General features: G+C 68.5%; 46 protein-coding genes and 1 tRNA gene (1 of these 47 only partly in view). 28 read left to right on the top strand and 19 right to left on the bottom strand.

Going from position 1 to position 57,457, the window contains the following annotated elements; all coding sequences use genetic code 11:
* A protein-coding gene (gene dnaA, locus ACT3UF_RS06330; protein WP_441444901.1) for a chromosomal replication initiator protein DnaA crosses the window boundary here: on the bottom strand, positions 1-1,019 show its 5' portion. 670 nt of this gene lie to the left of the window's left edge; only the first 1,019 of its 1,689 coding nucleotides appear in the window; its start codon is at positions 1,017-1,019; its stop codon lies off the left edge, out of view.
* 388 nt (positions 1,020-1,407) lie between these two features.
* Here dnaA and rpmH point away from each other — a divergent pair, with 388 nt between their 5' ends.
* From rpmH to ACT3UF_RS06295, 7 genes are all read left to right on the top strand, one after another.
* Entirely contained in the window at positions 1,408-1,545 is a 138-nt protein-coding gene (rpmH, locus tag ACT3UF_RS06325) for a 50S ribosomal protein L34 (protein ID WP_442332264.1), read from the top strand.
* A gap of 52 nt (positions 1,546-1,597) precedes the next feature.
* Complete coding sequence (gene rnpA, locus ACT3UF_RS06320) at positions 1,598-1,966, top strand: ribonuclease P protein component (RefSeq protein ID WP_441444899.1); 369 nt, start codon at positions 1,598-1,600, stop codon at positions 1,964-1,966.
* Positions 1,963-2,259 (top strand): membrane protein insertion efficiency factor YidD, encoded by a 297-nt coding sequence (gene yidD, locus ACT3UF_RS06315; protein WP_441444898.1) that lies wholly within the window; start codon positions 1,963-1,965, stop codon positions 2,257-2,259. Before rnpA ends, yidD begins: the two co-directional genes overlap by 4 nt.
* An 85-nt stretch (positions 2,260-2,344) precedes the next feature.
* Positions 2,345-3,454 carry a membrane protein insertase YidC gene (gene yidC / locus ACT3UF_RS06310; RefSeq protein WP_442332263.1) on the top strand — a complete coding sequence of 370 codons (1,110 nt, stop codon included), beginning with the start codon at positions 2,345-2,347 and terminating at the stop codon, positions 3,452-3,454.
* Positions 3,455-3,521: 67 nt separating this feature from the next.
* On the top strand, positions 3,522-4,328 hold the full coding sequence (locus ACT3UF_RS06305; protein WP_444598851.1) for a Jag family protein: 807 nt from the start codon (positions 3,522-3,524) through the stop codon (positions 4,326-4,328).
* An 8-nt stretch (positions 4,329-4,336) separates the two neighbouring features.
* A complete protein-coding gene (gene rsmG, locus ACT3UF_RS06300) occupies positions 4,337-5,011 on the top strand; it encodes a 16S rRNA (guanine(527)-N(7))-methyltransferase RsmG (protein ID WP_441444895.1) in 675 nt (224 codons plus the stop codon).
* Between the two features lie 34 nt (positions 5,012-5,045).
* The gene (locus tag ACT3UF_RS06295) at positions 5,046-5,927 is read left to right on the top strand and encodes a ParA family protein (protein WP_441444922.1); all 882 of its coding nucleotides are present in this window, start codon (positions 5,046-5,048) and stop codon (positions 5,925-5,927) included.
* Positions 5,928-6,224: 297 nt separating this feature from the next.
* On the opposite strand, the gene ACT3UF_RS06290 is transcribed toward ACT3UF_RS06295, so the two are convergent.
* Entirely contained in the window at positions 6,225-6,749 is a 525-nt protein-coding gene (locus ACT3UF_RS06290; protein WP_444598850.1) for a hypothetical protein, read from the bottom strand.
* A 100-nt stretch (positions 6,750-6,849) separates the two neighbouring features.
* Here ACT3UF_RS06290 and ACT3UF_RS06285 point away from each other — a divergent pair, with 100 nt between their 5' ends.
* Positions 6,850-7,902, top strand: a complete 1,053-nt coding sequence (locus ACT3UF_RS06285; protein WP_441444893.1) for a ParB/RepB/Spo0J family partition protein — start codon at positions 6,850-6,852, stop codon at positions 7,900-7,902.
* Positions 7,903-11,236: 3,334 nt separating this feature from the next.
* On the opposite strand, the gene trxB is transcribed toward ACT3UF_RS06285, so the two are convergent.
* From trxB to ACT3UF_RS06260, 5 genes are all read right to left on the bottom strand, one after another.
* Entirely contained in the window at positions 11,237-12,301 is a 1,065-nt protein-coding gene (gene trxB, locus ACT3UF_RS06280) for a thioredoxin-disulfide reductase (RefSeq protein ID WP_442332315.1), read from the bottom strand.
* Positions 12,302-12,393: 92 nt separating this feature from the next.
* Positions 12,394-12,960 carry a hypothetical protein gene (locus ACT3UF_RS06275; protein WP_444608170.1) on the bottom strand — a complete coding sequence of 189 codons (567 nt, stop codon included), beginning with the start codon at positions 12,958-12,960 and terminating at the stop codon, positions 12,394-12,396.
* Complete coding sequence (locus ACT3UF_RS06270) at positions 12,957-15,905, bottom strand: hypothetical protein (RefSeq protein ID WP_444608169.1); 2,949 nt, start codon at positions 15,903-15,905, stop codon at positions 12,957-12,959. The genes ACT3UF_RS06275 and ACT3UF_RS06270 overlap by 4 nt, the downstream gene beginning before the upstream one ends.
* A gap of 55 nt (positions 15,906-15,960) precedes the next feature.
* Positions 15,961-17,700 carry a murein biosynthesis integral membrane protein MurJ gene (murJ, locus tag ACT3UF_RS06265; protein ID WP_444608168.1) on the bottom strand — a complete coding sequence of 580 codons (1,740 nt, stop codon included), beginning with the start codon at positions 17,698-17,700 and terminating at the stop codon, positions 15,961-15,963.
* On the bottom strand, positions 17,697-20,114 hold the full coding sequence (locus tag ACT3UF_RS06260; RefSeq protein ID WP_444608167.1) for a DUF6049 family protein: 2,418 nt from the start codon (positions 20,112-20,114) through the stop codon (positions 17,697-17,699). The genes murJ and ACT3UF_RS06260 overlap by 4 nt, the downstream gene beginning before the upstream one ends.
* A gap of 125 nt (positions 20,115-20,239) precedes the next feature.
* On the opposite strand from ACT3UF_RS06260, the gene ACT3UF_RS06255 reads away from it, so the two are divergent.
* The 3 genes from ACT3UF_RS06255 (at position 20,240) to ACT3UF_RS06245 (ending at position 26,150) form a co-directional block, all read left to right on the top strand.
* A complete protein-coding gene (locus ACT3UF_RS06255; protein ID WP_441444887.1) occupies positions 20,240-21,715 on the top strand; it encodes a CCA tRNA nucleotidyltransferase in 1,476 nt (491 codons plus the stop codon).
* A 142-nt stretch (positions 21,716-21,857) separates the two neighbouring features.
* Entirely contained in the window at positions 21,858-24,515 is a 2,658-nt protein-coding gene (locus ACT3UF_RS06250; RefSeq protein WP_444608166.1) for a transglycosylase domain-containing protein, read from the top strand.
* 264 nt (positions 24,516-24,779) lie between these two features.
* A complete protein-coding gene (locus ACT3UF_RS06245) occupies positions 24,780-26,150 on the top strand; it encodes an extracellular solute-binding protein (RefSeq protein WP_444608165.1) in 1,371 nt (456 codons plus the stop codon).
* Between the two features lie 172 nt (positions 26,151-26,322).
* Here ACT3UF_RS06245 and ACT3UF_RS06240 read toward each other — a convergent pair whose 3' ends face one another.
* Both ACT3UF_RS06240 and ACT3UF_RS06235 read right to left on the bottom strand, forming a co-directional pair.
* The gene (locus tag ACT3UF_RS06240) at positions 26,323-27,291 is read right to left on the bottom strand and encodes a carbohydrate ABC transporter permease (RefSeq protein WP_444608164.1); all 969 of its coding nucleotides are present in this window, start codon (positions 27,289-27,291) and stop codon (positions 26,323-26,325) included.
* Complete coding sequence (locus tag ACT3UF_RS06235; protein WP_444608163.1) at positions 27,288-28,256, bottom strand: carbohydrate ABC transporter permease; 969 nt, start codon at positions 28,254-28,256, stop codon at positions 27,288-27,290. The genes ACT3UF_RS06240 and ACT3UF_RS06235 overlap by 4 nt, the downstream gene beginning before the upstream one ends.
* Before the next feature lie 414 nt (positions 28,257-28,670).
* Between ACT3UF_RS06235 and ACT3UF_RS06230 the strand changes: the two genes are divergently transcribed.
* Positions 28,671-30,197, top strand: coding sequence for an FAD-dependent oxidoreductase (locus ACT3UF_RS06230; RefSeq protein WP_444608162.1), 1,527 nt, complete (start codon positions 28,671-28,673; stop codon positions 30,195-30,197).
* On the opposite strand, the gene ACT3UF_RS06225 is transcribed toward ACT3UF_RS06230, so the two are convergent.
* Positions 30,145-31,209 carry a hypothetical protein gene (locus ACT3UF_RS06225; protein WP_444608161.1) on the bottom strand — a complete coding sequence of 355 codons (1,065 nt, stop codon included), beginning with the start codon at positions 31,207-31,209 and terminating at the stop codon, positions 30,145-30,147. The genes ACT3UF_RS06230 and ACT3UF_RS06225 overlap by 53 nt on opposite strands.
* Before the next feature lie 206 nt (positions 31,210-31,415).
* Here ACT3UF_RS06225 and ACT3UF_RS06220 point away from each other — a divergent pair, with 206 nt between their 5' ends.
* A complete protein-coding gene (locus tag ACT3UF_RS06220; protein WP_444608160.1) occupies positions 31,416-33,635 on the top strand; it encodes a catalase in 2,220 nt (739 codons plus the stop codon).
* An 11-nt stretch (positions 33,636-33,646) separates the two neighbouring features.
* Here the strand turns inward: ACT3UF_RS06220 and ACT3UF_RS06215 are convergent, their stop codons facing one another.
* Entirely contained in the window at positions 33,647-34,996 is a 1,350-nt protein-coding gene (locus tag ACT3UF_RS06215; RefSeq protein WP_444608159.1) for an APC family permease, read from the bottom strand.
* Positions 34,997-35,076: 80 nt separating this feature from the next.
* Between ACT3UF_RS06215 and ACT3UF_RS06210 the strand changes: the two genes are divergently transcribed.
* The 9 genes from ACT3UF_RS06210 (at position 35,077) to ACT3UF_RS06170 (ending at position 40,236) form a co-directional block, all read left to right on the top strand.
* Positions 35,077-35,280 carry a hypothetical protein gene (locus ACT3UF_RS06210; protein ID WP_441444883.1) on the top strand — a complete coding sequence of 68 codons (204 nt, stop codon included), beginning with the start codon at positions 35,077-35,079 and terminating at the stop codon, positions 35,278-35,280.
* Positions 35,281-35,491: 211 nt separating this feature from the next.
* Positions 35,492-35,809 carry a 30S ribosomal protein S6 gene (rpsF, locus tag ACT3UF_RS06205; protein ID WP_441444882.1) on the top strand — a complete coding sequence of 106 codons (318 nt, stop codon included), beginning with the start codon at positions 35,492-35,494 and terminating at the stop codon, positions 35,807-35,809.
* Positions 35,810-35,865: 56 nt separating this feature from the next.
* A complete protein-coding gene (locus tag ACT3UF_RS06200) occupies positions 35,866-36,432 on the top strand; it encodes a single-stranded DNA-binding protein (RefSeq protein ID WP_444592033.1) in 567 nt (188 codons plus the stop codon).
* 84 nt (positions 36,433-36,516) lie between these two features.
* On the top strand, positions 36,517-36,753 hold the full coding sequence (gene rpsR / locus ACT3UF_RS06195) for a 30S ribosomal protein S18 (RefSeq protein ID WP_441444880.1): 237 nt from the start codon (positions 36,517-36,519) through the stop codon (positions 36,751-36,753).
* Positions 36,754-36,770: 17 nt separating this feature from the next.
* Positions 36,771-37,244 (top strand): 50S ribosomal protein L9, encoded by a 474-nt coding sequence (gene rplI / locus ACT3UF_RS06190; RefSeq protein ID WP_441444879.1) that lies wholly within the window; start codon positions 36,771-36,773, stop codon positions 37,242-37,244.
* 146 nt (positions 37,245-37,390) lie between these two features.
* Complete coding sequence (locus tag ACT3UF_RS06185; RefSeq protein WP_444608158.1) at positions 37,391-38,191, top strand: hypothetical protein; 801 nt, start codon at positions 37,391-37,393, stop codon at positions 38,189-38,191.
* Between the two features lie 55 nt (positions 38,192-38,246).
* Entirely contained in the window at positions 38,247-38,522 is a 276-nt protein-coding gene (locus tag ACT3UF_RS06180) for a hypothetical protein (RefSeq protein ID WP_441444877.1), read from the top strand.
* A 70-nt stretch (positions 38,523-38,592) separates the two neighbouring features.
* Positions 38,593-40,023: an amino acid permease gene (locus ACT3UF_RS06175; protein WP_442332822.1), complete on the top strand. Its 1,431-nt coding sequence runs from the start codon at positions 38,593-38,595 to the stop codon at positions 40,021-40,023.
* 129 nt (positions 40,024-40,152) lie between these two features.
* A tRNA-Leu gene (locus tag ACT3UF_RS06170) sits at positions 40,153-40,236 on the top strand.
* Positions 40,237-40,293: 57 nt separating this feature from the next.
* Here the strand turns inward: ACT3UF_RS06170 and ACT3UF_RS06165 are convergent.
* Positions 40,294-40,977: an AAA family ATPase gene (locus tag ACT3UF_RS06165; protein ID WP_441444876.1), complete on the bottom strand. Its 684-nt coding sequence runs from the start codon at positions 40,975-40,977 to the stop codon at positions 40,294-40,296.
* 252 nt (positions 40,978-41,229) lie between these two features.
* Here ACT3UF_RS06165 and ACT3UF_RS06160 point away from each other — a divergent pair, with 252 nt between their 5' ends.
* On the top strand, positions 41,230-42,060 hold the full coding sequence (locus ACT3UF_RS06160) for an alpha/beta fold hydrolase (RefSeq protein ID WP_444608157.1): 831 nt from the start codon (positions 41,230-41,232) through the stop codon (positions 42,058-42,060).
* Between the two features lie 90 nt (positions 42,061-42,150).
* Positions 42,151-43,266, top strand: a complete 1,116-nt coding sequence (locus ACT3UF_RS06155; protein WP_441444874.1) for a magnesium and cobalt transport protein CorA — start codon at positions 42,151-42,153, stop codon at positions 43,264-43,266.
* 111 nt (positions 43,267-43,377) lie between these two features.
* Here the strand turns inward: ACT3UF_RS06155 and ACT3UF_RS06150 are convergent, their stop codons facing one another.
* From ACT3UF_RS06150 to ACT3UF_RS06135, 4 genes are all read right to left on the bottom strand, one after another.
* A complete protein-coding gene (locus ACT3UF_RS06150; RefSeq protein ID WP_441444873.1) occupies positions 43,378-43,929 on the bottom strand; it encodes an NYN domain-containing protein in 552 nt (183 codons plus the stop codon).
* 397 nt (positions 43,930-44,326) lie between these two features.
* Positions 44,327-46,264 (bottom strand): hypothetical protein, encoded by a 1,938-nt coding sequence (locus ACT3UF_RS06145; RefSeq protein ID WP_444608156.1) that lies wholly within the window; start codon positions 46,262-46,264, stop codon positions 44,327-44,329.
* Positions 46,261-47,268, bottom strand: a complete 1,008-nt coding sequence (locus ACT3UF_RS06140) for a LacI family DNA-binding transcriptional regulator (protein ID WP_444608155.1) — start codon at positions 47,266-47,268, stop codon at positions 46,261-46,263. The genes ACT3UF_RS06145 and ACT3UF_RS06140 overlap by 4 nt, the downstream gene beginning before the upstream one ends.
* Entirely contained in the window at positions 47,265-48,461 is a 1,197-nt protein-coding gene (locus ACT3UF_RS06135; RefSeq protein WP_444608154.1) for a Gfo/Idh/MocA family protein, read from the bottom strand. The genes ACT3UF_RS06140 and ACT3UF_RS06135 overlap by 4 nt, the downstream gene beginning before the upstream one ends.
* Positions 48,462-48,877: 416 nt before the next feature.
* On the opposite strand from ACT3UF_RS06135, the gene ACT3UF_RS06130 reads away from it, so the two are divergent.
* From ACT3UF_RS06130 to ACT3UF_RS06120, 3 genes are all read left to right on the top strand, one after another.
* Entirely contained in the window at positions 48,878-49,840 is a 963-nt protein-coding gene (locus ACT3UF_RS06130) for an ABC transporter permease (RefSeq protein ID WP_444608153.1), read from the top strand.
* Between the two features lie 104 nt (positions 49,841-49,944).
* On the top strand, positions 49,945-50,772 hold the full coding sequence (locus tag ACT3UF_RS06125; RefSeq protein WP_444608152.1) for a carbohydrate ABC transporter permease: 828 nt from the start codon (positions 49,945-49,947) through the stop codon (positions 50,770-50,772).
* A gap of 21 nt (positions 50,773-50,793) precedes the next feature.
* A complete protein-coding gene (locus tag ACT3UF_RS06120; RefSeq protein ID WP_444608151.1) occupies positions 50,794-52,446 on the top strand; it encodes an extracellular solute-binding protein in 1,653 nt (550 codons plus the stop codon).
* Between the two features lie 169 nt (positions 52,447-52,615).
* On the opposite strand, the gene ACT3UF_RS06115 is transcribed toward ACT3UF_RS06120, so the two are convergent.
* The 3 genes from ACT3UF_RS06115 to ACT3UF_RS06105 all read right to left on the bottom strand — a co-directional run bounded on the left by ACT3UF_RS06115 (position 52,616) and on the right by ACT3UF_RS06105 (position 55,812).
* Complete coding sequence (locus tag ACT3UF_RS06115; protein ID WP_442332352.1) at positions 52,616-53,677, bottom strand: Gfo/Idh/MocA family protein; 1,062 nt, start codon at positions 53,675-53,677, stop codon at positions 52,616-52,618.
* 62 nt (positions 53,678-53,739) lie between these two features.
* On the bottom strand, positions 53,740-54,633 hold the full coding sequence (locus tag ACT3UF_RS06110; RefSeq protein WP_444608150.1) for a sugar phosphate isomerase/epimerase family protein: 894 nt from the start codon (positions 54,631-54,633) through the stop codon (positions 53,740-53,742).
* A 66-nt stretch (positions 54,634-54,699) separates the two neighbouring features.
* Positions 54,700-55,812, bottom strand: coding sequence for an ROK family protein (locus ACT3UF_RS06105; RefSeq protein ID WP_444608149.1), 1,113 nt, complete (start codon positions 55,810-55,812; stop codon positions 54,700-54,702).
* A 135-nt stretch (positions 55,813-55,947) separates the two neighbouring features.
* On the opposite strand from ACT3UF_RS06105, the gene ACT3UF_RS06100 reads away from it, so the two are divergent.
* Positions 55,948-57,399 (top strand): protein adenylyltransferase SelO, encoded by a 1,452-nt coding sequence (locus tag ACT3UF_RS06100; RefSeq protein ID WP_444608148.1) that lies wholly within the window; start codon positions 55,948-55,950, stop codon positions 57,397-57,399.
* Positions 57,400-57,457 lie beyond the last annotated feature (58 nt).

The raw sequence follows: 57,457 nt of genomic DNA, 5'->3' as shown, positions 1-57,457 counted from the left end.
AAGGTGTGGAAGAACGCCTCCATGGTCTCCGGCGCCCGCTGCAGGAACTGGATGTCATCGATCAGCAGGATGTCGATGTCCCGGTACCGGCTCTGGAACTCCTGAGCCTTGCCGAACTGGCCGGACTGCACCGAGTTGATGAAGTCGTTGGTGAACTCCTCCGAGTTGACGTAACGCACCACCACCTCGGGATAGAGGCTCTGGGCGTAGTGGCCCACGGCGTGCAGCAGATGGGTCTTGCCCAGACCCGAGCCGCCGTAGATGAACAGCGGGTTGTAGGCCTTGGCCGGAGTCTCCGAGACCGCCGACGCTGCTGCCTGCGCGAACCGGTTCGAGGCACCGATCACGAAGGTGTCGAAGGTGTACTTGCTGTTCAACCGCGAATCCTCGCCCATCCGCGAGGCGCCGTTGCGGGTGGGACGGCGCGGCGCAGGCCCGGGAGAGGGCGCCGAGGGGCCGGTCAGACCGGAGTAGGCGCTGGGATCGTCTGCGGCGCGGCCGCGGTAGCCCGGGTGGGTGGCGAAGCGGTCCGCAGCGGAGGAACCTCCGGCGGAGCTCGCCGAGCTGCTGCCCGGCAGGGCGGGCCGCCCGACGTGTCCGGTCGAGGGCAGGATCGAGCCCTCGTTGCGGCGGAACGGGGCGTTGTGGAGGTCGTGAGGGGCGTTGTCCACATCTCTGTCCACAGAATGTGCACTGCCAGCAGCGGAGGAGGAGGTCAACGGCGGGGAGGCCGGCGAATCGGTGTCCTCCTCGAGCAGCAGGGACTCGTCCACCGTCACGGCGAAGCGGATGTCACGCCCGGTGGCCTCGCTGAGGGCAGCCTTGAGAGACCCGGCGACCCGATGCTCGAACAGCTCCTTCGCCGAGGTAGAAGGCGCTGCGACCAGCGCGGTGTCCGCCACCACGGCCATCAGCCGGGAGAGCGTGAGCAGGGCGATGACACGCTGGGACACCGTGTCGTCGCGGCGCAGGGTCTGGAGCGTGCGCTCCCAGATCGCGTCGGCATTCGCCTCGTTCATCAGGTCTCTCCCTACAGGTAGAGCGGGCGGTCGGGACAGTTTTCCACAATAGCTTCTGTATTGTGGATCGAGGATGTGGACAACGGGACGGGAGACACCTCCCACGGGCCCGATCACCCCGAAACGCCCGGGAAGAGTGAGAATCCGGCCACAACCGGCCTCCTGAGGGCTCAAGCCGTTGACCCCACGCACCCCCGCGCCTAACATCGTGCAGTCAGCGCTGCGCGCCGTCCCGATACGCTTCCCGGATCCACTGCGGGCCCACTCCGGCATCGGATCGGACCTCGGCAGCCGCCCCGCCTCGGCGGGTGCGCCCGGACTTCCCGTTCGTGCAGCAGACCACAGACCACCGCGAGGGGCATGTCCGTGCCCACGATCGAGGAGAACCATGAGCAAGCGCACGTTCCAGCCGAACAACCGTCGTCGCGCCAAGAAGCACGGCTTCCGCGCACGCATGAGCACCCGTGCAGGCCGCGCCATCCTGAACGCCCGTCGTTCCAAGGGCCGCGCCGAGCTCTCCGCCTGAGGCGACTCGTCGAGGCGATTCCCGGCGCACTCCTCGTGACACTCGTGGCACCGTGAGCTGGTCCAGTCACCGGCTCCATTCCGGTGACGAGTTCCGAGCGGTCACCCGCGGTGGAGTGCGCAGCGCCCGATCCCACGTGGTCGTGCATCTCGCCCTGCTGACGCAGGGAGGAGAAGCACCCCGCGTGGGATTCGTCGTGTCCAAGAAGGTCGGCAACGCCGTGGTGCGCAACCGCGTCACACGGCGGCTGCGGGAGATCGTCCGCCCGCACTTCGCGACCCTGCCGGCAGGGTCGGCGATCGTGCTGCGCACCCTGCCCGGCATCCAGGACCAGGAGTTCGCTGCACTCAAGGACGACGTGGACTCCGCCCTCGCCGCCGCCGAGCGCAAGCTCGCCCGGCGCCTGGAGCACGCCGGATGAGCCAGCGGCGAGGGATTCATGCCCTCACCCGCCTGCCTCGCCGGCTGCTGATGCTCCCGGTGCGCGGCTATCAGGTGGGCATCTCGCCCTATACGCCGCCCGCCTGTCGCTACGATCCGGTGTGCTCGCAGTACGGCATGGACGCCCTGCGTGTGCACGGTGCGCTGAAGGGAACGCTGCTCACCGGCTGGCGGATCCTGCGGTGCAACCCCTTCACCCGCGGGGGCCCCGACCCGGTCCCCGCCCCCGGCATGTGGACGAATCCACGCCGACTGCGGCACCCGGCCCACTAGGGCCTACCCTTATCTCAGATTCCCGACCACAGCCGACACCTCGTATGAACGTCATGCGCATCCGTGCGGCAGGAAGACCAGGCCGATGAACCCCCTGTATCCCATCGAGTGGGCCGTCGCATGGCTCATGGTGAAGTTCCATGCGCTGCTGTCCCTGTTCATGGACAAGGACGCGGGCATCACCTGGGTGCTCTCGATCGTCGGCCTCACCGTTGTGGTGCGAACGCTGATCATCCCGCTGTTCGTGCGCCAGATCCGTGCTTCGCGCGCGATGCAGATGGTCTCCCCGGAGCTCCAGGCCGTCCAGAAGAAGTACAAGGGAAAGACGGACCCGGACTCCCGCCAGAAGATGGCGAACGAGACCATGGCGATCTACAAGGACGCCGGCGCCAGCCCGTTCTCCTCGTGCCTGCCGGTGCTGCTGCAGATGCCGATCTTCTTCGGCCTGTTCCGGGTGCTGTTCAACAAGCTTCCCGAGGCCGCTGCGGAGGGAAGCGACGGCTTCGGCCCGCTCACCCAGTCGCTCGCGGAGAGCGCGAGCACCGCGACCTTCTTCGGCGACGTCACCATTGCCAATTCCTTCTTGAAGCCCGGTGACGGCGGGATGACGACGATGATCGTCTCCGGCCTCATCATCGCGTGCATGTCCGGAGTCACGTTCTTCACCCAGAAGTCGCTGACCATGAAGAACATGCCCAAGGCGGCCCTCGAGGGCCCCATGGCCAGCACCCAGAAGATGATGCTGTACATGCTCCCGTTCATCTATGTGATCACGGGGCCGGGTATGCCGATCGGTGTGCTCGTCTACTGGCTGACCACCAACGTGTGGACCTTCGTCCAGCAGTACATCGTCATCCGTGCGACCCCCACTCCCGGCACCGAGGCCGAGAAGGCGAAGCACGAGCGCATCAACGCCAAGCGGGCGAAGAAGGGCCTCGAGCCGCTGGACTTCACCCCGCCCAAGAAGATCTCCGCCGAGCCGGAGCCCGAGGCTCCGATCCGGGTGCAGCCCTCGAAGGGCAAGAGCGGCAAGAAGCTCTCCGACGAGGAGAAGCTCGAACGTGCTCGGGCTCTGCGTGCCCAGGCCGCCGAGGAGCGTCGGAAGGCGCTGGAGGCCGCGGGCGAGACTCCGCCCCCTCCTTCGCAGGGATCGAACGCCCTGAACAAGGGCGCGAAGAAGAAGCGAAAGAAGTGACCTCGCCCCCGGGAGCACAGCCGCTCCCGGGGAGCACCCCACATCCCGCATTTCCGGAGGACTCCTGATGAACCTGAATGACCCCATCGCTGATGCTCCTGTGACCGACGAGGGAGGGGAGGCGTCGACCGCGCCGCTCGACGCGGCTGCGTCCGCTGCCACTCCGTCCTCGCCCGACGAGGCTGCGGCTGACGCGCCAGCCTCCGACATGTCCGCACCCGACGCGACTGCACCCGACGAATCCGTGGCCGGCGAATCCGCGGCCGACGAATCCGCGGCCGACGACGCCGTGGAGGCCGAGGCCGCACTTTCCGGGAGTGCGTCTGCTGACAGCACCCCCGTGGAGGGCGACGAACAGTCCTCGGAGGACCCGGAGGATCCGGAGGCGACCGTCGAGACCACTGAGGAGCGGATGCGACGGCTCGAGGAGGAGGGCGACATCGCCGCCGACTACCTCGAGGAGCTGCTGGACATCGCCGACCTCGATGGCGACATCGACATCGACGTGGATGGCGACCGGGCGTCCGTGGAGATCGCCGGCGCCGACAAGCTGGCCCGCCTGAACCGGCCCAAGGGCGAGCTGCTCGATGCGCTGCAGGAGCTCACGCGATTGGCCGTGCAGACCCGGACCGGGAACCGCTCGCGCCTCATGCTCGACATCGGCGGCTTCCGTGCGGAGCACAAGGGCAGCCTCGAGGGACTCGCCGCGACTGCGATCGCCGAGGCCAAGGAGTCCGGCGAACCGGTCTCGATGCGGCCGATGAACCCGTTCGAGCGCAAGGTCGTGCATGACGTGGCCAAGCGCGAGGGTCTGCGCTCGGAGTCCGATGGTGATGGCAAGAACCGCCACGTCGTGATCTACCCGGCATCCTGAGGCGCACCGTGCAGCCCCTTCCCGATTCCCTCCGCCCGACAGCCGAGCGTCTCTTCGGAGATCGCCTCGAGCTGGCGGAGCGCTTCGTCACGCTGCTCGCTGAGCAGGGACCGGAGCGCGGGCTGATCGGCCCGCGCGAGGTGGACCGGCTGTGGGAGCGGCACCTCCTCAACTGCGCGCTGATGGTCGACGCGATCGACAGCGCCGCCCCTACTGCGACGACCCTGGCCGACATCGGCTCCGGGGCCGGCCTGCCCGGGGTCGTGATCGCGATCGCCCGCCCGAACCTGCAGGTCACGCTGGTAGAGACGATGCAGCGCCGCACCACCTGGCTCGAGGAGGTCGACGCCGAGCTGGCTCTGGGGCTCGAGGTGGTCCGCGCCCGGGCCGAGGAGCTGCACGGAGTGCGGTCCTTCGACGTGGTGACCGCGCGGGCGGTGGCTGCGCTGGACAAGCTGGCCCGCTGGACGCTTCCGCTCGTGGCCGAGGACGGGATGCTGTTGGCCATGAAGGGTTCCTCGGCGGCGGATGAGGTCGAGAACGCTCAGAAGGTCCTCAGCAAGCTCGGAGGCGTGGATCCCACCATCTCCCAGTACGGCGTGGGCGAGGTCGAGGTTCCCACTACAGTGGTCCAAGTGCGTCGCCGTGCGAAGGCGACCAGGAAGGGAGACGCACGTGGCTGAAAAGCGCGATGATTCCTCCCCGGGGCGCGGCGCGATGGAAGACACCCCGCTGATGCGTGAGCTCACCCGGGACCATGCCCGTAGGAAGAAGCTCGAGGGTCTCGATTTCGCTCGTCCCGAGAAGACCCGTGTGATCACGGTCGCGAATCAGAAGGGCGGGGTCGGCAAGACCTCGACCACCGTCAACGTCGCCGCGGCGCTGTCGATGGGCGGCCTGAACGTGCTGGTGATCGATGCGGACCCGCAAGGGAACACCTCGACGGCGCTGAGCATCGACCATCATGCCGAGGTGCCCAGCATGTACGAGGTGCTGGTGGAATCCGCTCCTCTGAGCGACGTGATCCAGCCGGTCCCGGACATGGAGCGCCTGTTCTGCGCGCCCGCGACGATCAACCTCTCGGGCGCCGAGATCGAGCTGGTCTCGCTCGTGGCACGGGAGAACCGGCTGCGCAACGCGATCCGTGATCATCTCGAGGAGCGCGATCAGCAGGGGCTCGAGCGGCTGGACTACGTGCTGATCGACTGCCCTCCCTCGCTGGGGCTGTTGACCGTGAACGCGCTGGTCGCGGCCCGTGAGGTGTTGATCCCGATCCAGGCCGAGTACTACGCGCTCGAGGGTCTCTCGCTGCTGCTGAACAACATCGATCTGATCCGTCAGCATCTGAATCCGGACCTGGTGGTCTCCACGATCATGCTCACCATGTACGACGCCCGCACCCGCCTCGCGGCTCAGGTCGCCCAGGACGTGCGCGAACACTTCCCGGACCAGACCCTGGAGACCAGCATCCCGCGGTCGGTGAGGATCTCCGAGGCGCCCAGCTACGGCCAGACCGTCCTGACCTACGATCCAGCCTCCAGCGGGGCGCTCGCCTACCGGGCAGCCGCACACGAGCTCAACACCCGCCCCGCACCCTGATCTCCCCTGACCGGGACCCGCTGCGAAGACGCGCGCACACCCGGTCAACATCCCGATGGCGACGATATTTCTTGGAAGGACAATGGCCATGACGCAGAAGCGAGGACTCGGTCGAGGACTCGGCGCCCTGATCCCAGGCGCCGGTTCGAGGCCTGCGCCTGAGCAGGAGCTTCGTACGCGCACGCGCCCGTCCGATGCGACCGAGGGACGTTCCAGCTCCCCCCGGCCGGTCGACATGTTCTTCTCCGGGGAGAAGGTCGGCGAGACCGAGCGCGCGCAGCGAGGCAGTGCCGGCGCTCATGATCTGGCCACCGGTATGGCACGCGCAGCGGCGGAGCGACGCGGGCGCACCAATGGTTCCGGTGCCGCACGCTCCGGGGCTGCGTCCACGAAGTCCAAGGGAGCTGACGAGGAGCCGCAGAAGGAATCCTCGAACACCTCGACCTCGACACGGTCCTCCCGCAGCACCTCCTCTTCCAGCGGCACCGCGAAGAAGGCCGCCCCCAAGAGCACTGCAGCCAAGGCCCCGGCGCCGAAGCGCGCCGCAGCGAAGAGCACCGCGACGAAGAACACCGCGGCGAAGAGCACCGCGGCGAAGACCGAAGCGCCGACGAAGAGCACCGCGCCGACGAAGGCCACTGGGGCTGAGCCGGCTGTCGCACCCGGAGCGGCCGCAGCCGCCGAGACCGCTGGCGCAGCTGCCTCCCCGACGGCTGAGGCCCAGAAGCCCTCCGCTTCCTCCTCGACGACCGCGAAGCGCACCACCTCGAAGCCTGCCGCTTCGAAGCCCGCCTCGGCGAAGTCGTCTCCCGCGAAGGCCACTTCTGCGTCCACTGCGGAGCCCGCAGGGACGGCTCCGACGTCCCCGCGCGAGACCACGCCCCGCCAGAGCGAGGACAGCCCGGTCGTCGACGTGGAGACGGTGACGTCGACCCCTGCACAGCCCGACGCCCCCGCCCCGGCTCCCGCGGAGGAGCCCACGGATCTCCCTCCGGAGCCCACGGATACTGCCGAGGACTCCGAGGATGCTGCCCCTGAGTCTGAGCCCGCGAACTCAGAGGACGACATCGCGCAGGACGAGAGCGGGAGCGACGAGCCGCCGACAGAGCTCACCGGAACCCGTGGCCTGGTCAGTGTTCCCGGGGCCGAGTTCGCGGAGATCCCGATCCATGAGGTGCGGGAGAATCCTCGCAATCCTCGCACCATGTTCGACGACGACGAGCTCGATGAGCTCGCCTACTCGCTGCGTGAGGTCGGCGTACTGCAGCCCGTGGTGGTGCGCCCGATCCCCGTCACCGAAGACGGCGAATCCTTCGAGCTGGTCATGGGTGAGCGCCGTTGGCGCGCGGCACGCCGAGCAGGGCTCCTCGCAATTCCCGCCATCATCCGCGAGACCAGCGATGATGACCTGCTTCGCGATGCCCTGCTGGAGAACCTTCACCGCACTCAGCTGAACCCGCTCGAAGAGGCGAACGCCTATCAGCAGCTCCTCGAGGACTTCGGGTGCACGCAGGATGAGCTCGGTGAGCGCATCGGCCGCTCCCGCCCTCAGATCACTAACACTCTGCGTCTTCTGCGTCTCCCCGCCCTGGTGCAGCGCCGGCTCGCCAGCGGCGCGATCAGCGCTGGTCACGCCCGCGCTCTGCTCTCCCTCGACAGCCCGACGTTGATGGAGGAGCTCGCACAGCGCATCGTGCAGGAAGGGCTCTCCGTACGCGCGGTCGAACGTCTGGTCGCTCGTGGAGGCCAGGAGACCGGTACCCGCACCGTTCGCCGCACCACCTATGACCCGCACGTCGTGGACCTCACCAGTCGTCTCTCCAACCGCCTCGAAGCTCCCGTCCGCATCGATGTCGGCAAGCGCAAGGGGCGCATCACCCTCGAGTTCAGCAACCTCGAGGATCTGGAGCGTCTGGTGGAGAACATGGGGTTGGACATTCCCCTGCCCGATGGGGAGCACGCCGCGCAAGACTGAGCAGGCACGAGCAGCACACCAGGAGGGGCCCGCAGATATTGCGAGCCCCTCCTTTGCTGTTCAGTGTCAGCAGCGTCCAGCGTCTGTTCGTGACCGCAGCGGGGCCCGTCAAGTGTTCCGCGGTCCTGGTGTGAGGACGCAGTCCCGGCCCTGGAGAATTCCGGTACCGAGCGGGCGCCTGCGAGAGAACGATCGCCCCTCGCGCCGGCAGATCCCTGAGCTTGGAGAGACTGAAGGACGTGCTGGTCGCGGACACGACGTAGTGGGCGCATATGTCAGTTACCTTGCACGAAGTGAGTCAGGTCACATAAGCGCTGATCTATGTAGTGGTGGTCTATCCGCTCTGGGAGAAGCAGAGAGCGTCTCCGTCTGAGCGGCGTATGCACAGGTCAGTGCCCCATTATTCGGTTATCCACCATTGTGTACAGACATGTGGATAGAGCCCTCCTTGGGTACGAGGCGACCCTGCTACCCCGGCGAGGCCGCCGGGGATCTTCGACCGTGGCACGACTGCCGGACCTTGTGGCTGTGCTCCAGTAGCCCTCCGATCCGGCTGCTCTTTGGCGCCGTTCCACGCGAAACGTCCTCTCGGGCTGGCTGAGAATTGTTGTGTTGCTGACGACGCCGATGTGCGTGGTGGCGTCCGTGCTCGCCTCGGACGACATTCGGCCCGGCAGCGATAGGCCCGACTCACGTGAAACACGGACTAATGCACCTACTTCCCTGGGCGGTTGGTTCAGGAACATGGGCGTGACAGTCGTCCAGCTAACGGGCAGCCTAGATCGAACCCCGCGATTCACGTGAAACGGGGGCTGGTGTGCGGTCATCTCTGCGTGGTCGCAAACGCACGGAACGCAGCGTCAAGCCATCGATTCGGCGACGTCGGTCGTACGCTGGAAGGGATTGGTCGGCCCCTGGGCATGGTCACCGTTTCACGGGAAACGACGACTCGAGAGCCCCGCTTACCCCTACGTTCACTACCTAGAGCGGGGAACCGGGGATGGGGGGGGGGGGGGGGGGGGGGGGGGGGGGGGCCCCCCCCCCCCCCCCCCCCCCCCCCCCCCCCCCCCCCCCCCCCCCCCCCCCCCCCCCCCCCACATTTCGCGCCCTGGACCGATCCTGGATTCGGCGGCGACCTTCGGAATCTTCTCTCCAGAGCGTCACTTGGTGCGATATGGCGGGGTCCACGTGGAACTGTGCCCTCGCGAGAGTTTCACGTGGAACGCGTATGAGTTCGTGCTTGGGATGTGCATGGTAGGCAGGCTGCCGGGGTGGCGACGGCGGACATCAGGGCATCGCCACTTCCCAACTGTTGCCCCACGAGCTCAGTTTCCCGTGGAACATGGCCAGCATCAGATGGGCCCCCGCCGGAGGTCGAGATTCGCCTGGAACGACACGACTGAGCGCGGCCCGGACTCCTATGGCCGCTCGTCAGCGGGGAGACCTCGCAAGCCGCGCCTCCCTATCGTTCCCCGTGAAACATCGATATCGTGCGCGCCGGTGCCGTGAGGCGGCTACCGGTCATTAGCGTTTGAAAGCCTATAGAACTGCTGCGAGGTCAAGGAAGGGCGGCGAGGAGGAGACAAGCTCATGGGCCAACAGCGCCTTGGATCAACGTTTCACGTGGATCAAGCGAGAACTAGGGATCTTGCGATGGTTTCGCGTGAAACGTCCCCCAGGTGTGGGGTAGCGCCGTGGTCGCCGGAGCCTGGAATCCGCTGGCCAAATGGGGAATGGACTTCCCTCCTGGCGTCTGTGCTGTGGACGAGCCCTTTCTGGAGGCGGGCCACCATGATCGACGTCCCCACTGAGGCGGCCTCCGGGTTCACTTCGCCGTCCTCGTTTCCCGTGAATCGTGGACGGGTAGTAGACCGTAGGCCGCTCTCGCCAGCTCCGCAGCACGGGCTAAGGGCGACGTGCGACCGCGACTCTGTGTTCCCCGTGAAACGTGTGTAGCTAGATGAGCCGGTGCTGGGGAAGGCGCAGCGGATCGCTACCCGGGTGAAAACTTGCCCGAGCGGTGGCTGGTCTTAGTCGTACAAGCGAACTCTCAACCCGCCTTTGGTATCACTGATGATTTCGAACTCAGTTCCACGTGGAACGTGGATGGGCCGAGCCCGGCTGCGCCCGACCGAGGCACGGTGGAAGTCGACCACAGCACAAAGCGTGGCGCGACGCTTCACCCGGCGCAGGGTCGGTGCTTGCGCGGCGGGGGGCGGCGACGCGATGTTGCCCGTGAAACATGGACGTAACGCCCCTCCCGGCGAGCCGGCGAAGGCAACACATCGCGCGGTCCAGGTTTCACGAGGAACTGCGCGATCGGCGCACCGAACCCGAGCCCGCACTCCTCCACTCTCCCCAAGCCACGTCGACCTACGGCAGCAGACGGAGAGGGATCAGTTTCTTCCGGAGGGGCGCTGCGCGCACACGGGCCGCAGGGCAAGGCGTGCATGCCGGTTCACTGCCGTCGCTTTCACCTGCGGTCGCTTCACGTGACTCCCGAGACTTGGAAAGTCCCCGCCAGCGGCCACGGCGTTCGTGCACATTCGCTACGGGCAGCAGATGCATGTCAAGCAGCGGGCGGTGCCCGTCATGCACAGTGTGCGTAACATTGTGGACAACTACATCCGGACAGGTGTACAGATTCGGTGTCGTCACACGCGCATGTGCAAGGTCACGTGAACCAGCGGTGCCGATCTCCCGCCGCTTGGACAGTGTTCCTGCAGGTCAGGACAGCTTTCCCAGCAAAGCGCCTGGTCGACGGCTTTCCCCACTTGTGCACACCCAATTGTGGATAACCCTGTGGATCTACCCGTCCACTAATGTGGACGGACATGTGGACAACACTGTGCACAACCTGATCCATGCACGTCAGCGCTTGCAGTCCTAGGTGATTTGACAGCCGCGGAGCAGGACGTGCGTCCCCCTCAGTGCCGCGAGTCCGGTCCGAATTCCGTCTCCACCACATGCTTGGCGAGGGCACCCGTGCGTCGGTGCGTCAACGTCCAGGGCCCCTCCAGCAGGAGCCTCTCCCCATTCGGGGTGACACCACACAGGGACGACACGGTGAGCCGTTCCTCTGCGTCATCGGGGGCGGCCTCTAGAGCAGCAGATCGGAATCTCATCCAGGTGGGAAGCATGTCGATACCCCACTGCTCGAGGACGTCGCCTTCGGGGTCCTCGACGAGCAGAGCGAGCATGCTCGGCCCCCAGCGCCGGCTGAGCTCCCTGAGCACCGTAGGCGCCGGGCGCGACGGCCCAGCCCACGAGGCGCTCACCAGGACCACCACCGGCGATTCAGGGCTGCCGGTGGTGGTCTGCTGGGGCGTGGAGGTCACTGACCGGCGGCGGCCAGGACCTGCTCGGCGTGGGCGTTGGCAGCCGTGTCCGCGAGCCAGCGCTCGGCGTCCAGGGCCGCCTGGCAACCGGTCCCGGCCGCGGTGATCGCCTGGCGGTAGGTGTGGTCCACGACGTCTCCCGCAGCGAAGACGCCGGGCACGGAGGTGAAGGTCGAGCGGCCCTGGCAGACGATGTATCCCTCGTCATCGAGCTCGAGCTTTCCGCGCACCAGATCGGTGCGGGGCAGGTGCCCGATCGCCTCGAAGACGGCAGAAGTCTCGAGCACGCGCTCCTGGCCGCTGACAGTGTCCCGAAGCGTCACGGACTCGACCTTGTCGATGCCGTTGATGCTCACCAGCTCGCTGTTCCACGCAAAGCTCAGCTTCGGATCCGCCTCGGCCCGGCGAGCCATGATCTTCGAGGCACGGAGTTCGTCGCGGCGGTGCACCAGGGTCACGGACTTGCCGAAGCGGGTGAGGAAGGTGGCCTCTTCGACGGCGCTGTCGCCGCCGCCGACCACGACGATCTCCTTGTCCTTGAAGAAGAATCCGTCGCACGTGGCGCACCAGCTGACCCCCTTACCGGAAAGCGCCTCCTCGCCGTCGATCCCCAGCTTCCGGTACTCGGAACCCGTGGTGATGATCAGCGCCTTCGCACGGTAGACGGTGCCGTCGTCGAGGGTGACGGTCTTGATCTCACCCTCCAGGTCGAGCTGCACCGCGTCGTCATAGATGATCTCGGCACCGAAGCGCTCAGCCTGCTCCTGCAGATTCGTCATCAGCTCCGGCCCCTGGACGCCGGTCGGGAAGCCGGGGAAGTTCTCCACGTCCGTGGTCGTCATCAGCGCGCCGCCTGCGTCGAGGGCACCGGCGATCACGATCGGGTTCATCTCGGCACGCGCGGTGTAGATGGCTGCGGTGTAGCCGGCCGGGCCGGAGCCGACGATGACGACCTCGTGGACCGTCTCATCCTGCTCGATATCAGCGGCTGGTGCTGCGGCCGGCTGCGTGGACAGCGGGGTGCCGCCGAGGATGTTGAGCGCCTGGATGGGCTGCGTCATGGGGGTGTCCTTCCATGGGAACTGTCGTAGGTGGTCGGCGGGAGGACCGCCATCGAGTATTGCGCGGCGGGTGGGTCGTTCGCCGCATGAGGTCAGAGGGGGCCGATCATCACGTCACCGGACCAGAGCCTGTTCTCCTGGGTCGAAGTGCTGTCCCCGGTGGTGCCGCAGGCGGGAAGGACCACGGTGGCGGAGACGGTTCCGCCGTTGGCACGCAACGTCTCGCGGTCCATCGGTCCGTGGACGAGCAACCAGCTCGATGTCTCCTCGCCGCCCCACGCGACCTCCTCCATGATCAGGATCGATTCCGGGATGTTCTGCTCCCGTAGGCACTGTGCAGCATCGAAGCTCGTCATCGGCTGGATGGTGCCGGTGTCGATCAGACGCTGCACCTCTGTGCCGAGCGTCGTCTCAGTGATAACGGGAACGCCCGCCGAATTCTTCCCGCTTCCGGCGAGGGAGTCGACCGAGGTCGACGCCGAGTGGGAGCTGCTGGTGGTGGCTCGTTCCAGCGCGCCGGCGAGCTGGATCCCCAGCAGGCCAGCGACCAGCAGCGCGATCAGCAGCAGAGGGATGGGGATGCCCAGGACCGTGACCTGACGCGCAGCGCTCTCCGTCCCCCTGCGGGGGGATGGAGGACGGGGGGACCGCGAGGTCATTCGACCTGGATCTCTGCGATGCGGGCGCGGAACCGGCCGGTCTCGTTGCTGTCCGGGGGCAGTTCCGTGATCCACAGCGCGACCCGTTCGGCCTCGAAGGGCTCAGGGGTCTCGAGCCGGACCTCCCCGTCCCCGGCGAGCTCGCCGGTCGAGAGCACGTCCCCGAGGGAGCCGTCGTCGTTCACGGCCCGCAGCTCGATCGTGCCGCCGTTGTTGCGTGCGGTGGTGAGGGTCACTGCGGTGAGCGTCGAGGGCTCGGCGAAGTTCAGGCGGATCCCCACGCCCTCCTTCAGGCCTCCGTAGTCGGGACTCCCGTAGTGCTTCGTGGACCAGAACGTCGCGGGGTCACCGTCGGTGAGCAGCTCCTGCTGGTCGGTGTGGTCGGGTTCCCGATCGCTCCCCTCGGCGAAGAGCTCGACACCGGTGACCTCGGGTGCGGGAAGGGCGGGATCCTCGGTCGCCTCGGCGGTCGGTTCGACCGGGGCTTCGCCGGTCTGCTCCGCGCTGGGGGCCTCTGCCGCGGGTGCGGAGGTGGCCAGCGGGTCCTCCAGGATCCCGCTGAGGTCGCGAGTGATCGAGGTGAGCGCGATGACCAGTGCGACCATCACCACGATGGCGCCGCCGATGATGATCCACTGCGATTGCAGGGAACGCTTCTCCTCATCGCGGGGACCCATGGTGAAGGTCTCCGGAGCGTCGGCATCCACGGCCACCCCGACCACATCTCGCAGCAGCGAGCTGCGGGCGAAGGGCGCGGTGCTCTCGTCGGGGGTGTCGTCGAACCGAGTGCGATCTCGACCATGGACCACGATCGGTCCGTCTTCTCGGACGGGTGCGAGGGATGCTGTGCGACCGGAGACCGGAACCGGAGCGACCGACTGCTCGTCAGCACTGTGGACGACCGGTTGCGCGGGGATCGGCGCTGAATGGTCCGGGGTGGAGGCGACGCTGATCTCCGAGGGCGCAGCGGGGGGCTGCTGCGCTCGCACGTCGGAACCCGACGGGGACTGGTCGGGAGCGAGAGTCGGGGCGTCAGCCTGCTCCGCACCGTGGGCCACCGGCCAGTGGGTGCCGGAGGAACGCGATGGCAGGTCGGCGGCGTTCGCTCCGCCAGCGGCAGTTGTGCCAGAAGCAGCCGCAGCGGCGCCAGCAGCGGTGCCTGCAGCGGCACCGGCGGTGAGGCCTCCTGCGGGGAGGGCGCTGGACGCGCCGGCCGCGCGGGCGGACGGCGCTTCAGACGATGGCCCCTCGGACGATCGCGCTGCGGATGGAGGCCCCTCGGACGATGGCCCTGCGGACGATGGCGCCGGGTGCGTGGCCGCCCCGTTCGCCGCTGGGCCCGTAGCTGCAGCAGGGTCCGTGGGCGCTGCCGGGCCCGACGTCGGCTGCGGCCGGGTCGGGAGGGTGATCTCCAGGTGGCCCGGGAAGGGGCTGCTGGATCGCTTCTCGTCGAGCTGCAGGTCTGTGACCAGAGCCTTCGCTTCTGAGGAGGCGCGCCGGGCCTCCTCGGCCCTGGCCAGGGCCGCTTGGCGAGCCGCCTCGTCGGCCGCGTCAGCCTTGGCAGCCTCGTCGGCTGCTTCGGCCTGATTGGTCTGGTCCTCTGCCGCTGCGGAAGGTGAGGCGTCGACGTCAGGCGCTGAACCGTCGGAAGTGAGATCAGCGTCGGCAGAACCGTAGTGATAGCTCTCGCTGCCGGAGGTTGGCTGCGTCGGGGTTGCAGCAGCCGCTGCGATGCCCGCGGCACCCGTCGCTGCTGCGGCACCGGACGCTGCTGCGGCGCCGGTCGCGCCCGCAGCGCTGGCGGAACCGGCGCCCGGTGCAGCGGCAGAGCTCTCAGCCGGGCTCTCAACCGGGCTCTCAACCGGGCTCTCAGTCGGGCTGTCGGACGGCGCCTGAGCGATCGTGTCCTCGTCGGGCACGGCCTGCATCAGTGCTGTGCTCTCGAGCAGCTCGTCCTCGCCCTCCCCGCCGTCCTGCGTCCCGTCCGCTGCGGGCTGCGCCCCGTCCTCCGTGGGCGCGGCCTCGGGCGTGGCCTCCACCGGTGGTGGGGCAAGCTCCGAGGAAGGTTCGGGGGCGTCCGACGGCGAAGGCTCCGGGGTCCCGGCCGGTGTGGGCTCCTGCGGTGCCCGGCGGGGATATGCCTCGAGGGTCACCGGGATGGACTGCCACGGCTCGAGCGCCTCGATCAGTCCGCGAGTGGTCTCGGGGATCTCGTCGGCCGATTCATTCAGCACCAGGTCGCACAGCAGATCCAGGTCCTGGGGAATCTCGGTGTCCACCACGGTGGAGGGCCGGGGCACGTTCCCCTGGGCGTCGTGCCGCGGGCTGCGGCCCGTCAGCGCCCGGTACAGCAGCGCGACCAGGGCCGCGGTGTCCTGGAAGGAGGCCACCTCGCGGGACCTGTCGAGGCCGGGATGGGACGCGGCCTCCACCCCGATCCCGAGGATCAAGACAGCGCCTGAGCGGGTATCGACGAACACCCGGTTGGAGTCGAGCAGCTGATGGCGCACGCCGCGGCGTCGGGCGGCCTCGAGCCCGGTCGCGGCCTCGCCGATGATCGCGCGGGCGGTCTCCGGGTGGAGCGGGCCGCGGGCCAGCAGCGCCGCGAGCGGCGGTGCGGGGGGCAGCAGATACTCCACCACCGTCGTCGGCCCCTGCGCATTCCCGGAGGAGGGCTGCTCCGAGGAGGTCTCCCGTGGATCGTCGAGCACCACGATCTCCTGGACGGGCAGCAGATGCGGGTCGTCGACGAGATACGCGCGGCGGACCGCGTCGGCGGCCTCCAGGGCGGTGTCGCCGTGCACGATGTACAGGACCACGCTCTGACCGGTCGCCACCGATCGGGCACGACGCCATGAGGCGCCCTCGGCGACGCCGGTCAGAGGGATCGTGCCCTCCAGCGTCCACCGGGACCGCAATGCGTCCGGCTCTGAATTCGTGTTCACGGCCCGTCCTTCTCGTCGTCCGGCGGGGGTGTGCCCGTCACGTGCATCGACCATGTTACGAGCCCACCACCTTGCCGCGGTGGGTGAACCGGCGCAGCCGACGCTGCACGGCGTCGACCAGGTGGCGCACCTCCGGCACCTGCAGCAGGTAGGCAACCGCGGTGAATACCACCACCATCACCCCTGCGACCAGGGCGCCCAGCAGCACGGCGAGGGCCCGGTGGGTCCAGAACAGATCGTCCGCCAGGCGTACCAGCGCGGTGCCGAGAGCCCAGCTCACCAGAGCGGCTGCCGCGAGCTTCCCGAACATCAGCGCCCCGGACGCTGCACTCGGCGGGAGCGTGTCGTGCCGGGCCGCGAGCCGGCGCAGCTGCCACATGCCCAGCAGCCACGCGAGCAGGCTTCCGAGGCTGGTGGAGCCGGCCGCGGCCATCGCCGCATATGCCGGATCGACCATCGTCAGGATGATCGGCACGGAGAGCACCGTGACCACGGCGATCGGTATCTGGGCGATGAACGGGGTGCGGGCATCCTCGTAGGCGTAGAACACGCGCTTGATGAGATAGAGGGACGCGAAGGGCACCAGACCGAGCATGTAGGCGATCAGCACGGTGCCGTTGGCCCGGGCGCCGATCTCCGCCGTGCCGCCGCCGATCACCCACATGATCGGCCCGGCCAGGGCGATGAACACGGCGGTGCACAGCATCATCGGCACCGCGAGCATCCGGTTGGTCTCGGAGTAGCGGGCCAGCGCGCCGGCGTGGTCCGCGTCGGCGGCATGGCGCGAGATCGCCGGGAAGGCGGCAGTGACCAGGGTGACCGCGATGATGCCCTGCGGGATCATGAACGCCAGGTAGGCCCACTCCATGGTGAGCAGCGCCGGATAGCGTGCCGCCAGCTCCGGCTGATCCTGGTAGTGCTCCGTCATCCGCACCGCACCGCCGGTGGCCCAGCGGGATGCCCAGATGCCGAGCTGCCCGAGGCCAAGCATCGCCAGCGACCACAGCCCGATCCGGCTGAGCTTGCCCAGGCCCAGCCCGCGCAGGCCCCACTTCGGGCGGAGGCGCAGGTCGAGCTTCTTGACGTACCAGAACAGGAACAGCACCTGCGCGGCCGAACCGCCCACGTTGATCACGGCGATCGCCACGATCATCGACATCGTCCACTGGCCGGGATCGCCGACGGTGCCCCACACGCCCAGGAACAGCGCGGCACCGAGGATGCCGATGAGATTGTTGACCACCGGCGCCCACTGGTACGGCCCGAACGAATCGTGCGCGTTCAGCAGCTGGCCGCACATCACGTACAGCGCCGAGAAGAAGATCTGCGGCATCATCCAGTAGCCCATCTGCACCGCGAGCGCGTACGTCGCGGGGGGCAGCAGGCCGCTGGTCAGGGTCAGCAGCAGCGGGACCGCGACCAGGCAGGCGGCGGTGATTCCGAGCGACACCACCGCGACCAGGGTCATCAGGCGCGAGATGTAGTCGCTGCCGCGGTCCGGACGCTTCACCGCGCGGACGATCGCGGGCACCAGGATCGCGTTCAGAGTGCCGCCGCCCACCAGCAGCCAGATGGTGTTGGGCAGCGTGTTCGCAGCACTGAAGGCGTTGGCCGCCGCGGACATCGAACCGCTCAGGATCATGCCGAACATGAAGTTCCGCACGAAGACGAGCACACGCGAGACCATCGACCCCGCGGCCATCAGGACGCTGGCCCGCAGCAGGGTCGAGCGGCTCGAGGGGGTGCCGTGGCGTCGATGGCGAGGGACGTGCTGGACTCGGCGGGCTGTGCTCATCGGTGGCCCTCCTCGTTCTGGTCCGTCGTGCTCTGGTGCGCTGTGCTCGGGTCTGGATCTGGGGTCGCGTCGGTGCTGGTGCTGGTGTCCGCTCTGCGCGACCAGACCTCCTCGGCGGCGCTGGTGTCGAGCGTGGAGCGGCCGGAGCGGGAGAGCTCCACCGGGTCCTCGGGACCGCGGATGGCCGGTGCCCGGGTCGAGGATCCGGTGCGGCGGGCCCGCGCGACTCCCACGACGACCAGCAGGCCCATCGCGATCACCAGCAGCAGGGTGGTCCAGTTCTCCCAGGAGGGGTTGACCGTCAGGGGGACGTCGACCGGGGAGGTGAGGGCGCGGCCATCCTCCGTGGTGAGCACGGTGGTGAGGGTGACGGTGCCGTTGGCGATCGCCTCCACGTCCACGGCGGCATCGATCTGGCCCCGAGCGGGAATCTCCACCACCTTCGACTCACCGATCTTCACCAGGGGACGGTCGGAGGTGACCTGGATGCGCACCGTGATCGGGGTGTCCAGGTCGTTGCTGATGGTGATCGGGACGCTCACGGCGTCGGAGATGACGTTGTACCCCGAGGCGGGAACCACTTCGATGCGGTCCTGGAGCTGCGCGGCGCGGGCGGAGGCATCCTCGGCGCGGGCTGCCGGGATCTCCGGCTCGCCGCGCCAGCGCATCGAGGTGCCGGCCAGGATCTCGAGCCGGGACGCATCCAGCGGGGAGTCGTCGTCCATCGCCGCGGCTAGCGTGTCGACCTGCTCCCAGGCGGCATCGAGCTCGGTCAGCGCGGCGGGATCCAGCAGCTGAGGCTCCTCTGCCTCCGCCAGCGTGCCCCAGCGCCCGTTGTCGGTGGGCCCGCTGGGGTGCACGTCCTCGGGGGTGATGCGTCCCAGGGCGTACAGCTCCTCGCCCTCGCTGCGGGGGTCCGTGGTCCAGTCCTGGTGGTCGGCCGTATCGAGCAGGGCGCTGGTGCGGCCGGACTCGATCCAGGGCGCCTCCGCCAGGGCATCCAGCGCGGCGCTGGCCGCCGCCGGGTCCAGCACCGCATCCGCCGAGGGGGAGATCAGCAGATGTCGGGGTGCGCTGGCGTACTCGGAGGCGATGGTCGCGGTCTCCGCGAGGAGCCGCTGCTGGGTCTGCTCGGCATCGGACCCCTCGGTGAGCAGCGAGAACTCTGCGGAGAGCTCGGGGTCAGGGGTCAGCAGCTGGAGCTGGGCGCCGGGGGTGCGCGCCGATTCGTAGATGCCGACCGAGCTCGGGGTGACGGTGGAGCTCAGGGACTCCCGCAGCGAGCTGGCGGGGATGATGGCGGAGGTCCCGCCCGCGGCGAGCACGGAGTCCAGCTGCTCGGGATCGGCGACGGCGCCGTCCACCGGCAGTGCTGCGGCACGGGGCTCGATCCCGTGCTCCTCCCAGACCTGATCGCCCCGATCATGGACCACCCCGGCGAGGCGTACGACCCCCGCCCGCTGCAGGCTGACCGGGTCCGCCTGGGCATAGGGCATCGCCAGCACGGTCCGCTCGCCGACGGACTCCTCGAGCAGGGCGGCGAGCTCGGCGGAGCGCGGATCGGGCGCGTATTCACGCACCGGGCCGAGGGGGAGGTCCTCGTCCGCATCGCCCTCGGCCGGCCCGTCGGCATCGCTCTCGAGGGGCATCTGCGGCGGATCCAGCAGCGCCGGATCGAGCCACCAGTCCACGTCCTCGCGCTCTGCGAGGCCCCGCACCGACGCGAGCCGGCCCGACTCGGAGGACCTCGCGAACGCCTCCGGGTCGCTCACCGCGGCAGAGGCATCCTCCGAGGCGAGCGGCAGCAGCACCGACTGGGTGATGGTGTCGGTGGCGTCCGCGGGCCGCCACACCACGAAGGTGCGCAGGGTGCTCAGCGGCTGCTCCTCCGACGTGACGGTGAGCGAGAGCCGCCGGGTGCCCCAGAAGTAGGGCTCTGCGGAATAGTCCAGCTCCTCCGCTGCGATCTGCACGGTGAGCAGGGTCTTCTCCCCGGGCGCCAGGTGTGGCTGCGCGGGTGAGCTGGCGAGCACCGTCCCGGAGGTGTCGGGGGAGCTGTTGGACTGCCAGTCGGCCAGGACGGCTCGATCCGTCACCCGAGCGCTGCGCGTGCGCAGATCGAGGGACAGGTCCGACAGCGGCTCGGAGGAGGTGTTGGTCACCTCGACCTGCGCCTCGAGAGTCCCGCCCGGCGCGAGGGAAGTCGGGGTGAGAGAGACGAGATCCATGCTCACGGCAGCATCCGCGCTCGTGCCCGGCGGTGCCGCGGGGGCAGGTGCAGCAGGCGGCGCCGGCGCCGCATGCGCAGCAGGAATCAGGGTCGCCGAGCCGCTCACCAGCACTGATGAGGACATGATCAGTGCCGTCAGCAGCGCCGCGAGCACCGGGCGCACTGACAGCGGGAACGACGGCATGGTGACACTGTAAGCGGCCGCTACCGTAGGGGCCTGCAGGTGCACGACACCTCTGCAACGCCACCCTGCAGCACCGCACCACATCGCACCACACTGAACCGCACCGCACCAGGACAGGACCCCCCGTGACCGATCCCGTCGACGAGACCGCCGCGCGCCTCGACACCGCCCGCACCCGGGCGGCCTCCATGTTCCGGGCGCTGCCCGAGGAGATCCACGAGCTGGGACGGCTGTTCGAGGCGGCCGGGCACGAACTCGCCCTGGTGGGTGGTCCGGTGCGGGATGCAGTGCTGGGACGCTCCAGCGCCGACCTGGACTTCACGACCTCCGCCCGGCCCGACGAGACCGAAGCGATCCTGCGCGGATGGACGCGCGAGGGTGCGATCTGGGACATGGGCCGCGACTTCGGCACCCTCGGCGGGGTGCGCGACGGGGTGAAGGTCGAGATCACCACCTATCGCACCGAGTCGTACGACCCCACCAGCCGTAAACCGCAGGTCGAGTACGGCGACAGCCTCGAGGGCGACCTGTCCCGCCGGGACTTCACCGTCAACGCGATGGCGGTGCGGCTCCCCTCGCTCGAGCTGGTGGACCCCTTCGACGGGCTCGGCGACCTCGCCCGCACCCTGCTGCGCACCCCTGTCGCCCCCGCCCAGTCCTTCACCGACGACCCGCTGCGGATGATGCGCGCGGTGCGCTTCGTCTCCCAGCTCGGGTTCCGGATCGAGGACACGACGGCCGACGCGATCGAGCAGCTCGCGGAACGCATCACGATCGTCTCCGCCGAGCGGGTCCGTGAAGAGCTGGTCAAGCTCATGCTGGGCGCCGACCCGCGGGGCGGGCTCGAGCTGCTGACCGTTCTGGGCCTGGCCGCGCACGTGCTGCCGGAGCTGCCCGCACTCCAGCTCGAGGTCGATGAGCACCACCACCACAAGGACGTCTACCAGCACACGCTCACGGTGCTCGACCAGGCGATCGACCTCGAGTCCCCGGCCGGCTCCGGAGGTCCCTGCGAGCGCCCTGACCTGGTGCTCCGCCTGGCCGCGCTGATGCACGACGTGGGCAAGCCCGCCACCCGGCGCTTCGAGGAGGGGGGCGTGGTCACCTTCCGCTTCCACGAGACGGTGGGGGCGAAGATGACCGCGAAGCGGATGCGCGCGCTGACCTTCGACAAGGACACCACCAAGAAGGTCGCCCGCCTGGTGGAGCTGCACCTGCGCTTCCACGGCTATGTCGAGTCGCCATGGACCGACTCCGCCGTGCGCCGCTATGTCACCGACGCCGGCGACCTGCTGCCGCAGCTGCATCGCCTCACCCGCGCCGACGTCACGACCCGCAACCGCCGCAAGGCCCGTTCCCTCGCCCTCGCCTATGACGAGCTCGAGGCGCGCATCGACCACCTCGCCACGCAGGAGGAGATCGGGAAGATCCGTCCTGACCTCGACGGCAACCGGATTATGCAGATCCTGGACCTCCCGCCCGGCCGGGTGGTGGGAGAGGCCTATCAGCACCTGCTCGAACTACGGATGGAGCACGGTCCGCTGGGCGAGGAGCGCGCCATCGAGGAGCTCCGCGCCTGGTGGGCCGCCCGGCAGGTGTGAGCAGGGCCGCACCGGACGTGCACACCCTGTGTGCTTCGACGCCAGGGAGTTCCGCCGGCCGGGACGTCGTGCTCATACTGGGAGGCCGTGCACCAGCGGTGCGCGCGGAACCGTCCGCCCCCTCGTAGGACCAGGAGCAGTCATGAGCGATTCCCGACGCTCGTCCCGCGGCTCGTCGAAGAACTCGGCGGGCGGTGGTGCACGCCGCGCAGCCGGTGTGCGCCGCGCATCCTCCTCGACGTCTGCAGCGAAGTCCGCGAAGGGCCCTGACGCGAAGAACTCTGCCGCCAAGGGCGCCAGCCGCACCGGCCGCAGCTCCGCCTCCGGGGCGGACGCCAAGGGCAGTTCCCGCACCGCCTCGGCGAAGACCAGCGCTGGAGCGAAGAACAGCGCAGCAGCCAAGAATGGTGCCGGAGCCAAGAGCAGTGCCGGAGCCAAGAACGGCGCAGGAGCGAAGGCACCGACCCCCCGCACCTCGGTCAATGCCCGCCACGCCGGCACCGCCGCAGCCGCAGCCGGCAAGGGCCGCAAGGGCACTAAGAAGAAGGCCGCGGCCACGAACTTCCTGAATTATCCGCGGGCCGGGGCGAAGAACCCCTGGCGCTGGATCCCCTCGCTGCGCATGATCGTCGGCGCGATGGCGCTGATGGTGCTGGCCGGGCTCGGCTTCGCCGTCTGGCTGTACAACGACACCGACGTCCCCGCGCCCTCGGACTTCGCCCTGGCTCAGACCTCCCGCGTGTACTACGCGGACGGCGAGACCGAGATGGGCCAGTTCAGCGAGGTGAACCGCACCGAGCTGCCGGCGGACGAGATACCGGAAAGCCTCAAGCAGGCCGTGGTGGCCAGCGAGGACTCGAGCTTCTACGAGAACCGCGGCGTTTCGCCGCGCGGCATCGTGCGCGCGATGGTCAACAACCTCCAGGGCGGCGCCCGGCAGGGCGGATCGACCATCACCATGCAGTACGTCGAGCGGTATTACACCGGCACCGAGACGTCCTATGTGGGCAAGGCCAAGGAAGCGATCATGGCCTTGAAGATCGACCAGGAGCTGTCGAAGGACGAGATCCTCTCCCGCTATCTCAACACCATCTACTTCGGCCGCGGCGCCTACGGCGTGCAGGAGGCCTCGCAGGCCTACTTCGGCAAGGACGCTTCCGAGCTCACCGAGGCGGAGGCGGCTCTGCTCGTGGCCGTGATCCCCGCCCCCTCGTCCTACGACCCCGCGAACAACCCCGAGGAGGCCACGCGCCTCTGGGACCGCGTGATCACCCGGCAGGTCAACGAGGGCCAGCTGACCGCCGCAGAGGGCGACGCGCTCACCTTCCCCGAAACCATCGAGCCCAAGAACGAGAACTCGCTCGGAGGCACCAAGGGCTACCTCCTGGCGCAGGTGCGGGGCGAGCTGATCGAGGCGGGCTTCACCGAGGATGAGATCAACACCGGCGGGTTCACGATCATCTCCACGATCGACCCGACGATCCAGAACAACACCGTCCAGGCCGTTGAAAACCTGCCGGAGGACCGGCCGGAGAACAACCGCGTCGGCACCGTGACCCTCGACCCGTCGACAGGGGCGATCCGCGGCATGTACGGAGGGCCGGACTATGTCACCCAGGCGCAGAACGACGCTACCCAGTCCCGGATGCAGGCCGGCTCGATCTTCAAGACCTTCACCCTGATCGCCGCGCTCGAGGACGGCTTCCCGCTGGACTCCCGCTGGGACGGCAACTCCCCGAAGAACTTCCCCGATGTCCCCGGCGGCTGGGAGGTCAGCAACTTCAACGACACCGACTACGGCCGGGTGAGCCTGGAGAAGGCCACCGCCAGCTCGATCAACACCGCCTATGCCGAGGCGAACCTCGAGATCGGTCCGCAGCGGACCATGGACACCGCGATCGCGCTGGGCCTGCCCGAGAGCACCCCCGGCCTGAACGCCGAGCCCTCGAACGTGCTGGGTTCCGCCTCTCCGACCGTCGTCGAGATGGCCGAGGTCTACGCGACCATCGCCGCCGGCGGCGTGCACCGGGACGCCTTCATCGTCGATTCCGTGACCCGGCCCGACGGCTCCTCGCGCTACCAGCACGAGGCCACGGACACCCAGGCGATGGACGAGCGGGTCGCGATCAACGCGACCGTCGCCCTGCAGGGGCCGCCGAAGGTGGGCTCCGCACGGTCTCTGCTGGACGTCATGGATGGTCGCCAGGTGGCGGGCAAGACCGGCACCTCCGAGAGCTTCCGCTCCGCCTGGTTCGTGGGCTTCACCCCGCAGCTGGTCACCGCGGTGGGCATGTTCCAGCCCGGCGAGGACGGCTCCGAGGAGACCCTCACCCCCTTCGGCGGCGCCAGGAACATGACTGGCGGCGTGTTCCCCACCGACATCTGGGGCGACATCATGGCGCCCTCGCTCGAGGGCCAGGAGATGCTCGACTTCCCCGAGAAGGTCCGGCTGGACAACGAGAACCGCGAGCGGAGCTACACGCCTCCGCCGCCTCCGCCCACCACCGAGGCGCCGGAGCCGACGGAGGAGCCGTCGGAGGAACCCTCGGAGGAGCCCAGCGAGGAGCCGTCGGAGGAGCCCAGCGAGGAGCCGTCGGAGGAACCCAGCGAGGAGCCCAGCGAGAAGCCCTCGGAGAAGCCCAGCGAGAAGCCGGCGGATCCGACCACCAAACCCGGCAATGGGGGCGACAGCACGCAGCCCACCGAGAAGCCCTCGAGCGAGGAGCAGGGCGGCGCGGACACCAGCGCCGGCCGCGACGAGCGAGAGGGCCGGGGCGACGAGGGCTCGGCGGAGGACTGATCTGCCGCTGCCGACCGCTCGGCTCGTTCCCTGGAGACCATCGCGCGGACGGATGCCGTCGTGGTGCTGCCCGGCCACAGTGACGTGCGGCGGCACGGTGCGCCGGATGCTGTGGAACGGGCCCTGCATGAAGGCCCCCTGAGGATCGGCGGACCGCTCGGAAGGTTTCGTTGCCGCGGCCTCGGACCCGGCCTAGTCTCCGATGAGGAGCGGTGCCGAGTCGACGCGACCAGCTCAGACCGCTCGCTCCGCGAGGAGGACACCATGCTGAGTCGACGACATGCGCTGCAGGCCGCTGCGGCGTCCACCGTGCTCGGGCTCGCGGCGTGCAATCGTGGCGGCGACTCCCCGGGAGCCGGGGGCGGGGGTGAGCCGCACGAGTTCACCACCACCGGCTCCGGGCCGCTTGCCACGATGGGCTTCAACCCCTCGGACGAGGTGGGCCAGTCGCGTGCGGACCATGCCGCGGAGCAGCTGCCCGACCTCCAGGTGGAGATGGACACCACCAACTTCGACTCGCAGAAGTTCACCGCGCAGTCGGCCGCGGGGCAGGTGCCGGACCTGATCCAGCTCGATCGCGCCCTGGTCGCCACATTCGCTGCGAAAGGCCTGATCATGCCGCTGGACCAGGGCTTCGAGGTGCACGGCGTCGACCCCGCTCAGCAGTACTACGAGGCTGCCGTCGGCGACGTCACCTATGAGGGATCGATCTACGCGGTCCCGCAGTTCTTCCAGCCCAGCGCCATCCTCATCAACACCCGGGCGGCGGAGGCCGCCGGGATATCCCCGGAGGACTTCGACACCTCGGACCCGGAGGCGCTGCTGCGGGTGGTCGAGAAGGGCACCACGATGGAGGGCTCGGCCCCCGTGACCCTCGGCTTCGACGGGGACGTCCCCGGCTCGGCCGAGATGTGGTTGCAGGTCTTCGGCGGCGGCAGCGTGGGCGAGGACGGCGCCCCCACCCTCGACCGCGCCGAGAACGTCGAGGCGCTCACCTGGATCAAGCAGCTGCTCGACCTGCAGGGCGGGTATGCGGAGGTCACCTCGCTCAAGAACGCGATGGATGTGTTCGGTGAGCAGAACCAATATGTTGCGGACCAGGTCGTCGGCCAGTCCTGGGCGCAGTGGTATCTCAACGTCCTCACCGACTTCGCCGACGACGTGGAGCTCCAGGCGGTGCCGATCCGCACCCTCGACGGCACCTCGATCGGCTTCGCGGGCGGCTCGGCCTTCGCGGTGCCGACGGCGGCAGGGAACGCCGACGGAGCGCTCGCCTGGGCGCTCGCGGCGACCTCCACCGAAGCCTGGCTGAAGGCTGGTGAGGCCCGTCAGACCACCGCGGCCGAGGCGGGCGGCATCAACACCGGCCTGTTCACCGGATCCCCCGAGGCCGATCAGCAGGTCCGCGAGCAGTTCGTCGCCGAATCCGGCAACGCGGACTTCGATCAGGCGATCGCCGTCTACTACGAGGTGCTCGAGGAGCCGCGGTCCACCGGCGCTTCTCCGGTCGGGGAACAGATCAAGCAGGCCTTGCTCGATGCCACGACCGCCGCGCTGAACGGGGAGAAGGACGTCGCCCAGGCCCTCGCGGACGCCCAGGCGAGCGCCCAGGGCGACTACGAGAGCAACGCCTGAGCTCGGCAGATCAGGCTCTGCCGTTTCGCTGGTCTCCTGCCGCTCGTGCCTCGCAGCATGTCGATCAGGCTCTGCTGTCTGGCTGGTCTCCTGCCGCTCGTGCCTCGCAGCATGTCGATCAGGCTCTGCTGTCTGGCTGGTCTCCTGCCGCTCGTGCCTCGCAGCACGTCGATCAGCCTTTGACCCCCACGCCGGCGAGGCCGCCGACGAAGTAGCGCTGGCCGAAGGCGAACAGGACCAGCATCGGCACCGTGACGATCACGGAGGCGACCATCACGTACTGGTAGTCGCCGTGCCCACCGGCCGTCGGGGAGAACAAGGTCATCGCGTAGTTGATGCCGAGTGGGACCGTGTACTCGTCGGGAGTCCCGAAGTTCAGATAGATCAGTGCACCCTGGAAGTTGTTCCACGACGCCTGGAACTCGAACAGCCACACGATCACGGCCGAGGGCAGCGCCAACGGTAGCGCGATCCGGCGGAAGAGGCTGAGGTAGGTGCAGCCGTCCACCCGCGCCGCCTCGAACAGCTCCCGCGGGATGCCGCGATAGAACTGGCGCATCAGGAAGATGTAGAAGGCCGAGCCGAACAGTGCACCGCCCCACAGCGGCACCGTGGTGCCGAGGAAGCCGAGGTACTTCCAGATCAGATAGTTCGGCACCAATGTCACGGCACCGGGCAGCATCATCGTCGCCAGCACCAGCCCGAACAGCAGGTTCTTCCCCGGGAAGCGGAAATAGGCGAAGCCGAAGGCGACCATCGAACTGGACAGCGTCATCAGCGTTGCGCCGGCCACCGCGATGAACACCGAGTTCAGGAACCAGCTCGCCAGAGGCAGCTGCGACCAGACCTCGGTGTAGTTCCCGAAGGACCAGGTCTCGGGGATCAGGCGATTGTCGAACACCTCGCTGCGCGGCTTCAGGCTCGCCGCCAGCAGCCACACCAAGGGATAGAGGAACATCCCGCCGATCGCCAGCGTCAGCGCCCAGCGCAGCACCGTGCCGATCCTTCGCATCACCCGTCGAGGGCCGTCAGCATGCCCGGTGACGACGCCCGAGAGCGCTCCTTTGCTCCGGCTGGCGGTCGGAGCGATACGGGTGCGGACGCCGGCCGGGCTCTCGATCGCGGTCTTCGCAGTGCTCATCGGGACTCCCCCTGGTAGTGGACGAGGCGCTTGGAGACCTTCACCTGGATCAGGGTGATCACCATGATGATCGCGAACAGCACCCAGGCCATCGCGGCGGCGAGGCCGAAGTTGAACTGCTGGAACGCCTGCTGGTACAGGTAGATCCCGTAGAAGAGCGAGGCGGACGGGGCCGAGCTGCTGGCATCGCGATAGAAGAGCAGGTACGCCTGGTCGAAGACCTGCAACGAGGCGATCGTGTTGGTGATGACCAGGAAGAACGTGGTGGGCGAGATGAGCGGCACCGTGATCCGCCAGAAGCGGCGCACGGGTCCCGCTCCGTCGAGCGCCGCGGCCTCGTACAGATCCACCGGGACGCTCTGCAGCGCCGCCATGTAGATGATCATCGAGCCGGCCACCGCCCATGCCGACATCAGGACGATGGACGGGATGATCCAGTCCGGATCGATCAGCCACTGCGGCCCCTGGATCCCGAAGAATCCCAGGAACTGATTGACGGCACCACGATTGCCGTTCAGCAGGAGCAGGAACACCGCGGCGGTGGCGACGGCCGGAGTCATCTTCGGCAGGTAGTACAGAACGCGGAAGAATCCCTGACCGCGCGGTATGGACATCAGCAGCAGCGCCAGCAGGAGGGCGAAGGCTGTTTCCAGAGGAACGGACATCAGCGCGTAGGTGAAGGTGTTCCCGAGGGACTGGAGCACCTTCGGGTCCTCGACAAGCTGGGCGTAGTTCTCCCCACCCACCCACGGGGCCGTGTTCGTGGCCAGGTCGTAGTCGGTCGCCGAGAGATAGGCGCTGTAGCTCATCGAGATCACGGTGAAGAGCAGGAATCCGATGATCCAGGGGGCGATGAAGGCGTACCCGGCCAGTGCTTCGCGATCCAGCCGACGCCGACGGCGTCGTCGTGCAGGCGCCGCTGCCCCGGTCGGAGGCGGCGCGCCGATGTCCTCTGCGACGGTCATGATGCCTCCTCACGGCGGGCTGTCCCGCTCTTCCGGCGAACAGTAGAAGCGGTTCCGCGCGGGGACAAGCACGTCCCCCGGACAGCGTCCCTCCCGAGGGCGGTCCCCGCGGCACGCGTCGTCCATGAGATACGCGAGCGGGCCCGAACGGCGGCCGTCGATCAGCGGTGCCCGCCACCGCTGATACCTCGCCGGAACCGAGCAGACCTGCGGAAAGGCTTGGTGTGAAGGGGCACGTGGGCTCGCGGGTGTGCGCGGGCGCCCCGTCGGCCTCCGCCGCTGAGGGTGCCGCCCCGGCGGCGCGATCCGCCGGGCGGGTTTCGCACGACCGTTCGGTCCATCTCCCCCTTCTGGGCGCGTGCACCGAGGGATTGCGTAGGGTGGAGCGAACGCGCCTACAGGAGGACAGCATCGATGCGATCGCTCTGGCTCGACACTCTGGACTGCTCCACGATCCCCACCTCGGACCTGCCCATCGGCATCTCCTATGACATCGCGGTGGTGGGTGCCGGCCTCACCGGCCTCGCGACCGCCGTGATGCTCGCGCGTTCAGGTCGCCGCGTGATCGTGCTCGAGGCGCGCACCGTCGGCGCCGCAGCGACCGGGAACACCACCGCGAAGCTCACGCTGCTGCAGGGCACCCGGCTCTCCGAGCTCCGCTCCCGGCATGGTCTGGACACGGCACGCGCCTATTTCAAGGCGAACGCCGCGGCGCAGCACTGGTTGCTCGAGATGTGCGAGGAGGCGGGCGTGCCGGTCCAGCGCCGGCCTGCGAGCACCTACGCCACCACCGAGGACGGTGCGGAGCGGGTGCGCGAGGAATGGCGGACGGCGCGTGAGCTGGGGCTCGACGCCGAGTTCGCGCAGACCTCCGAGCTGCCGTTCCCGATCTCCGGGGCCGTGATCCTCGAGGACCAGGCCCAGTTCGACCCGCTCGACGTCCTCGCCGCACTCGCGCGGGAGCTGCATGCGCACGGAGGGATCCTGGTCGAGGGCGCACGGCTCACGGCCGCGGGCCGGAAGGGCCCGTTCACCCTCACCACCACCCTCGGGGAGGTGCGCGCGGATCGCCTCGTGCTCGCCACCGGCAGCACCGTCCTGGACCGCAGCGGGCATCCCGAGCGCACTGTCCCGCACCGCTCCTACGCGATGACCTACCGGGTCCCGGCCGGTGCCTGGGTGCCGCACGGCATGCACATCTCGGCCGACGGACCCGACCGCACCCTGCGCTCGGTGCCCAGCGGGGATGAGGAGCTGCTGCTCGTGGGCGGCGGTGACCATGTCACCGGGCGGGACGAGTCGCCGGTCCGACGGATCCAGGAGATCGACGAGTGGGCCCGTGACCTGCTGCCCGAGGCCGAACGCACGCACACCTGGGCCGCGCAGGACTATCACAGCGCCTCCGGACTCCCGCTCGTCGGCGCCCTGCCCGGCAGCGACGGCACGCTCGTCGCCGCGACCGGGTTCGCGAAGTGGGGGATGACCAACGGCGTCGCCGCAGCCCTCGCGATGACCGGACTCCTCGAGGGGCAGGCCCCCGCCTGGCACCCCGCCCTGCAGGAGGGCTCAGGCCTCAGAGCCCTCGCCTCCGGGGCGGCGATGACGGCGAGCGTCGCAGCCCACCTCGCCGGAGGCTGGGCACAGGCCGAGCTGCATGAGCTGCCATCGTCCCCGCCCCCCGAGGGCACCGGGTCGGTGGGCCGTGCCGAGGGCCGACCGGTCGCGATCTCGACCGTCGAGGGGCGCACCTGCGCGCTCTCCGCGGTGTGCCCCCACCTCGGCGGCGTGCTGCGCTGGAACGACGCGGAACTCTCCTGGGACTGCCCCCTGCACGGCTCGCGCTTCGCGTCCGACGGCACCCGGCTCGAGGGCCCCGCGCTCAGCGACCTCAGGACTGTTCCGGCTCCGGGCGTCGCTGCACCTCCCGGCGGCCTTGGGTGAGCTGGCGGAGGTCCGTCGTCTGGTCGAAGCTCGTGCCGAGCCCGCCTGCGACGACCCCCAGTGCGGCGCTCAGCCAGGCGATGTCCACATAGTTCGAGAAATCCACCGGACCGCCCATGATCTCGGCCATGAAGTCCGGGTCGATCACCACCAGGCTCGCCCCGAGGATCGCGAGGAACAGCGCCAGGTATAAGCCGAGGACGACGAGGAACAGGGTCAAGACCGTGGAGAGGTTGTAGTAGAGGAACACCTCGGTGGGGTCGCTGTGCTCCGCGCGCTCCCAGAGGCCGTTGCTCAGAATCAGCCACAGCACCATCAGCGTGATCGCGAGCACGCCGATCATCAGCAGGCGACTAGCAGAGAGCGCCGCGGACATCTGCCAGATCGATTGGTAGAAGACTCCGAATGCGCCGGTCGCCGCGGCGGCGGCCAGCGCGGTGGACAGATGCGGAGCGGTCCGCCAGGGTGCATTGGTGGCGACCATCCCCAGCACGGTGCGCGGCACTCCGGTGATGGTGTGCGCGAGCAGGAAGCCGGGCTCGTCCCCGCAGGGTTCCCGCCAACGGTTCCAGCGCGGCTCGTAGCGTTCCCGGGCCTCTGGCGGGGCGCCGTCGACCAGCCGCAGCACGCAGGACATGAACAGCGCGAGCAGCCGTCGCTGTCCGGCGTGCACACCGAGCGTCGGATAGGACAGCGCTGCCGCGGATTCGTCCGGGAAGATCCTCGCCAGCTCGGGCCGCCCGTGCGAGCGACGCGGCATCTCGGTGAGGATCAGCACCACATCGATGCTCTCGTAGTCCTCGCGCAGCGTGGCGATCGTGCCGAACTCGAGGGTGTCGGCGTCGCTGATCCCGAGGGACTGGGTGCGCACGTGGACCGTGGCGGCGCCATAGAGGTGGGTGAGCTCCTGTTCGAAGCGCTCGGCCACGGCGCGGGCGCGGACCGTGCACAGGCCGGGATCGCTCAGCACCAGGACGACGACCCCGCTGCGTGCGTCGGAGGGTTCGTCCATCTCCGCACTCCCTCCCTCGGTACTCCTCGATCAGGCCGATCGGGACCACGGTAACCGCGAGATCCGCCCAGAGCATCCGACGGACCGATCGGTCTCTCGCTCTGCCCTGCGCAGAGACCGCGTGCCCTGTGCCGCGACCTGCGGCGGGACCTACGGTGGAGGCGGTCACCGACGATCCGTCCGACACCCTCGAAGAGGAGCACGTCATGACACCTGCGAAGCCCACCCCCACCCCGGCTCCCGGTCGCCCCGCCAGCCGCCCGCCCGCGCTCCAGGAGCCGACCGACCCCGTCGGCCCGCTGCCCCCGAAGCCCGATCAGCAGGGCGTCCAGCCCCGCACCGCGACCGGTGCCGAGCCCGGCCCCGAGCGGACCACGAACGCCCAGCAGGGTGAGTTCCTCACGACCTCGCAGGGCGCCCGGCTGCGGGACACGGATCACTCGCTCAAGGCGGGTCGGCGTGGCCCCGTGCTGCTGCAGGACCATCACCTGCGCGAGAAGATCACCCACTTCGACCACGAACGGATCCCCGAGCGCGTCGTGCACGCCCGCGGCGCCGCGGCCCACGGCGTCTTCGAGGGCTACGGGACCGCGGAGTCCGTGTGCCGGGCCGGCTTCCTCGCGAAGGGGAAGCGCACCGAGGTCTTCACCCGGTTCTCGACCGTCGTCGGCTCGCGAGGCTCGATGGACACCGCCCGGGACACCCGCGGCTTCGCGACGAAGTTCTACACCGACGAGGGCACCTTCGACCTGGTCGCCAACAACATCCCGGTGTTCTTCATCCAGGACGGCATCAAGTTCCCCGACGTGGTCCACGCCGCGAAGCCCCACCCCGACCGCGAGATCCCCCAGGCCCAGAGCGCCCACGACACCTTCTGGGACTTCGTCTCCCTGCACACCGAGGCGCAGCACCACACCCTGTGGTTCATGGGCGACCGCGGCATCCCGCGCTCGTTCCGCATGATGGAGGGCTTCGGGATCCACACCTTCCGGCTCTCCAACGCCGACGGGGAGACCTCGCTCGTGAAGTTCCATTGGAAGCCGACGTTGGGTGTGCACTCGCTGACCTGGGAGGAAGCGCAGATCCTCGGCGGCGCCGATCCGGACTTCCACCGCCGTGACCTCGCTGACTCGATCGAGGCGGGGGCGCATCCCTCCTGGGAGCTCGGCATCCAGGTGTTCCCCGACAACGAGGAGCAGTCCTTCGAGGGCATCGACCTGCTGGATCCCACCAAGTTCGTCCCCGAGGAGCTGGCCCCCGTGCAGCCCATCGGGCGACTCACGCTGAATCGCAATCCCAGCAACTACTTCGCCGAGACCGAGCAGGTGGCCTTCAACCCCGGCCATCTGGTGCCCGGGATCGACGTCACCGACGACCCGCTGCTGCAGGTGCGGCTGTTCTCCTACGTCGACACCCAGCTCACCCGCCTCGGCGGGCCGAACTTCGCCCAGCTGCCGATCAATCGTGCCCACGCCCCGATCAACGACATGCTGCGCGACGGATACGGGCAGCAGGGCGACTACTCGGGGGTCGCGCCGTACCAGCCGAACTCCCTGGACGGCGGCTGCCCCTTCATGGCGGGCGAGATGGACGGGGCCTTCGAGGATCTCGCGGTCCGGGTGCCCGAGGGCGTCAAGGAACGGGCGCTCTCGGTCACCTTCGAGGACCACTTCAGCCAGGCCCGACTGTTCTGGCGCAGCATGACCCCGCTCGAAAAGGACCACATCGTCGACGCCTACTCCTTCGAGCTCGGCAAGTGCTACGAGAACACGATCCGGGAGCGCCAGCTGCAGTCGCTGGCGAACATCGACGGAGAGCTGTGCGCCCGGGTCGCGGCCGCGCTCGGGATGCCCGCCCCGGAGCCGACGGTCCCGGACGAGGACGAGGGCGATGGCGGGCTGATCGCCAGCGCGCCGCTGTCCCAGCTGGGCGGCAGCTGGCCGCTGGACGGCCGCACGATCGGGATCGTGGTCGACCCCGACGCCGACAACGCGGAGCTGCTGGCGCTGCACGAGGCGATCGTCGCCGCGTCGATGACCCCAGTGGTGATCGCGCCGCGCGGCGGCGAGGTCGCAGGGGTCCCGGTGGGCCGCACCTTCGGCACCGCCGCGTCGGTCGAGTTCGACGCACTGCTGCTCGCGGGCAACCCGCTGACCGCTCCGGATTCCCGCCCCTCGGTCGATCCGAAGGCCGGGGCCCCGGGTTCCGGAGAGGTGGAGCCCCGGGTCGGCAAGCTGATCGACGAGTGCTGGCGCCATGCCAAGGCGATCGGCGCCTGGGGTCCCGGGCGCGAGGCGCTCGAGGCGCGCACCGCTCCCGGTGGTGCGGGGCTCGTCCTCGGCGACGACGGGCATGCCGTGCTCGGTGAGATCACGGCGCTCATGGAGTCGCACCGGGTCTGGGAGCGGTTCCCCGCCGTGCTCTGAGCGCGCGGGCCTCAGGCGGCGGTGTCGGCTCCCGCATCGGCGTCGGCCCCGGTGTCCTCGCCGGCCCGGCGCCGCCGCCATGCTGCGATGCCGGCCAGGATCGCCGCGACGGCCAGGAACGGCAGCCCGAGCCGCCACACCGCCCACTCGACCTGCGTCATCAGCAACAGGCACGAGGCCAGGCCGCCGATCGGCAGCACGAGAGGGGTCCGGAAGTGGCGATGCTCGAGACGGTCACGGCGCAGCACCAGCACGGCCGCATTCACCGAGAGGAAGACGACCAGCAGGAGCAGCACCATGGTGCCGGCGAGCACGTCGATGGTCCCGGTCAGCGCGAGCACGATCGACAGGGCGGTGGTCGCGAGGATCGCCACCCACGGCGTGCGCCGCGCCGGCAGGAGCCGGGTGAGGACCCTGGGCAGCAGGCCGTCGGACGCCATCCCGTAGGCCAGGCGCGAGGACATGATCCCGGTCAGCAGCGCGCCGTTGGCGACAGCGATCAGCGCGATCACGCTGAACACGACGGGTGGGACGATCCCCGCAGCCTCGACCACCAGGGCGAGCGGCGCCGAGGACCCGGCGAGCTCCTCGGTGGGCACCACCGCCGCGGCGACCACGCCGATCAGGGCGTAGACGATGCCGGTGACGATCAGCGCCCCGAACAGGGCCCTCGGGTAGGAGCGGGCCGGGTCCTTCGTCTCCTCGGCGATGTTCACGCTGGTCTCGAAGCCGACGTAGGAGTAGAAGGCGAGCACGGTACCGGCCAGCACCGCGGCGACCGGGCCGTTCTCGGGGGTGCCGAGCTCCGTCAGCCGCCCCAGGTCTCCCTCACCGCGACCGATCACGATCGCGCCCAGCACGATCACCATCAGCAGACCGCCCACCTCGATCACGGTGGCGACCCGGTTCGCGCCGAGCGATTCGGAGATGCCGCGGGTGTTCAGCGCCGCCAGCAGGCCGAGGAAGACGATCACCACCAGGAAGGTCGGCAGGCTCACGAACGCCCCGAGGTAGTCCCCGGCGAAGCCCAGGGCCAGAGCACCCACCGAGACCACTCCCGCCGAGAGCATGCAGAAGCCCACCAGGAAGCCGGCGAAAGGTCCGAACGCACGGTTCGCGTAATGGGACGAGCCGCCGGCCCTGGGGTACTTGGTCGCCAGCTCCGCATAGGACCCGGCGGTCAGCAGCGCCAGCAGCAGTGCGACCACCAGCGGCACCCACAGCGCACCGCCCGCGATCCCGGCGATCTCCCCGGCCAGGACGTACACGCCCGCGCCGAGCACATCCCCGAGGATGAACAGGAACAGACCCGTCGTGGTCACGGTGCGGCGCAGCGTGGTGCGTTCGTCGGTGCTGGTCATGGGCTCAGGTTAGAGGGCAGGAGCCGACGGGACCGGACCGATCGGTCGCCGCCGGGCTGCTCGGGTGGCACCATCGAGCCATGCGATGCGAACAGTGCAGCAGGAAGATCCGCGGCAAGGCGTACACCTCGATCACCGGTCGGAAGCTCTGCGATCGCTGTGGGACGCGGCTGCAGGGTCGCACCGCCGGGGTGGTCGCCGGCGGCGGGATCGCCGGCGGGATCAGCACCGGGGGCTGGTATGCCCGGGTCAGGAAGGCGATGGGTCGTCCGCCACGCAGCTGATCCGCGCTCCACCCGTGGGAACCGCGCTCTACCCGTGATGCGTCGTTGTGATGCGCCGCGCACCCATCGGCCTCCTCTGGCCGATGGTCCAGCGCGCAGGTAGGCTGGGCCGGTCCGTGACGTGCATCGCCGATGCTCTAGCGGGCGGCATGAACCCTCCTGCCACGGAGAGACCGTGGCCGCAGAGACCACAGGAGGTGGGTACAAGAACATGCGTAAGTACGAAATGGTCGTCATCCTCGACCCGTCCGTCGACGAACGGACCGTCACCACAACTTTCGAGAAGCTCGTCCAGGTCGTTCCGACCGAAGGCGGCACCATCGACAACGTCGACGTCTGGGGCAAGCGGAAGTTCGCCTACGAGATCGACAAGAAGTCCGAGGGCATCTACATCGTCCTGAACTTCACCGCCAAGGCATCGACCGCGCAGGAGCTGGATCGTCAGCTCGGCCTCAACGAGTCGATCATGCGCACCAAGGTCATGCGTCTCGACGACAAGGTCAAGGCCCCGCGCGACGACGCCAAGTGACCTGCGGTCGCTGACCCCCGCACCACCCCACCCCATCCTGGAGCAGAGGAGCCCCCATGGCGAATGACACCGTCATCACGGTGATCGGCAACCTGACCGCCGACCCCGAGCTGCGTTTCACGCAGTCCGGCGTTGCGGTCGCGTCGTTCACCATCGCGTCCACCCCCCGCACCTTCGACCGTCAGTCGAACGAGTGGAAGGACGGCGAGGCGCTGTTCATGCGCTGCTCCATCTGGCGCGACGCCGCGGAGAACGTGGCGGAATCGCTCGAGAAGGGCTCCCGCGTCGTCGCGCAGGGGCGTCTCAAGCAGCGCTCCTTCACCGACCGTGAGGGCAACAACCGCACCAGCATCGAGCTGGACGTCGACGAGATCGGTCCCTCCCTCAAGTACGCCACCGCGAAGGCCACCAAGGTCCAGCGCGGCGGCGGCGGCGGAGGAGGCGGCCGTGGCGGCTTCGGCGGCGGCGCCCCGCAGGGCGGTGGCCAGGGTGGCTACGGTGGGAACCAGGGTGGTCAGGGCGGCTACAGCAACGCGCCGCAGGGTGCGCCGCAGGGCGCCCCGGCAGCCGACCCCTGGGCCGGCGGCGGCAACCAGGGCGGGTACGACGACCCTCCCTTCTGATCGCCTCGGCGATCGACGCAACACACTGATCCATTCCATCCCGGGTGCATGCCCGGGCTCCCCTCAGAAAGAAGGAGCACCACGATGGCCAAGCCCTCACTTCGTCCCCCGAAGAAGAAGCAGAACCCGCTGAAGGCCGCGGGAGTCGAGACCGTCGACTACAAGGACGCTGCGCTGCTGCGCAAGTTCGTCTCCGACCGCGGAAAGATCCGCGCCCGCCGAGTCACCGGCGTGTCCGTCCAGGAGCAGCGCAAGATCGCGCGGGCCGTGAAGAACGCCCGCGAGATCGCTCTCCTGCCGTACTCGACCTCCGGTCGCTGAGCGAGGAAGGGAAACACATGACCACCAAGCTCATCCTCACCAACGAGGTCTCGGGTCTCGGCGCCGCCGGCGATATCGTCGACGTCAAGGACGGCTACGCCCGGAACTTCCTCATGCCCCGCGGTCTCGCGACCCCGTGGACCAAGGGCGGTCAGCGTCAGCTCGACCAGATCCGTGCGGCACGCGGCAAGCGTGCGATCGCCAGCATCGAAGAGGCGCAGGCACTGAAGGCCTCGCTCGAGTCGAAGCCCGTCGTCATCGCCGAGCGCGCCGGCCAGAACGGCCGTCTCTTCGGTGCGGTCTCCTCCAAGGAGGTCGCCGAGGGCGTCAAGGCGATCTTCGACAAGGACATCGACCGTCGCACGGTCGAGTTCGTGGCCCCGATCCGCTCGCTCGGCGAGCACAGGGCAACCGTCCGTCTCCACGAGGACATCTTCGCGAACCTGCTCGTGCAGGTCATCGCGGCGAAGGGCGCTGCAGCCCAGGCCTGATCAGCCCCTCGGCCCTCGGGCCGGCCAGAAGCGTCCCGCACCAGCGATGGTGCGGGGCGCTTCTTTGCATCGACCCTGATGGGGTACGTTCTGCGGGGGACTTGAGCAGCCCGGGACGCCGCACCGCACGAGCAGCAGGGGGACGCATGCGCACGACCCGACGACCATTCTCGGTTCTCGCCGCCGCCGGTGCCGCAGCACTCGCCCTCGCGCTGTCCGGCTGCAGCGGCGGAGGGGACGACGAGGACTCAGCGACTCCTGCGCAGACCACGGCAGCGGCTGCACCGACAGGAGCCGCGACGACGGAGGGGACGGCGACCACCGAAGGCGAGGGTCGTTCGGAGGGATACGTCCCGGTCGGTGAGTTCCCGGTGCTGAGCCTCGCGCCGATGGCCACCGACGACTCCCCCGGGAACGACGTCGCACCGGACCGCCTCGCCGAGATCGCCGCCGGAGTCGCGGGCGTGGAACCGGCGGACGTCACCTGCGAGGACACCCTCAAGGGCGGCAGCAGCAGCCCGGTGGACTGCACCGTCACCTCCACCCAGGACCCGGTCACGGCCTACCCGGTGCTCAGCGGAGTCTCCGGCCAGGAGGACCACTCCCTGGTGGTCGCCGGCCAGCTCGCCCAGGTCCAGGCCGAGATGGTGATGGACACCGAGGTCAGCGTCCACTACGGCCCGACCGCGCTGTTCTTCGACGACCCGGCGCTGCTCGAGCAGGAGGGACTGGTCGAACGGGTCCAGGCCGAGCTCGAGAGCCTCGGCCTGAGCGATACGCTCGAGACCTGCGAAGGCATCGTCGGCGAGAGCACCGGCCACACCGGGGTGCGCTGCACCGGTACCCAGGACGCCAGCCCGGCACCCTTCGAGGCCCAGCTCTACCCCACGCTCTCCGCGAGCGGCGACCCCGTGACCTTCGCCCTGATCCATCGACCTATGCAGTGAGAGCGCTGCAGTGAGAACTCTGCAGTGCGAGCGCTGCAGTCAGAGAGAGGCCCCCATGTTCGGCAGCAGGCAGCAGCAGAAGCAGATCGAGACGCTCCAGGCACGGGTCCGCGACCTCGAGGGACTCGTGGACGAGCTCGCCGCGCGCGCTGGCGTGAGCAGTGCAGAGCTGCGCGAGCTGGAGAGCGGCGTCGGCCCCCGCATGCCTGAGGAGTGCGTGCGCCTGGTCGCCGAGGGTCGGACCATCCAGGCCATCAAGGCGTATCGCGAGCACACCGGCGCGGGTCTCAAGGAGGCCAAGGAGGCGATCGACCGTTACCGCGGGGCGTGAGCTCCCCGCAATGATGTGACTCGGATCGGCCGGGCGTGAGGGCGCGACTCGCGGGGGCTACGCTCGAGCGGTGACTTCTCCACCCCGTGACACCGTGTCCACGCCTCACGGCTCCCTCGCACGATCCCTCGGCCACGGCCAGATGGCCATGATCGCCATGGGCTCCGCGCTCGGCACCGGCCTGTTCCTCGGTTCCGGCGAAGCGATCGGCATCGCCGGCCCTGCGGTGATCATCTCCTTCGCGCTCGGCTCCCTGATCGCCGCCACCGTCGCGCTGGCGATGGGGGAGATGGCCTCCCGCCATCCCGTGCGCGGCGGCTTCGGCACCCTCGCCGCCCACTACCTCTCCCCGTTCTGGGGCTATCTCACCCGGTGGCTGTACTGGATCGTCACGGTGTGCGTGACCGGGGCGGAGCTGGTGGCCTGCGCCGCCTACCTCGCCTACTGGGTGCCGGCGATCCCGATCTGGGCCGGGATCCTGCTGTTCGCCGCGCTGATCATCGCGATCAACCTCATCAGCGTCGGCTCCTTCGGCATCGTGGAGTTCTTCCTGTCCTCCATCAAGGTGATCGCCGTCTTCGTCTTCATCCTGGTCGGTGCGGTGCTGGTGCTCTTCGGCCTGCCGGACACCCCCGCACCCGGGCTCGCCCAGCTCACGGCCGACGGAGGCTTCGCCCCGAACGGCTGGGCGCCGGTGTGGATCGCGCTGTCAGTCGTGATGTTCTCCTTCGGTGGCATCGAGCTGCTGTCGATCACTGCCGCTGAAGCCAAGGACCCGGCCCGTTCCATCCGGACCGCCGCGCGCACCACCGTGGTCCGACTGTCCTTCTTCTATGTGTTCTGCATCGCGATCGTGCTGTGCCTGGTGCCGTGGCGCACCGCCGCCGGCACCGGCGAGGACGTCGCCACCTCCCCTTTCGTGATGGTCTTCGACCAGCTCGGCATCCCCGGCGCCGCCCACATCACCAACCTGCTGGTGCTCATCGCTGCTCTGTCGGCGGCCAATGCGAATCTCTACGCCGGCAGCCGGATGATCCACTCCCTGGCCGTGGATCGCCTGGCACCCCGCTTCGCCGCCCGCACCACGAAGCACCGGGTTCCCGTGGTCGGCATCGCCCTGAGCTCGGTGGGCCTGCTCGGTGCGGCTCTGCTGAACCTCAGCGGCGTGGGCGGCGTCTTCGGTTACATGATGAGCCTGGTGGTGTTCGCCGTGATCCTGGTCTGGGCGCTCATCCTGTGCACCTTCATCGCCTACCGGCGGCGGCACGTCACCGGCGCCACCTTCCACATGCCGGGCGGGATCGGGAGCGCGATCGTCGGCCTGGTGGGACTCGCGGCGGTCTTCGCGACCATCACGGTGCGGCCGAGCATGCAGATCGCCGCGATGGTGGGCGTCCCCGCGGTGCTCGCGGCGACGGTGCTCTACATCGCTGTGGCCCGCCGTCGCATCGACCCGGCGGACATCGAGGAGGCCTTCGCCGAGGCGGAATCGATGCGCTGAGCCGAGCTCACACCTGCCGGGACGTGGCGTTCGTTACTGTGCGGGGCGTCGGCTTGGGCTGAAGGTACTGCAGGGGTAACCTAGTGGAATCTTCGGTCTTGGTGACTAGAGTCCCGGTGCCGAAGGAATGCGCAAGTGGCGGAATTGGTAGACGCGCACGGTTCAGGTCCGTGTGCCGGAAACGGCGTGGGGGTTCAAGTCCCCCCTTGCGCACCGCAGGAATTACCCCGGTTCATCGAGATGAACCGGGGTTCTTCATGTCCGCGTCGGTCAGGAATCCAGCCTGCCGGCGCGCTCCACGGCATGGACGATGGCCTCCACCGCGGTGGCCTGGGGGATGCGACTGGTGTTGATCATGAGGTCGTAATGCACCGGCTCTCGCGGATCCCAGCCATAGAGTGAGGTGGACATGTCGGTGCGCACCTTGTCGTCCTGCCGGCGGCGCTTCTCCGCCTGCTGCAGGGAGATCCCCGCCAGCTCTGCCGTCCGCGCCACGCGGCTCTCGGCAGCATCGGTGAGCAGGACGTGCAGGGTGCGGGGCCGGTTGGCGAGGATCTTGGTCGCGTTGCGGCCGACGATGACGCCGCCCTCTTCGCCGTAGCGGCGCACTGTGGCGTTGTTGTCGTCGATGAGCTCGCGCTTATCGCGCTGTGCGTCGACGTACTCCATCCCGTCCCCGCCGCCGAAGGCGCCGCCCATCGCTGCGAGCACCTGCGAGAGGTTGACCCGGCTCTGGATCGTCTGCGCGGTGGCGGACTGGTCCTGCGGTGCGCCCTCCGCCTCGATGTCCTCCGAGCTGAATGCCTGCGCGTGATACGGAAGTCCCAGCCGCTCGGCGACGGCGCGACCGACCGCATCCGCACCCGAGCCGTACTCCTCCCAGATCGTCACCACCGGCCGACGTGAACCATCGGGACCTGGAGTGCTGGACGGATCGGATGCGTGCGGGCTCATGGACACCTCCGTCAGAGGTGTCGTTCACATTATACGGTGGATATGGCAGAGGAGGCCTCAATTGTCAGGACAGAAGAACTCGGGTGGGCGCTACGATCGAGCGGGGTCCGGCCTTTCGATCGTGCAGGGCCCGGCGTCGGTCGCGCAGACCAGGATCCCGGTGCGGCTGATCTGGCGTGACCGCAGTCCAGCATCGGCGGGAGACGAGGACGACGGGCAGAAGGTGCGGCGAGGACGGGGCATCATGGCCACATGAGTCCTGACGCCCACTCCACTGCCGCTGAGTTCTCCCTCGTGGGCCACGGCGGCACCCTCGCGGGCCGTGCCTGGACCCGCCCCGCCCCACGCCGGGTTGCCGTGCTCTCTCACGGCTACGGCGAGCACACGGGCCGTTATGACTGGGTCGCTGCCCAGCTGCAGGCGGCGGGCGCTGCGGTCTATGCCGCCGACCACCTCGGCCATGGCCGCAGCGATGGCCAGAGGGTGCTGATCAGCGACTACGCGCCGGTGGTCGACGATCTCGACCTAGTGGTCCAGCATGCCGCCTCCCAGCATCCCGGAATGCCGGTCGTGCTGATCGGCCACTCCATGGGCGGGATGATCGCCGCCCGCTACACCCAGCTGCACTCGGACTCCCTTGCGGCGACCGTACTCTCCGGCCCGGTGCTCGGCTCCTGGGCCACCGTGGACGAGTTGCTCGCGCTCGACGAGATCCCGTCGACGCCGATCGACCCCGGCACGCTGTCCCGTGACCCTGCCGTGGGCGAGGCCTACGTCGCAGACCCGCTGGTGTGGCACGGCGACTTCGCCCGGCCCACCCTCGAGGGCCTGCAGCAGGCGATGGCCACGATCGACGAGGTCGGCAGCGTGGGCGAGCATCCGCTGCTTTACCTGCACGGCGAGGCGGACCGTCTGGTGCCCCTCCCCGCCAGCTGGGAGGGGCTGAACTCGTTGCGGGGCCCGCAGACCTTCGTGAAGACCTACCCCGGTGCCCAGCACGAGATCTTCCACGAGACCAATCGCGATGAGGTCATCGCGGACGTGATCGGCTTCATGGAGGGTGTGGTCACGCTGCCGGCGTGATCGCCACGATCACGACCCGGTCGCCACGAGCGCCACGCCCGGGACGATGTATGACGACTCCCTGTGGGGAGAGGAAAGAGGAGTAGAGGGATGTCTGTGCGACGACTCGGCCCGTCCAGGAAACGCCGCCCCGATCGGGCCCGTGCGCACGCGGACGGGCGTACCCAGCACAGCGGCGATGCGGCGCCAACGACCCGCTACGTCGCCGGAGGCCTCCCCAGCCGCCAGCCCGACGGGGACTCGATAGCCGATGCCCTGGCATTCTCGCGCGCGGCCCCGGACCGGATGGTGATGTTCTTCTATCCGCGGCCAGACCGCGAGCAGGTGATGGAGCTCGGCGATTCCTGGGACCTGCACCCCCTGCTGCTCGAGGACCTGCTCAACGCGCATCAGCGTCCGAAGCTCGAGCGGTACGGCGACGTCCTGTTCCTGGTGGTGCGCTCGGCCCGCTACGTAGATGCCGAGGAGGAGGTCGACTTCGCGGAGTTCCATCTGCTGCTGCGACCCGGCGCTGTGGCGGTGCTGTGCCAGGACGGGACCTGGATCGACGGCACCCCGGGCCCGCAGCTGGACGACGAGCATCCGCTGACCTCGACCCGTCGGGAGCGCACGGTGCTCGAGGATGTCAATCTCCTGGAGCTTGGCCCGGAGGCCGTGCTCTACCGGGTGCTCGATACGATCGTCGACGGCTACGACCCCGTGCTGAAGGGTCTCCGGGTCGACCAGGAGCAGATCGAGCGGCAGGTGTTCAGCGGCGATGCCGCGGTCGCCGAGCGGATCTATCGGCTCAGCCAGGAGGTCATCGACATGCAGCAGGTGATCTCCTCGTTGCGCGACGTGATCGACGATCTCCAGGCCGGCTTCGGGAAGTACGAGATCCGCGGCGAGCTGCAGGCCTACCTCGACGACGTCGGCGACCACCTGGCGCGGGCCGCATCGCACGTGCGGGACCTGCGTGATGCCCTCTCCCAGATCCTTGACGTCAACGCGACCCTGGTCGCGCAGCGCCAGAACGAGGACATGAAGAAGATCTCCGGCTGGGCCGCCATCCTCTTCGCTCCCACGCTGATCGGTGCCATCTACGGCATGAACTTCGACGACATGCCCGAGCTGCACTGGGCGTACGGCTATCCGATGGCGATCGGGATGATGATCGCCCTCGGCGTGCTGCTCTTCGTAATCTTCAAGCGCAGCAAGTGGATGTGAGCAGGTTTCACTCGCAAGGAGCTGATCATCCGTGTGACCTGCTCGTGTGATGCACCGGTACGTGACGCGGACATCTCCACGTGCGGCAGCCCCGGCTGACTCTGCGGGGCCTCAGATGAACTCGAGCGGATCGAACTCGTCGATGTTGATGATCCGCACCCGAGGCAGCCGGCTCGTGAACGCGGCGACGTCGTACTCGAGGTCGTGGAACTCGATCCCCGGGATGTCCTGGAGATCTGCTGCCATGAACTCGCGGAAACCGACGAGTGCGGTGCGCCGCCCGGCCGTCGCGGCCAGGTTCTCCATCTGGGGGACGAAGTCCTTGTCGTGGCTGACCAGCATGACGTCCGCCGGACGGGCCAGCAGCGCCTCCGCAGTGCGCTGGATCGCGATGTCCACGACCTTGCCCTCACCGCGCAGCGGGACGGGCTTGTAGCCCATGGCGATCAGCGCCTGGACGAAGCCGGAGGGCAGGCTGTCCTCCACGGCCAGGAAGAAGAGCCCCTTCACCTCCTGCTGCCACGACATCTCCGCGTGGTGGAGCAGCTTGTTCCATCGCGGACGCTCGTCGGGCTGGGGGCGTCGGCCGAGGACCGAGACCCCGAGCGTGGCGTCGATGTTCTCGCCGTCCACCAGGAGGTACGTGGTGCGTTCTTCCGTCATGGGTCGACCTTACGCGCTTCCCTGACGAGGTATGTCCTTCCTAGGCAGCGCCTGCGGGGTCCGGATGCTCGTGTAGCTGCCGGCGGCACTGATCGGCGGCATCGAACCGACCGCTCCGATCGGCAGGGATGAGCCGATCCCGTGGCTCCACCCCGATGACTTGGGGGAGAGGACCGATTGTTCGGAACCGGGCCCTGAGCACGTAGGTCGTCCAGCTGACAACAGCGATCGAGGTGACGGACCTCATCGAGCCGCTCTTGCACAGGTGCAGTGTGTCAGTGCGTCGAGCACGTGTCAGGCGTCGCCGATCGGGTCGGGCCTGGCGGTGACCTGCTGGCCGTCGAGGCTGATGGTGGCGTTCTGCAGCGATCCGCCGGGGGCGGGGTGATCGTGTCGATTAGGGACCGATCCACTGCGACTGCGCGGGAGCGGCGCCTCGGATCGACTCGGCCAGAGGGATGGTCAATCTCCCTGTCCCGGAGCTGAGGATCCAGGACTCGCCGCGGCCAGCAGTTCCGTACGGGGACTCCAGCCGTGGATGCGGCTCTGGATGCTGCAGCTCTCCGTCGATCGTGACCTGTCCCGGCCACGACACGAGCAGTGCCGCCCCGTTCGCGTCGCGCAGCTGGATCGATCCGTCCAGCCGCTGCTGCGGCGCCATTCCTTGCACTTGTGTGGCAAAGGAGGCGAGTGCTGATTCCTGGTCAGGGGCTCGTTGTGCGGCGACGTCGCTCGTAAAGCAGATCCAGCTTGCGTCGGGGGAGAGGGTACGCAGTTCGATTGCCCCATCGTCCGGTCCGGTCAGGTCCATCTCCGCGCACTCTGCAGAGCACCAGAGCCCGACCAGTCCCTGGCCCAGGCTGCCGATCCACCAGGATCCGGCTCGCGCTGAGAAGTCCAGCGCGTTCTCGGGCCATCGCACATGGGAGTACGCCAGCTTCTGGTGGGCCAATCCTCTATAGGTGACGACCATCAGGTCATCTCGCTGAACCGCTGCGGGCAGCAGGGAGTTACCGTTCCACCAGCCCGGACGGTCCGTGTCTTCCAGCGATCCCGGTGCCGTGGAGAACACTTGCGCCTCCGGGCCGAGTGTCGCCTGCCAGACGTGCTGCTGGTAGCCGGGTGCCCCGGGACGAAACACCTGGGCGCTGGAGAGAGTCGCCCCCGGCCGCCGGTGGGTGGTCACCTCGACGGAGGAGAGCGCATGGCGGTCCCGATGGGGATCAACGATCCTGCCGTGCTCGGAGACCTGCTGCTCGTACTGCTGTCGGTAAAATTCCGGTGGCGTGTCCAGTCGCTGCCCGTAGCGGGTGCAGACGTCCGCTGAAGCGCTCCAGACACCCGGATGCCCGAACTCCCCGAGTGCCCAGAAGACCCGTGCGCGCTCCTCGGCGCTCTCGCCTACGCCGAGCTCCCCAGCGTCTTCGACGTCGAAGCTCATCCGGGCGCGGATCGTCTCCGGCCCCTCCGCACGCCCCAGGTCCTCGAGGATCGCAGGAGGTGTGTAGAGCGAGGTCGCCAGCGCGACGGTGCCCACACTGCAGGGATCCGGTTCCTGCTCCCCACCCCAGAGCAACCACGAGATCGAGGCGGCTCCGGAGTCCCGGGAGTCCCGGAGGGTGCGCGGGTAGATCCGGCCCTGGCTCGCCACCAGGGCGCCGTCGCGGGAGTGGAGTGCCAGCTCCACGAGCATGACGTCCAACAGGTCTCCGGCCAACGCACTCAGCGAACTGTCCTGCGCGAAGTCGTAGGTGTTCAGCAGGGCCATGAGGTGGTGCTCGATGTAGGTGGAGGAGAGCCATTCGCTCCATCCGGTCTGTGCGCGATGCAGGCACCATTCGCGCAGCGTCGCCTCGCCGTGCTGGCGATGCTCCGCGCCGCTCATCGCCGTGAGGCGGAAGGTGGTGTTCGGATGCCCTTGGCCGGCGATCATCTCCGCACTGTGGAAGAGTGCACGATGATTCTCGGTGTGGAAGCACATCGCATCCTCGCCGGGCTGGTCCCACCAGTAGCGGAATCCTGTCGCCGCGCGCTCGAGCGCCGTGCGCTCAGAGGGGGAGAGGCGTGCGGCCGAGAGGGGATGCCGGAGCAGACGGAGGACACCGCCGAGGGTGAAGTCGGCGCAGTCGATCCGGGAGTCGATGATCGTGAGAGCGTCCTCGATGACCTCAGGTTCCCCCGGGGAGCCGACGACACGTCGGGCGATCTCCCCGAAAATTGCGGTGCGGCCCCGTACGTCACGGGTGACCTCGGCCGAGCTCGCGAGATACGCACGTCGACGCTCGTGATAGCCGGGGACGGTGGCCCGGTCTCGATGCCGGGAGCCGATCGTCACTGGCTCGGCCTGGGCGGGCAGCCGCAGCTGGAGCGCAGGACCAGCTCGGGCACGAGGCGGATCACCTCCGAGGTGGCCTCGGTGGTCAGCAGGTCGAAGGCGTGGCGCACCATCTCGTCCACGGGCTGGGTGACCGAGGTGATCGGCGGGATGGAGAAGCGTGTCTCCTGGGTGCCGTCGAAGGACACCAGGGCGATGTCCTCCGGGACGCGGACTCCGCCCTCATGCAGCCCGAGCATCACGCCGGTCGCCAGCTCGTCCGAGGCGACGAACAGCGCTGAGGGTTGGTCAGACAGAGCTGTGAGCTCATGCGCGGCCCGGTAGCCCGCCTCTCGGGAGTAGACGGCCTCGATCGACGGGCCTTCCGGGAGCCTGAACGACTCCAGGGAGTCGTGCCAACCGCGCCATCGTGTCTCCTGGGGACCGACCGGGCCGATGTATCCGATCGACTGGTGCCCATGGCCCACCAGGTGCTCCACGGCGAAGCGGGCTCCGCGGTACCGGTCGACGTTCACCGAGCGCATGCCGACGACGTCGGCGGGTTGGTTGAGCAGAATCGTGGGGATGCCGGAACGCCCTAGCGCGGCCAGATCCGTCGCGGGGACCTCGTTGGAGATCATGACGGCATCGATCGACTGATGGGAGACCCGGCTGACCGCCTCCACGATGCTCTCGTCGGCGGACGTCACGATGACGACGGAGAGGCCGCGCGCCCGGGCCTCGGCCTCGACGCGATCGGTGAGCCAGGCGAAGAAGGGGTTGCTCACGCCGGGTGCGATGAGGCAGATCTGCGAGGTCGTCCCCAGATTCAGCGCGCGGGCCGAGGCGTTGGGACGATAGCCGAGCATCTGCACGGCTTCGAGCACTCGCCGGCGCGTGTCCTCTGCGACCGGGCGCGGGCCGTTGTTGAGGACATAGCTGACCACGGCCGTGCTCACGCCGGCGAAGCGAGCCACGTCGGCACGGGTCACACGTCGGGCAGAGACGTCGGGGGAGTCGGTCACGCTGGAGCATTCCCCAGGTCGTCGATGGGCAGGCGCTCGCCGCCACGCATCGCGGATTCGTGGGCGACGATGCCTGGCAGGGTGAAGCGAGCGGCCACCCAGGCGTTGATGGCCGGATGGCGATTCTCCCCCACCGCACTGATGAACTCATGCACGAGAAGATGATGCGCACCTTCGTGACCGTTCGGCAAGCCGGTGAGCTCTGCGGGTAGAGCGCTGGTGTCGTGCACCGCGGCGTGACCGGAGATGAAGGCATCCCGGAGCTCCGGCGCGACGTGAGCGAGGGAGGGGTCGTCATGGCTCATGGTGCTCTCGGTGCGGATGAGGTCCGAGACGTCGGTGACCTCCCGTTTGTCCTGCCACACGGAGGTCGTGGCCAGCTGCTCGAAGCTGCCGTCGGTCCCGAAGAAGCGGAATCGGGACTCGCGGATGTGCGAGGGGTACCCGACCCGACGCATCTCATTCGTGCGCACCGCGCCGCCATCCGCCATCTCGAACAGTGCTGTCGCGTTGGAGATGTCGTTGTCCCAGATGCTGACCTCGCGGTCGAAGACGCCGTCCCTCAGGTGGTCGCGCATTCCGAGGCAGCTGACTGAGACGGCATGGCTCGGCCAGGCTCCGAGCACGCCGCCGAGGGCGTGAGTTGGGTACATCATCGGTGGGTAGCTGGCGGTGGAGCGCCACTCCTCCCCTCCCGAGTACCGGTAGGCGTCGTAGAACCCCAGGTCCATGTCGTGGACGTAGTCGCCCTCGGCATAGAAGAGCCGACCGAACTCGCCGGCGCCCGCTTTGGTGCGTGCGAAGACGGTCGCCGGGTTGTAGTAGCTGGTCTCGCCCATCATGTAGGTGAGTCCGGTCTCCTGGACCGCCGCGATGATGTCGGTGATCTCTTCGCGGGAGATCGCCATCGGGACCGCTGAGTAGACATGCTTACCGGCTCGGAGCGCGGCGACCACGAGGGGGCCGTGAGTCCACCGTTGAGTGAAGATCGCGACCGCATCGATGTCGGAGGCGAGCATCGCGTCGAAGTCCGCGACGGTTCCGTCCAGGCCTTCGCGCTCTACCAGCGCCTCTGCGCGTTCGGGCAGCAGGTCCGTCGTGAGGATCCGATCGATTCCGGGGTGAGCCTTGAACAACCGGGCGAAATGCCCGGAGAACTGACCCGCACCGACGATTCCCAGTGAGAACGTCATCGTTTCCTCATCTCTGCAATGACCTGGCGTGCCGGATGCGACACGCCCCAAGTCTACTCGTGCACCAAGGTGAGATCGCAAGGTCTAGGACGATTCTGGAGGCGTGGAGCGAGGGGTGTCAAGTCCATGCAGCCCCGCTTTGACCTTTTGAAAGAACTTATGACCTCTACGTATGAGGCAGCGATGTCTCGTCGACTGCTGTGGCGATCGACATTCAGGATTGATTCCGCCAGTCCTCTTGCATCCCAAAATCTACGCGTGTAGATTCTCGTCGCAACGACCGACGGCGCACCCGCTCGATGTCGGCATCGACCTGCTTTCGACGAGGAGGGCACATGGTCCAGGATCACTTGACGGTCGCTGGCAAGGACGATCAATCACCCGGCGTGAGCACGAGCACGAGCACGAGCACGAGCATGAGCATGGCGCCTCGTGCCGAGCGCTCACCGAGACCGCCGCAGGCCGGCGGCTCCCGAGGCCGTCGACGTTTTGTGCGGGACTTCCCGCTGATCCTGCTCGGGATCCCCGGCATGCTCCTGCTGCTGACGTTCCACTACTTCCCGCTGCTGGGGAACGTGATCGCCTTTCAGGACTATCAGCCGTACCTTGGGATCGGAGACAGCGACTGGGTCGGCTTCGAGAACTTCGCGGTCATCGTCAACGGAGACGAAGCATTCCTCAACGCCCTGAAGAACACGCTGGTCCTGCTGTTCCTCCAGGTCGTTGTCGTCTTTCCGGCGCCGATCGTGCTCGCTCTGATTCTGAACAGCCTGATGTCCGAGCGGTGGAAGCGGCTCGTGCAGTCGATCCTCTACTTGCCCCACTTCCTGTCCTGGGTGATCGTGGTGGCACTGTTCCAGTCCCTGCTCGGCGGCAGCGGAATGATCAACACCTGGCTGCGGGCGAACGGTCACGCAACGTTCGACCTGATCGGGAGCTCGGACCTTTTCAAGCTCCTCCTGACAAGCCAGATCATCTGGAAGGACACCGGCTGGGCCACGATCCTCTTCCTCGCCGCCCTCTCCCAGATCTCGGCAGAGCTGTACGAGGCGGCGAGCGTCGACGGCGCGAGCCCCCTGCGGCAGATCTGGCACGTCACCCTGCCGGGCATCCGGGGAATCGTCATCCTGCTGCTCATCCTGCGGCTCGGGGATGCCCTCACCGTCGGGTTCGAGCAGATCATCCTCCAACAGGGCCCGGTGGGCATAGGGGTGAGCGAAGTCCTCGACACCTACGTCTACAACCAGGGGATCCTCGGCGGTCAATGGGGTGTCGCCGCAGCAGTAGGCCTGGTCAAAGGCATTGTCGGCGTCGTCCTGGTGATCGGGGCGAACAAACTCGCGCACATCTTCGGAGAGGACGGGATCTACCGCTCATGAGTTCACAGCAGTTCGAACGAGCTCGGAGCCGGCCTGCAGGTCGCCGTCGGAGCTCGCTGCACGGGGCGAGGCCGAACAGTGCAGTCCGTGCCCTCAAGGGCGTCGTGCTCACCATCGCCTGCGTGCTCGTGATCATTCCCTTCACCGGGGTGATCTCGACGAGCATCGCGAGTCCGGAGGCAGTGGCGAAGGCCGGAGGGTTCGTCCTGATCCCCGATGGGATCAATCTCGATGCCTACCGTGCGATCTTCGCCGGAGGTGTCGTCTCCCGGGCGGTGCGGATCAGCATCGGCGTGACGGTGGTCGGCACCGCGATCAGCCTCGCCGTCACGACGATGCTGGCGTACTCGCTGAGCCGGCGGGGGAGCGTCGGGCAGCGCCCGATGCTGTTCTTGGTTCTCGGCGCGATCCTCTTCGGACCCGGCATGATTCCGACCTACCTGGTGGTGCGGTCGCTGGGGCTGCTCGACAGCTACTGGGCGCTGATCCTGCCCACCGCGGTCAGCGCGTTCAACGTGATCGTGGTCCGCTCGTTCTTCATGGCCATCCCGCAGGAGCTGATCGACAGCGCACGTGTGGACGGCGCCTCCGAATGGCGCACCTTCACGCGCATCGTCCTCCCGCTGTCGAAGGCGGCGCTTGCCGTCATCGGCCTGTTCTACGCCGTCGGGTATTGGAACGCCTTCTTCACCGCGCTCCTCTATATGAACGACACCTCGAAGTGGCCGCTCCAGCTGGTGCTGCGCACGTACGTCGTCGACGGATCGTCGCTCAGCACCAGTCAGCTGAGCGCCATGGACGGTGCCTTCCCACCGCAGCAATCCATCCAGATGGCGATCCTCGTGGTCTCCGTCGTTCCGATCCTCATCGTCTACCCGTTCCTACAGAAGCACTTCGCCAAGGGAGTGCTCACCGGTGCAGTCAAGGGTTAAGACTGCAGAAGGAGTCACCGCATGTCATCCATTCACCGCCATCATCCTCACTCGCCATCCCGACGAGGCTTCCTGCGCGGCACAGCTGCCATCGGAGCCGGCAGCGCGATAGGGGCCGGTGCACTGAGCGCCTGCTCCTCCGATAGCCCGGAAGAGGCCGCCGTCGCAAACTCCAAGGTCGCCCTGCCGACCTATGCGCGCCTGGAAGGAGTCACTCCCGATCTTCAAGGCGACGGCGAGCAGACCGCAGACGGCTACCTCACCTATCCGACGGATCTGGTCACCACGGTCTCCGAAGCGCCGGGGGACGGTTCGGAGATCACAGCCTTCCTGGCCACCTCCGCGCCGCCGCCGGCGGTGAGGGACCGGAATTCGTTCTGGCAGGCGATCGAAGGAGAACTGAACGCCCAGCTCGGCCTCTCCATCATTCCGGCGGGCGAGATGAACGACAAGTTCGCAACGGTCGTCGCCAGCGGGGATCTTCCGGATGTCGTCCAGGTCTGGACAACACCGACCCCCAAGGCCGATCTGATGTCTTCCGTGTTCCAGGACATTACCGAACTGGTCTCGGGTGATGCCGTCCTCGACTATCCGCGGCTGGCGAACCTGCCCACCGAATCGTGGAAGCACTGCGTCTTCAACGGAGCGATCCATGGGATCCCGATCCCTCGAGGGAGCATGTCGAGCCTGTGCGTCTTCATGCGCAAGGACCTGCTGCGCACGCTCGGCGTGGAGGCTGCGCCCGCGACAATCGACGAGATGCTTGCACTCAGCGAGGAGATCACGGACACCCGCAGCAACCGGTGGGCCTTCGCCGACATCCCCATGGCGACGATCCAGATGATGCACGGGCTGCCGAACGCGTGGAGCCTCGAGGACGGTGCCTTCGTCAGCGCCTATGAGCATCCGGCGATGCAGGATGCCCTCTCCGATGCGAAGAGATTCCTCGACGCCGGAGTGATCCACCCAGACAACTTCAACTCGAACGTCGGCACGCTCGCCAAGCAGTGGTTCAACCAGGGGTCCGCCCTCTTCACCCAGGACACCTACCCGGCGATGCAGGGCTTCTACCGGGAGAACACCGCGGGAGAGAGCTTCGAGGTCGAGCTCATGAGGTTCGGAGGTGCCACCGGTGGGGAACCCACCACCTGGCTCGGCAACCCCACCCACAGCGTCATCGGCCTGAAGAAGGGCGATCTGGAACGTTCCCGAATGGTTCTCCGCGTCCTCGACTACCTCGCCGCGCCCATGGGAACCAGCGAGCACCAGATGGTGAATTTCGGGATCGAGGGGGAGACCTTCGAGATGGCTGACGGCGCTCCGACGCTCACGTCGATGGGGCAGCAGGAGATCGGACTGGGGCTGAACTACCTCGGCGCCCCGCCGCAGGCCTTCTTCCTCGAGCACCAGCCGGACACTACGCAGATGGAATTCGAGCATCAGGCGTGGATGGTCGAGCACGGCGTCCTGAATCCCGCCCTCGGTCTCCCGTCGGATACCAGGGATCGACAGGGCGAGCAGCTCGGCAAGAAGATGGGCGACATCCAGCGGGAGATTTTGCAGGGGAAGCTGCCAGTGGCCGAGTGGGAGCAGGCTGTGGCCGACTGGCGGGAGGATGGCGGCGAGACGATGAGGGAGGAGCTCCGGGCTGCCGCTGAGGCGTCGGCGGCCTAGCGCGGGCGCCGTCAGCCCTTGCGCCTCGTGCTCCTCCCAGCCGCACTGCGCGCCGGAGGATGTGCGGGACGGGATGCCGGAAGAGGACGAGCCGGGGAACGGGAGATTCTGGGTCTTGCACCCATGGAACTCCACATTCCCCGGCTCGCGGGGGACCTTGTACGTCTCGTCAGACGAGAGAGATCTCCCGACCCGCCGCTGCCGACTCGTAGATCGCCTCCAGGATGCGCACGATCTCGACCCCGTGCCACGCCGGGGCGATCGACTCCGCACGGCCCAGCGAAGCATCCACGAAGTTCTGGATCTCGTTGGCGAAGCCAGTGCCGAGCTCGAAGGTACGCGAGGCGATCTGCGGCTCGATGTTCACCACCGAGTCATGCATCTCGGTGGCGATATGGAGCGCGGGCTCGAGCACCGCGCCGCCCTTCTCGCCGTATACCGAGACATCGATCGAATCCTTGGTGGCATGCAGCGAGTACGAGCAGTCCAGCAGCAACGAGGCGCCGTTCTCGAAACGGATCACCGCATTGGCGAGATCCTCGACGGTGTTCCTGCTGGGGTCGTAGTCGGCGACCTTGTAGCGGGGCATCGTGGTGACGTTCCCGCGGCTGCCCAGCTTGTCGTAGGTGTTGCCGCTGACCGAGACCACCTTGGGGCTGCCCATCAGGTACCAGCAGAGGTCGAGCACATGGATGCCGATGTCCAGCAGCGGGCCGCCGCCGGAGATCTCCTTGTCCGCGAACCAGCCTCCGGGATTGCCCACCCGGCGAATGCAGCTGGCCTTGGCGTAGTAGATCTCACCCAGCTCCTCCGCGTCGATGAACGACTTCAGCACCTGGCAGTTCGGGGAATGGCGGCGCACGAAGCCGACCTGCACCACCCGGTCGCTCGCCTCGACCGCCTGCTGGATCTGCTCGGCCTCCGCGAGGGTGCGGGCGATCGGCTTCTCCACCAGCACATGCTTGCCCGCCTCGATGGCGGCGATCGCCCAGGAGGCGTGCGAGTTGTTCCAGGTGCAGATGGAGACGCCGTCGATCTCGGGGTCGGCGAGCAGCTCCTGCGGATCGGCGTACGCACGTCGGGCGCCGAACTCATCGGCCACGGACTGCGCCCGCTCGAGATTCATGTCAGCGACCGCGATCAGCTCGACATCGGGATTCTTCGAATACGCGGTGAGGTGGCACTGGGCGATGCTGCCGGCGCCGATGACGCCGACTCGGAACTTTGACATGGAGATCTCTTTCGTGACAGGTGGGCTGGACAGCACAGGGGCCGGGCAGTGGGTGCAGGTGGTCAGGCGAACAGGCTCTTGGCGTAGGCGATCCCGCGCTCGCAGCCGAGCAGGCAGTCCTCCCAGCCCTCGAACTCGATCGCGGCGAAGCCCGCGAAGTCGGACTCCTCGATCGCTCGGGCGACCGCGCGCAGGTCGATGTCGCCGTTGCCGACCACCGCCCCGCGCAGGTGCTTCCCGCCGCGGCTGCGGAACCAGCCGGCGCCTGGAGCGGCGTCGGCCGGGCGGAGATAGAAGTCCTTGAAGTGCACGACCATCGCGTACGGGACGTTCTGAGCGACCGAGACCTCGGGCGTCTCGTCCACGCACACGAAGTTGCCGACGTCCAAGGTGGTCAGGAAGTTCGGCTCGTCGACCGCGTGGATGATCCGACGCACCCGCTCTGCGGACTGCACGAAGAAGCCGTGGTTCTCGAGGCTGGTGGTGATGCCCTTCGTCGCGGCGTACTGGGCGATCTGCTTGCAGGCGGCGACGATCGTGGGTAGGACCTGCTCGAACAGGGGTGTGTCGTCACCCTCGTGACCGGCGTGGGGCACCACGTCATGGCGCATCCGGGTGATCCCGAGCAGCTCGGCGAGATCCACATACTTCTTCACCCGCTCGATCTGCGCCTCCAGGATGGAGGGATCGCCGGACGAGAGGTCCGCACCGACGGCGAGGTTGGTCAGCGGTACCCCGGCAGCCTCTGCGGCGGCTCGGATCTGTGCCACGTATGCGGGGTCGGAGGCGATATTCGGAATCGGCGAGCTCGGATCGTCGCCGAGGACGGCGAGTTCGAGATGCTCGCCTTCGCTGGCCGCGACCCACTCGATGACCTGCGGAAGTGTCATCTCTCCGGTGGAGAGCTTGGAGTGGAAGCTGTAGGAGCTGAAGCCGAAGGTGATGTCGGAGGTCATGCGGATCCTTCGCGGTCGAGGGAGGGCGGGGGAGGTCGGGCTCTGGTCGAGTCGTGGCGAGGCGGGTCAGGCGCGGGCGTCCAGCAGGCGGGGCCAGGGTGCGGGAACGTCGGGGATCCCGAAGATCTGCGCGGAGCCATAGGAGAAGGCGAGGCCGAGGGCGCCCACCAGAGCGCCGTCGGTGGTCAGCCGCGCGGAGACCACTTCGGTGGGCTGCCCGGTCATCAGCAGCTCGTCCAGCGCGCGTCGCAGCGGGTCGAGCAGGGTGTCGCCGGCGCGGGAGAGTCCGCCTCCGATGACCACCCGTGCGGGGTCGAGCGTCAGCAGCACGGTGGCGAGGCGTGGCGCGATCTGGGTGCAGAACTCCTGGATCTCACGCTGTGCGGCGGCGTCACCATGGGCGGCCCGGTCCAGCAGGGGTTCGGCCTCGTCGCCGGTGGACCATCGCAGGCGCCCACGCTGCGAGCTCTCTGTCCAGCGCATTCCCCGCTGGCTGCCGAGCTCACCGGCGAGTCGGTGTGCGCCCTGCAGGATCCGCCCCTCGAGGATCGCCGCGACCGAGATCCGGTTGCCGAGCTGCACGAACAGCATGCTGTCCGTCTCCGCGCCGAGGTGATGTTCGGCGAATGCCGCGAGCTTGATGTCGTTCTCCACCGCCACCGGGCAGCCGAGACGCCGCCCGAGCTCTCCGGAGAGATCCAGGCCCACGAGGTCGGGCGCGGCGAGGCTCTGGGTGATCCGACCGTCGGGGCCGAGGATGCCCGGGGCGGCGATGCCGAGGGCACCGGGCATGTGCCGGGTCTCGCGAACCGCTCGTTCGAGTGCGTCGAACGGATCGGGGTCGTTCAGAGGGACGACGGCGCGAGTGAGGACCTGACCGGCGGCGTCGGCGACCAGGCAGCGCACCGTGCGAGCGCCGATGTCCAGGGCCGCGATGGTCGAGACCGAAGGTTCGAAGGAGAAGTGACGAGCTGGGCGCCCCGCCGCGCCCGAGGCGGCGACCGGGGCGGGGATGGCGGAACCGGCGGCCCCGAGGTCCTGCAGCACGGCATCGACGGTGGGGCGGGAGAGCCCGGTGGCGGCGGCGAGCTCGGCGACGGTGAGCGCGCGGCCCGCCTCCCGCAGGACGAGCAGGCAGTCGCGGGCATTGGATCGGCGCACTGCTGAGGCTGTGGTCATCGAACGGTCCGCCCTCGTGATCGCTTGTCCGGGGACGGTTTGGTAACCCGGTTGCACAATGTGCTCCCAGTGTGACGGCTCCGGGGAGCGGGCGTCAACCTCCGGCGGTGGTCGAGCGGGTGGGAGGATCGAGGGATGGAGATCCCCCTGGAGCAGTCCTATGCCGCCGCGGTCCCCGAGCTCTCGGTCCCCTGGCGCGCAGAGGCGCCCCCTCACCCCGAGCTGGTGTGGTTGAACGAGGAGCTGGCGCGCGAGCTCCGATACTCCCCGGCCTGGCTGCGCGGGGAGGAGGGCCTCTCGCTGCTCACCGGGCAGATCGACGGCACCACGGCGCAGGCCTATGCCGGGCACCAGTTCGGCAGCCCGAATCCCCAGCTGGGAGATGGCCGGGCGGTGCTGCTTGGCGACCTCGTGGACACCGGGGGCCACCGCCGCGACCTGCATCTCAAAGGCGCCGGACGCACCCCCTTCGCACGTGGCGGCGATGGGAAGGCGCCGCTGGGCCCGATGCTCCGCGAGGCCGTCATCGGTGAATGGCTCCACGCCCTCGGGATCCCCACCACCCGGGCGCTCGCAGTCCTCAGCACCGGGGAGCAGATCGCGCCGCGACAAGGGGTGACGCCGGAGCCGGGCGCGCTGCTGGTGCGGGTCGCCGCCAGCCATCTGCGCGTGGGGACCTTCGAGTACGCCACCTGGCACCTGGATCCCGAGGCGCGGGAACGCCTCGTGGAATACACGATCCAGCGGCACCATCCCCAGGCCGACGGGCCGCTCGGACTGCTCGAGGCGGTCGTTCGATCGCAGGCGGAGCTGGTGGCGCAGTGGATGCTGGCCGGCTTCGTGCATGGAGTGATGAACACCGACAACATGGCGCTCTCCGGCGAGGGCATCGACTACGGGCCCTGCGCCGTGCTCGATGTCCACCGCCGCGGCGCCGTGTTCAGCTCGATCGACCGTGGCGGCCGCTACGCCTACGGGAACCAGCCTGGGATCGCGCTGTGGAACCTCTCCCGTTTCGCCGAGACCCTGGTGCCGCTGCTCGACGCGGATCCGAACCAGGCGATCGAACAGGCCACCGCGGTGCTCGAGCGGTATGAGGGGTGGTACCTGGAGGCCCATGGGCGCGGACTCGCGGCGAAGCTCGGGATTCCGCGGGGCGAGCAGACCGAGCAGGCTGGAGTGGGAACCGCGGAGGTGGAGGAGCTCGGTGCAGCGCTGTTCGACCTGCTCGAGGAGCAGGAGGTGGACCACACGGGGTTCTTCCGGGCGCTCGGCGAGGGCTCCGCAGCAGCCCTGTTCAAGGATCCGGCGCCGTTCGAGCGCTGGGATGCGCGCCTGCGCGGCCTGCGGGGCGACGGACCGCCGGCCGAGACCGCCCGCAGGAACATGGCCCACGTGAATCCCGCGATCGTCCCTAGGAACGTGCACCTCGACGCCGCCCTGCGCGCCGCGCACCTCGGGGATGTTCAGCCGGTGCGGACGATGCTGGACGCGGTCGGCCGCCCGTTCGAGCGACGGGCGGAGCACGCGCATCTCGAGGAGGCCGGTGACGGCGGAGAGCACTTCCTGACGTTCTGCGGGACCTGAACCCGCCCGCCCCGGTTCCCGCGCGTCCGATCGGTCGGGGCCGCCGGGAGGGCCGGTG

Origin of the sequence: Brachybacterium sp. AOP24-D1-21 (assembly GCF_052378665.1) — a bacterium.
GTDB lineage: Bacteria > Actinomycetota > Actinomycetes > Actinomycetales > Dermabacteraceae > Brachybacterium.
Note: the sequence above shows the minus strand (reverse complement) of the source record. Positions and strands in the feature narration are given on the sequence as shown.

Excerpts from the sequence above, each read along its gene's own strand:
- rpmH (WP_442332264.1), top strand. The coding sequence starts at position 1,408 with ATGAGCAAGCGCACGTTCCAGCCGAACAACCGTCGTCGCGCCAAGAAG.
- yidD (WP_441444898.1), top strand. The coding sequence starts at position 1,963 with ATGAGCCAGCGGCGAGGGATTCATGCCCTCACCCGCCTGCCTCGCCGG.
- yidC (WP_442332263.1), top strand. The coding sequence starts at position 2,345 with ATGAACCCCCTGTATCCCATCGAGTGGGCCGTCGCATGGCTCATGGTG.
- ACT3UF_RS06305 (WP_444598851.1), top strand. The coding sequence starts at position 3,522 with ATGAACCTGAATGACCCCATCGCTGATGCTCCTGTGACCGACGAGGGA.
- ACT3UF_RS06295 (WP_441444922.1), top strand. The coding sequence starts at position 5,046 with ATGGAAGACACCCCGCTGATGCGTGAGCTCACCCGGGACCATGCCCGT.
- trxB (WP_442332315.1), bottom strand. The coding sequence starts at position 12,301 with ATGACGCAGCCCATCCAGGCGCTCAACATCCTCGGCGGCACCCCGCTG.
- ACT3UF_RS06275 (WP_444608170.1), bottom strand. The coding sequence starts at position 12,960 with ATGACCTCGCGGTCCCCCCGTCCTCCATCCCCCCGCAGGGGGACGGAG.
- murJ (WP_444608168.1), bottom strand. The coding sequence starts at position 17,700 with ATGAGCACAGCCCGCCGAGTCCAGCACGTCCCTCGCCATCGACGCCAC.
- ACT3UF_RS06260 (WP_444608167.1), bottom strand. The coding sequence starts at position 20,114 with ATGCCGTCGTTCCCGCTGTCAGTGCGCCCGGTGCTCGCGGCGCTGCTG.
- ACT3UF_RS06250 (WP_444608166.1), top strand. The coding sequence starts at position 21,858 with ATGAGCGATTCCCGACGCTCGTCCCGCGGCTCGTCGAAGAACTCGGCG.
- ACT3UF_RS06245 (WP_444608165.1), top strand. The coding sequence starts at position 24,780 with ATGCTGAGTCGACGACATGCGCTGCAGGCCGCTGCGGCGTCCACCGTG.
- ACT3UF_RS06240 (WP_444608164.1), bottom strand. The coding sequence starts at position 27,291 with ATGAGCACTGCGAAGACCGCGATCGAGAGCCCGGCCGGCGTCCGCACC.
- ACT3UF_RS06235 (WP_444608163.1), bottom strand. The coding sequence starts at position 28,256 with ATGACCGTCGCAGAGGACATCGGCGCGCCGCCTCCGACCGGGGCAGCG.
- ACT3UF_RS06230 (WP_444608162.1), top strand. The coding sequence starts at position 28,671 with ATGCGATCGCTCTGGCTCGACACTCTGGACTGCTCCACGATCCCCACC.
- ACT3UF_RS06225 (WP_444608161.1), bottom strand. The coding sequence starts at position 31,209 with ATGGACGAACCCTCCGACGCACGCAGCGGGGTCGTCGTCCTGGTGCTG.
- ACT3UF_RS06220 (WP_444608160.1), top strand. The coding sequence starts at position 31,416 with ATGACACCTGCGAAGCCCACCCCCACCCCGGCTCCCGGTCGCCCCGCC.
- ACT3UF_RS06215 (WP_444608159.1), bottom strand. The coding sequence starts at position 34,996 with ATGACCAGCACCGACGAACGCACCACGCTGCGCCGCACCGTGACCACG.
- ACT3UF_RS06210 (WP_441444883.1), top strand. The coding sequence starts at position 35,077 with ATGCGATGCGAACAGTGCAGCAGGAAGATCCGCGGCAAGGCGTACACC.
- rpsF (WP_441444882.1), top strand. The coding sequence starts at position 35,492 with ATGCGTAAGTACGAAATGGTCGTCATCCTCGACCCGTCCGTCGACGAA.
- ACT3UF_RS06200 (WP_444592033.1), top strand. The coding sequence starts at position 35,866 with ATGGCGAATGACACCGTCATCACGGTGATCGGCAACCTGACCGCCGAC.
- rpsR (WP_441444880.1), top strand. The coding sequence starts at position 36,517 with ATGGCCAAGCCCTCACTTCGTCCCCCGAAGAAGAAGCAGAACCCGCTG.
- rplI (WP_441444879.1), top strand. The coding sequence starts at position 36,771 with ATGACCACCAAGCTCATCCTCACCAACGAGGTCTCGGGTCTCGGCGCC.
- ACT3UF_RS06185 (WP_444608158.1), top strand. The coding sequence starts at position 37,391 with ATGCGCACGACCCGACGACCATTCTCGGTTCTCGCCGCCGCCGGTGCC.
- ACT3UF_RS06180 (WP_441444877.1), top strand. The coding sequence starts at position 38,247 with ATGTTCGGCAGCAGGCAGCAGCAGAAGCAGATCGAGACGCTCCAGGCA.
- ACT3UF_RS06165 (WP_441444876.1), bottom strand. The coding sequence starts at position 40,977 with ATGAGCCCGCACGCATCCGATCCGTCCAGCACTCCAGGTCCCGATGGT.
- ACT3UF_RS06160 (WP_444608157.1), top strand. The coding sequence starts at position 41,230 with ATGAGTCCTGACGCCCACTCCACTGCCGCTGAGTTCTCCCTCGTGGGC.
- ACT3UF_RS06155 (WP_441444874.1), top strand. The coding sequence starts at position 42,151 with ATGTCTGTGCGACGACTCGGCCCGTCCAGGAAACGCCGCCCCGATCGG.
- ACT3UF_RS06150 (WP_441444873.1), bottom strand. The coding sequence starts at position 43,929 with ATGACGGAAGAACGCACCACGTACCTCCTGGTGGACGGCGAGAACATC.
- ACT3UF_RS06135 (WP_444608154.1), bottom strand. The coding sequence starts at position 48,461 with ATGACGTTCTCACTGGGAATCGTCGGTGCGGGTCAGTTCTCCGGGCAT.
- ACT3UF_RS06130 (WP_444608153.1), top strand. The coding sequence starts at position 48,878 with ATGAGCATGGCGCCTCGTGCCGAGCGCTCACCGAGACCGCCGCAGGCC.
- ACT3UF_RS06120 (WP_444608151.1), top strand. The coding sequence starts at position 50,794 with ATGTCATCCATTCACCGCCATCATCCTCACTCGCCATCCCGACGAGGC.
- ACT3UF_RS06115 (WP_442332352.1), bottom strand. The coding sequence starts at position 53,677 with ATGTCAAAGTTCCGAGTCGGCGTCATCGGCGCCGGCAGCATCGCCCAG.
- ACT3UF_RS06110 (WP_444608150.1), bottom strand. The coding sequence starts at position 54,633 with ATGACCTCCGACATCACCTTCGGCTTCAGCTCCTACAGCTTCCACTCC.
- ACT3UF_RS06105 (WP_444608149.1), bottom strand. The coding sequence starts at position 55,812 with ATGACCACAGCCTCAGCAGTGCGCCGATCCAATGCCCGCGACTGCCTG.
- ACT3UF_RS06100 (WP_444608148.1), top strand. The coding sequence starts at position 55,948 with ATGGAGATCCCCCTGGAGCAGTCCTATGCCGCCGCGGTCCCCGAGCTC.